51 protein-coding genes, 1 tRNA gene, 1 pseudogene and 1 riboswitch (2 of these 54 cut by a window edge) are annotated in these 57671 nt (G+C 67.3%); of the genes and pseudogenes, 36 read left to right on the forward strand and 17 right to left on the reverse strand.

Translation table 11 applies throughout. The annotated features are described in order from the left end of the window. Positions 1-68, reverse strand: a riboswitch (SAM riboswitch); it reaches 45 nt to the left of the window's first position. A gap of 118 nt (positions 69-186) precedes the next feature. The 4 genes and pseudogenes from hisN to L0M17_RS06870 all read right to left on the reverse strand — a co-directional run. Continuing rightward, a complete protein-coding gene (gene hisN / locus L0M17_RS06855) occupies positions 187-1005 on the reverse strand; it encodes a histidinol-phosphatase (RefSeq protein WP_241053131.1) in 819 nt (272 codons plus the stop codon). A gap of 49 nt (positions 1006-1054) precedes the next feature. Beyond that, positions 1055-2203 (reverse strand): ribosome small subunit-dependent GTPase A, encoded by a 1149-nt coding sequence (rsgA, locus tag L0M17_RS06860; protein WP_241053132.1) that lies wholly within the window; start codon positions 2201-2203, stop codon positions 1055-1057. A gap of 4 nt (positions 2204-2207) precedes the next feature. Then, complete coding sequence (gene aroA / locus L0M17_RS06865; protein ID WP_241053133.1) at positions 2208-3596, reverse strand: 3-phosphoshikimate 1-carboxyvinyltransferase; 1389 nt, start codon at positions 3594-3596, stop codon at positions 2208-2210. Between the two features lie 230 nt (positions 3597-3826). Then, positions 3827-4303, reverse strand: a pseudogene (locus tag L0M17_RS06870) (DoxX family protein); the annotation flags it as partial. A 183-nt stretch (positions 4304-4486) separates the two neighbouring features. On the opposite strand from L0M17_RS06870, the gene L0M17_RS06875 reads away from it, so the two are divergent. Then, on the forward strand, positions 4487-5176 hold the full coding sequence (locus tag L0M17_RS06875) for a sigma-70 family RNA polymerase sigma factor (protein WP_241053134.1): 690 nt from the start codon (positions 4487-4489) through the stop codon (positions 5174-5176). Then, positions 5173-5439, forward strand: a complete 267-nt coding sequence (gene rsrA, locus L0M17_RS06880) for a mycothiol system anti-sigma-R factor (RefSeq protein ID WP_241053135.1) — start codon at positions 5173-5175, stop codon at positions 5437-5439. Before L0M17_RS06875 ends, rsrA begins: the two co-directional genes overlap by 4 nt. Positions 5440-5552: 113 nt before the next feature. Here the strand turns inward: rsrA and L0M17_RS22890 are convergent, their stop codons facing one another. From L0M17_RS22890 to L0M17_RS06900, 5 genes are all read right to left on the reverse strand, one after another. Next, a complete protein-coding gene (locus L0M17_RS22890) occupies positions 5553-5627 on the reverse strand; it encodes a 50S ribosomal protein bL37 (protein WP_096498094.1) in 75 nt (24 codons plus the stop codon). Between the two features lie 102 nt (positions 5628-5729). Beyond that, entirely contained in the window at positions 5730-6449 is a 720-nt protein-coding gene (locus L0M17_RS06885; protein ID WP_241053136.1) for a PadR family transcriptional regulator, read from the reverse strand. After that, the gene (locus tag L0M17_RS06890; protein ID WP_241053139.1) at positions 6446-7303 is read right to left on the reverse strand and encodes a DUF4097 family beta strand repeat-containing protein; all 858 of its coding nucleotides are present in this window, start codon (positions 7301-7303) and stop codon (positions 6446-6448) included. The genes L0M17_RS06885 and L0M17_RS06890 overlap by 4 nt, the downstream gene beginning before the upstream one ends. Before the next feature lie 117 nt (positions 7304-7420). Further along, positions 7421-8023, reverse strand: a complete 603-nt coding sequence (locus L0M17_RS06895) for a GDSL-type esterase/lipase family protein (RefSeq protein WP_241053140.1) — start codon at positions 8021-8023, stop codon at positions 7421-7423. 306 nt (positions 8024-8329) lie between these two features. Further along, a complete protein-coding gene (locus L0M17_RS06900; protein ID WP_241053141.1) occupies positions 8330-12232 on the reverse strand; it encodes a multifunctional oxoglutarate decarboxylase/oxoglutarate dehydrogenase thiamine pyrophosphate-binding subunit/dihydrolipoyllysine-residue succinyltransferase subunit in 3903 nt (1300 codons plus the stop codon). 522 nt (positions 12233-12754) lie between these two features. On the opposite strand from L0M17_RS06900, the gene L0M17_RS06905 reads away from it, so the two are divergent. The 5 genes from L0M17_RS06905 (at position 12755) to L0M17_RS06925 (ending at position 18090) form a co-directional block, all read left to right on the forward strand. After that, a complete protein-coding gene (locus tag L0M17_RS06905; RefSeq protein WP_241053142.1) occupies positions 12755-14077 on the forward strand; it encodes a hemolysin family protein in 1323 nt (440 codons plus the stop codon). Next, positions 14077-15147, forward strand: a complete 1071-nt coding sequence (locus tag L0M17_RS06910; protein WP_241053143.1) for a hemolysin family protein — start codon at positions 14077-14079, stop codon at positions 15145-15147. The genes L0M17_RS06905 and L0M17_RS06910 overlap by 1 nt, the downstream gene beginning before the upstream one ends. A gap of 117 nt (positions 15148-15264) precedes the next feature. Beyond that, positions 15265-16257 carry a metal ABC transporter solute-binding protein, Zn/Mn family gene (locus tag L0M17_RS06915; protein WP_241053144.1) on the forward strand — a complete coding sequence of 331 codons (993 nt, stop codon included), beginning with the start codon at positions 15265-15267 and terminating at the stop codon, positions 16255-16257. 97 nt (positions 16258-16354) lie between these two features. After that, on the forward strand, positions 16355-17182 hold the full coding sequence (locus tag L0M17_RS06920; RefSeq protein WP_241056341.1) for a metal ABC transporter ATP-binding protein: 828 nt from the start codon (positions 16355-16357) through the stop codon (positions 17180-17182). Continuing rightward, positions 17179-18090, forward strand: a complete 912-nt coding sequence (locus L0M17_RS06925; RefSeq protein ID WP_241053145.1) for a metal ABC transporter permease — start codon at positions 17179-17181, stop codon at positions 18088-18090. The genes L0M17_RS06920 and L0M17_RS06925 overlap by 4 nt, the downstream gene beginning before the upstream one ends. 44 nt (positions 18091-18134) lie before the next feature. On the opposite strand, the gene L0M17_RS06930 is transcribed toward L0M17_RS06925, so the two are convergent. Further along, on the reverse strand, positions 18135-18611 hold the full coding sequence (locus tag L0M17_RS06930; RefSeq protein ID WP_241053147.1) for a Fur family transcriptional regulator: 477 nt from the start codon (positions 18609-18611) through the stop codon (positions 18135-18137). Between the two features lie 111 nt (positions 18612-18722). Here L0M17_RS06930 and L0M17_RS06935 point away from each other — a divergent pair, with 111 nt between their 5' ends. From L0M17_RS06935 to L0M17_RS06950, 4 genes are read left to right on the forward strand one after another with little or no spacing between them, the layout of a single operon-like run. Then, positions 18723-19379, forward strand: coding sequence for an MBL fold metallo-hydrolase (locus tag L0M17_RS06935; RefSeq protein WP_241053150.1), 657 nt, complete (start codon positions 18723-18725; stop codon positions 19377-19379). Between the two features lie 44 nt (positions 19380-19423). Continuing rightward, entirely contained in the window at positions 19424-20299 is an 876-nt protein-coding gene (locus L0M17_RS06940; protein WP_241053152.1) for a sulfurtransferase, read from the forward strand. A gap of 2 nt (positions 20300-20301) precedes the next feature. Next, on the forward strand, positions 20302-21513 hold the full coding sequence (locus L0M17_RS06945) for an NAD(P)-dependent alcohol dehydrogenase (protein WP_241053154.1): 1212 nt from the start codon (positions 20302-20304) through the stop codon (positions 21511-21513). After that, entirely contained in the window at positions 21510-21938 is a 429-nt protein-coding gene (locus L0M17_RS06950) for an HIT family protein (RefSeq protein WP_241053155.1), read from the forward strand. Before L0M17_RS06945 ends, L0M17_RS06950 begins: the two co-directional genes overlap by 4 nt. A gap of 21 nt (positions 21939-21959) precedes the next feature. Here the strand turns inward: L0M17_RS06950 and hrpA are convergent, their stop codons facing one another. Both hrpA and L0M17_RS22675 read right to left on the reverse strand, forming a co-directional pair. Then, a complete protein-coding gene (gene hrpA, locus L0M17_RS06955; RefSeq protein WP_241053156.1) occupies positions 21960-26063 on the reverse strand; it encodes an ATP-dependent RNA helicase HrpA in 4104 nt (1367 codons plus the stop codon). Between the two features lie 77 nt (positions 26064-26140). After that, positions 26141-26638: an SDR family oxidoreductase gene (locus tag L0M17_RS22675; RefSeq protein ID WP_308196829.1), complete on the reverse strand. Its 498-nt coding sequence runs from the start codon at positions 26636-26638 to the stop codon at positions 26141-26143. Positions 26639-27096: 458 nt separating this feature from the next. Between L0M17_RS22675 and L0M17_RS06965 the strand changes: the two genes are divergently transcribed. Next, complete coding sequence (locus tag L0M17_RS06965; protein WP_241053158.1) at positions 27097-27504, forward strand: hypothetical protein; 408 nt, start codon at positions 27097-27099, stop codon at positions 27502-27504. Positions 27505-27601: 97 nt separating this feature from the next. Here the strand turns inward: L0M17_RS06965 and L0M17_RS06970 are convergent. The 5 genes from L0M17_RS06970 to L0M17_RS06990 form a co-directional block, all read right to left on the reverse strand. Continuing rightward, positions 27602-27677, reverse strand: a tRNA-Arg gene (locus L0M17_RS06970). A gap of 110 nt (positions 27678-27787) precedes the next feature. Further along, positions 27788-28030 (reverse strand): DUF2630 family protein, encoded by a 243-nt coding sequence (locus tag L0M17_RS06975; RefSeq protein WP_241053159.1) that lies wholly within the window; start codon positions 28028-28030, stop codon positions 27788-27790. A gap of 56 nt (positions 28031-28086) precedes the next feature. Further along, the gene (locus L0M17_RS06980) at positions 28087-29619 is read right to left on the reverse strand and encodes an FAD-dependent oxidoreductase (protein ID WP_308196830.1); all 1533 of its coding nucleotides are present in this window, start codon (positions 29617-29619) and stop codon (positions 28087-28089) included. After that, positions 29616-30482, reverse strand: a complete 867-nt coding sequence (locus L0M17_RS06985; RefSeq protein ID WP_241053161.1) for an FAD:protein FMN transferase — start codon at positions 30480-30482, stop codon at positions 29616-29618. The genes L0M17_RS06980 and L0M17_RS06985 overlap by 4 nt, the downstream gene beginning before the upstream one ends. Before the next feature lie 9 nt (positions 30483-30491). Continuing rightward, positions 30492-31001 carry an FMN-binding protein gene (locus tag L0M17_RS06990; RefSeq protein WP_241053164.1) on the reverse strand — a complete coding sequence of 170 codons (510 nt, stop codon included), beginning with the start codon at positions 30999-31001 and terminating at the stop codon, positions 30492-30494. Positions 31002-31170: 169 nt separating this feature from the next. On the opposite strand from L0M17_RS06990, the gene L0M17_RS06995 reads away from it, so the two are divergent. The 24 genes from L0M17_RS06995 to L0M17_RS07110 form a co-directional block, all read left to right on the forward strand. Next, positions 31171-32463 carry a CynX/NimT family MFS transporter gene (locus L0M17_RS06995; protein ID WP_241053166.1) on the forward strand — a complete coding sequence of 431 codons (1293 nt, stop codon included), beginning with the start codon at positions 31171-31173 and terminating at the stop codon, positions 32461-32463. A gap of 4 nt (positions 32464-32467) precedes the next feature. Next, on the forward strand, positions 32468-34126 hold the full coding sequence (gene argS, locus L0M17_RS07000; RefSeq protein WP_241053169.1) for an arginine--tRNA ligase: 1659 nt from the start codon (positions 32468-32470) through the stop codon (positions 34124-34126). A gap of 2 nt (positions 34127-34128) precedes the next feature. Beyond that, a complete protein-coding gene (locus L0M17_RS07005) occupies positions 34129-35646 on the forward strand; it encodes a diaminopimelate decarboxylase family protein (protein WP_241053171.1) in 1518 nt (505 codons plus the stop codon). A gap of 55 nt (positions 35647-35701) precedes the next feature. Further along, positions 35702-37048: a homoserine dehydrogenase gene (locus tag L0M17_RS07010; RefSeq protein WP_372498057.1), complete on the forward strand. Its 1347-nt coding sequence runs from the start codon at positions 35702-35704 to the stop codon at positions 37046-37048. After that, positions 37048-38160 (forward strand): threonine synthase, encoded by a 1113-nt coding sequence (thrC, locus tag L0M17_RS07015; protein ID WP_241053174.1) that lies wholly within the window; start codon positions 37048-37050, stop codon positions 38158-38160. The genes L0M17_RS07010 and thrC overlap by 1 nt, the downstream gene beginning before the upstream one ends. 10 nt (positions 38161-38170) lie before the next feature. After that, positions 38171-39166: a homoserine kinase gene (gene thrB, locus L0M17_RS07020; protein ID WP_241053175.1), complete on the forward strand. Its 996-nt coding sequence runs from the start codon at positions 38171-38173 to the stop codon at positions 39164-39166. Between the two features lie 277 nt (positions 39167-39443). Further along, positions 39444-41525 carry a transcription termination factor Rho gene (rho, locus tag L0M17_RS07025; RefSeq protein WP_241053176.1) on the forward strand — a complete coding sequence of 694 codons (2082 nt, stop codon included), beginning with the start codon at positions 39444-39446 and terminating at the stop codon, positions 41523-41525. Between the two features lie 156 nt (positions 41526-41681). After that, on the forward strand, positions 41682-42755 hold the full coding sequence (gene prfA, locus L0M17_RS07030; protein ID WP_241053177.1) for a peptide chain release factor 1: 1074 nt from the start codon (positions 41682-41684) through the stop codon (positions 42753-42755). 4 nt (positions 42756-42759) lie between these two features. Further along, complete coding sequence (gene prmC, locus L0M17_RS07035; protein WP_308196831.1) at positions 42760-43680, forward strand: peptide chain release factor N(5)-glutamine methyltransferase; 921 nt, start codon at positions 42760-42762, stop codon at positions 43678-43680. Further along, positions 43677-44516: an L-threonylcarbamoyladenylate synthase gene (locus tag L0M17_RS07040; RefSeq protein ID WP_372497999.1), complete on the forward strand. Its 840-nt coding sequence runs from the start codon at positions 43677-43679 to the stop codon at positions 44514-44516. The genes prmC and L0M17_RS07040 overlap by 4 nt, the downstream gene beginning before the upstream one ends. Then, positions 44509-46428, forward strand: a complete 1920-nt coding sequence (locus L0M17_RS07045) for a glycosyltransferase (protein WP_241053178.1) — start codon at positions 44509-44511, stop codon at positions 46426-46428. Before L0M17_RS07040 ends, L0M17_RS07045 begins: the two co-directional genes overlap by 8 nt. Positions 46429-46431: 3 nt before the next feature. Continuing rightward, positions 46432-47967: an MraY family glycosyltransferase gene (locus tag L0M17_RS07050; protein WP_241053179.1), complete on the forward strand. Its 1536-nt coding sequence runs from the start codon at positions 46432-46434 to the stop codon at positions 47965-47967. A gap of 233 nt (positions 47968-48200) precedes the next feature. After that, the gene (locus tag L0M17_RS07055; protein ID WP_241053181.1) at positions 48201-48575 is read left to right on the forward strand and encodes a hypothetical protein; all 375 of its coding nucleotides are present in this window, start codon (positions 48201-48203) and stop codon (positions 48573-48575) included. Continuing rightward, positions 48568-48864: an AtpZ/AtpI family protein gene (locus L0M17_RS07060; protein WP_241053183.1), complete on the forward strand. Its 297-nt coding sequence runs from the start codon at positions 48568-48570 to the stop codon at positions 48862-48864. The genes L0M17_RS07055 and L0M17_RS07060 overlap by 8 nt, the downstream gene beginning before the upstream one ends. Positions 48865-48952: 88 nt before the next feature. Then, positions 48953-49756 (forward strand): F0F1 ATP synthase subunit A, encoded by an 804-nt coding sequence (gene atpB / locus L0M17_RS07065; protein ID WP_241053185.1) that lies wholly within the window; start codon positions 48953-48955, stop codon positions 49754-49756. Between the two features lie 65 nt (positions 49757-49821). Beyond that, positions 49822-50040: an ATP synthase F0 subunit C gene (gene atpE / locus L0M17_RS07070; protein ID WP_043119941.1), complete on the forward strand. Its 219-nt coding sequence runs from the start codon at positions 49822-49824 to the stop codon at positions 50038-50040. Positions 50041-50097: 57 nt separating this feature from the next. Continuing rightward, entirely contained in the window at positions 50098-50649 is a 552-nt protein-coding gene (locus L0M17_RS07075) for a F0F1 ATP synthase subunit B (RefSeq protein WP_241056345.1), read from the forward strand. Beyond that, positions 50649-51479 carry a F0F1 ATP synthase subunit delta gene (locus tag L0M17_RS07080; RefSeq protein WP_241053186.1) on the forward strand — a complete coding sequence of 277 codons (831 nt, stop codon included), beginning with the start codon at positions 50649-50651 and terminating at the stop codon, positions 51477-51479. The genes L0M17_RS07075 and L0M17_RS07080 overlap by 1 nt, the downstream gene beginning before the upstream one ends. A 93-nt stretch (positions 51480-51572) precedes the next feature. After that, positions 51573-53210, forward strand: a complete 1638-nt coding sequence (atpA, locus tag L0M17_RS07085) for a F0F1 ATP synthase subunit alpha (RefSeq protein ID WP_241053188.1) — start codon at positions 51573-51575, stop codon at positions 53208-53210. A 90-nt stretch (positions 53211-53300) separates the two neighbouring features. Then, entirely contained in the window at positions 53301-54191 is an 891-nt protein-coding gene (locus tag L0M17_RS07090) for a F0F1 ATP synthase subunit gamma (RefSeq protein ID WP_241053189.1), read from the forward strand. 63 nt (positions 54192-54254) lie between these two features. Then, a complete protein-coding gene (gene atpD / locus L0M17_RS07095) occupies positions 54255-55706 on the forward strand; it encodes a F0F1 ATP synthase subunit beta (RefSeq protein ID WP_241053190.1) in 1452 nt (483 codons plus the stop codon). Between the two features lies 1 nt (position 55707). Further along, the gene (locus L0M17_RS07100; RefSeq protein ID WP_241053191.1) at positions 55708-55989 is read left to right on the forward strand and encodes a F0F1 ATP synthase subunit epsilon; all 282 of its coding nucleotides are present in this window, start codon (positions 55708-55710) and stop codon (positions 55987-55989) included. A gap of 9 nt (positions 55990-55998) precedes the next feature. Then, on the forward strand, positions 55999-56430 hold the full coding sequence (locus L0M17_RS07105) for a DUF2550 domain-containing protein (protein ID WP_043119928.1): 432 nt from the start codon (positions 55999-56001) through the stop codon (positions 56428-56430). A 47-nt stretch (positions 56431-56477) separates the two neighbouring features. After that, a protein-coding gene (locus tag L0M17_RS07110; RefSeq protein WP_241053192.1) for a DUF2156 domain-containing protein crosses the window boundary here: on the forward strand, positions 56478-57671 show its 5' end (the start). It continues 1308 nt past the right edge of the window; the window shows 1194 of its 2502 coding nt (coding positions 1-1194); its start codon is at positions 56478-56480; its stop codon lies off the right edge, out of view.

Consider the following 57671-nt stretch of genomic DNA (forward strand, 5'->3'; position numbering starts at 1 on the left):
CGGGGCACCCCGCCGCGTCGGAGGGTTGCCGGCCAGCAAGCCGGGGCTTCGCGCTGGCACTCGTGACCTGACCACGAGACTAGAGGACGACGGCGCGCTGCTCCAGCCCGTCGTCGCGTGTTACAGCGAGTTAAGACTCCGCTGCTCGGCGAGCCCGCGATGGCTCAGCACTGAGGAGTCGGGCCCTCAGGAGCTGAGGAGGTCATCGTGCTCCGGGTTGAGGCGGCGCAGCGCGTCCGAATGCAGGATCCCATTTGTCGCGAGGGCACTGCTGCCCCAAGGCCCCTCGACGCCCTCGAGCGACGTGAAGTGTCCGCCCGCCTCCGTGACGATCGGCACAAGGGCGGCCATGTCGTAGAGCGCGAGTTCGGGTTCGGTAGCAATGTCCACCGCCCCTTCAGCAACGAGGCAGTACGACCAGAAGTCGCCGTAGGCGCGCGTCCGCCACACATCCTCCGTGAGGGTGAGGAAATTGCCCAGGCTTCCACGTTCGCGCCAGCCGGACAGGCTTGAGTAGGAGAGCGAAGCGTCTTCGATGCGGGCCACGTCCGAAACCTTGAGCCGGGTCGCCGCGGCGAGGGAACGGCCCGTGTACGCGCCGGCGCCCTTCGCCGCCCACCACCTGCGGCCGAGCGCAGGGGCGCTGACGACGCCGACCACAATCTCATCGCCGTCAGCAAGAGCGATCAGCGTGGCCCAGACGGGCACCCCTCGCACGAAGTTCTTCGTCCCGTCGATGGGGTCGATGATCCAGCGGCGGGCTCCATGGCCGGTTGTGCCGAACTCCTCGCCGATCACTGCGTCGCGCGGGCGTGACCGTGCGAGCTGCCCACGGATCGCTTCCTCCGCCGCTCGGTCTGCATCCGTGACGGGCGTGAGGTCCGGCTTGGTCTCGACTTTCAGGTCGAGGGCTTTGAACCGGTCCATCGTCTGGGCATCGACTGAATCGGCGAGTACGTGGGCCAGACGGAGATCGTCGGTGTAGCCTTCGGCGGCAAGGGTCATGGGATCCACGCTATCGCCTCACGCACCCGCCAAGTGGGAGGCACCGGGCTCAGAGTGTGCCGAGCTCCTTGGCGTCAGCGGCCTCGTCCCGAGGACTCGCTCCCAGCAGGCGCCGGAACGACGCGAGGCGTGCCGGTCCCTGTGCACCTGCGTTTCCTCCCGCAACCCATCCATCCAAGCCGCACTCGACAGCATTGGCATCGTGGCGGCAGCCGCGTGCGCAGTCTTCGGTTCCGGGTTCGAGGTCGGGGAAGGCATGCAGGATCCGATCGGGATCGACATGCGCCAGCCCGAAGGAGCGGATGCCCGGCGTGTCGATGATCCAGCTCCCCGGCGGCGCTCCTTCGAGCCGGAGCGCCAATGCCGACGACGACGTGTGCCGCCCTCTGCCCGTCACAGCGTTGACACCGCCCGTGGCGCGGCTCGCCCCTGTGAGCGCGTTGACCATGGTCGACTTGCCGACGCCCGAGTGCCCGAGCAGCACCGTAACCTTGCCGTCGAGCTCTTCCCGCAGTCGCGCGACAGCGTCATCGTCAAGCCGCACACCACGCACCTTCGGCTCACCGGCGTCCTGAACTTCGCCGTCGTCGCCTGCAGCGTCGTCCTCGGCAGGTTCAGGCTCTTCCGGCTCTTCGGCCGTGCGGCTAACGACGACGGAGAGCGGCAGGAGATCGTAGGTCGCCAGCAGCGGGGCCGGGTCCCGGAGGTCCGCTTTCGTGACGAGGAGGAGGGGTTCGATTCCGGCGTCGTACGCGGCGACGAGGGCTCGGTCGATGAATCCGGTGCGCGGCTCCGGATTGGCCGCTGCTACGACGATGACGAGTTGGTCCGCGTTGGCGACGACGACACGCTCGACTGGATCGTCGTCGTCCGCGCTTCGCCGGAGGACGGTGCGGCGATCCTGGACGCGCACGAGACGCGCGAGAGTGTCCGGACGCCCGCTCACGTCGCCGACGAGTCCCACGAAGTCGCCGGGGACGACGGCGGTGCGGCGCAGTTCGCGAGCCCGGGCCGCGATCACGATCCGTTCGTCGGGCATGTCCTCGTCGACCACCGCTGTGTAGCGGCCCCGGTCGACGGTGATGATGCGGCCGGTCACTGCATCGTCGTGGCTCGGCCGGTCCTTCGTCCGAGGGCGGCTACCGCGCTTGTTGGGACGGATGCGGACATCGCTCTCGTCCCACTCCCGGGCAGGCATCGGGTTAGGGCGCCTTGACCGTCTCGCCAGGGGCCGGAGCGTCACCCGAAGGCTCCTGCTCCCCGGTGCCCTGACCGAGCATGCGCGCCCACATCTGCGGGAACTCTGGCATCGTCTTGGACGTCGTCCCGATGTCCTCGACCTCGACGCCTTCGACAGCGAGACCCCACACGGCGCCCGCAGTCGCCATGCGGTGGTCGGCGTAGCTCCGCACCACGCCCCCATGGAGCCGGGCTGGGCGGATGACGAGGCCGTCGGCCGTCTCTTCGGCGTCGCCCCCGAGTCGGACGATTTCGGCAACGAGAGCAGCAAGCCGATCCGTCTCATGCCCGCGGAGGTGCGCGATGCCGGTGAGCCTGGACGGTGTCTCGGCGAGGGCACACAACGCGGCGACGGTCGGCGCGAGTTCGCTCGTCTCGGCGAGTTCCGCGCCCGTGATGTGTTCCCCGCCGCGCACCGTGAGCGTGCCGTCGTCGAGCTGCACCTGAGCGCCTAGCTTGGGGAGGATCTCGCGCCAGGAATCCCCAACCTGCGTCGTGTGCTCGGGCCAATTCGGGATTCGGACAGTGCCCCGGGTCGCGAGCGCGGCAGCCAGGAAGGGGCCGGCGTTCGAAAGGTCCTGCTCGATTCGGACGTCGAACGCCCGGATCGGACCTGGCTTCACGATCCAGTGATTCGGGACGGAATCGTCGACCTCGACGCCGAGCTCCCGGAGGACGCTCACCGTCATGGCAATGTGGTCGAGGCTCGGCACCGGTTTGCCGACATGCTCGAGGTGGAGGCCCTCTTCGAAGCGAGCGCCTGCGAGCAGGAGCGCGGAGACGAACTGGCTGGAGCCACTCGCGTCGACCACGATGTGGCCCCCCGGCACCGAGCCCGTGCCGTGGACCGTGAAGGGGAGCGAGGTGGGTCGCCGTCCGTCAGGCGAGGAGAGCTCGACGCCGAGTGCCTCCAGAGCGCCGATGACGGGTCCCATGGGTCGGACTCGCGCGTGCGGGTCGCCGTCGAACGCGATCTCCCCGCGGCACAGCGCGGCGAGGGGCGGTACGAAGCGCATGACGGTGCCCGCGAGTCCGCAGTCTACGGCTACCGTGCCGAGGCCACCGGCCCCCGCGAAGCCTCGGGAGGCGGGCGGGATCGGGGTGATCTCAAGGTCAGGGCCGAAGTCGCCGTCGCCCGCCACCTCCGTCACGCCCGCCCCGAGCGTGCGCAGCGCGGCGACCATGAGGGCCGAGTCGCGCGAGTGCAGGGGCGCGCGGAGCCTGCTCGGACCGTCCGCGAGGGCCGCGAGGATGAGGTACCGATTCGTGAGCGACTTCGAGCCCGGAACGGTCACTGTTGCGTCCACCGGCCGGCGCGCGTAAGGCGCCGGCCAGGGGGCGGGAGCGTTCACGCGAAGCTGCCGGCGGAAAGCTGGTGAGCCGCTGACTTGGCTGCCTTGGAGGCGTCCTCCTTGGCCGCGAGGGCAGCCTTGACCGCGTCCTCGCGTGCGCTCTTCGCCGCCTTGAGCGCGTCATCCTTCATGTGCTGCGCCTTCTTCGCGGCCTCCTTGGCCGCCTTTGCCGCGTCGGCGCGTACCGACTTGGTCGTGCGCGCGGCGTCGGAGCTCACCGAGCGCGCAGCCTTCGCCGCGTCGGCGCGCATGCCCTTCGTGGTCTTGGCCGCGTCGGCCGCGAGATGCTGGGCACGCCATGCGAGGCTGGGATTCCCTGCCGTGTCCACCGAGGCGAGGAGGACGCCGCCGACGAGTGAGACGTTGCGGAGGAGTCGGCCGCGGCGGGCCGAACGGAGCGCCTGTGAGCCGATGTCCGCCGTCCGCCATTCGACAAAGGTGTTGAGGGCGCTCGTGAGGGCGAGCACCGACGCCGAGAGCCGCGGCGCCTTGCCGAAGGCGAAGAGCAGGCCCGCCCCCAACTGGGTCGCGCCCACGGCACGGGCAAGGGTCTTCTCTTCGACGCGCACCGGGAGCGCGTCGGCTGCGCGACGCAGGACGGGCGAGAGCTGCTCGGCCGTCTCGTCCGCGTTCTTGAGCTTGTCCACGCCCGCGACGATGAACGAGGAAGCGAGCAGGGGTCGAGCGAGGAAACGAACTACCGACATGGGGCCTCCTACGTGGATTTCCTTGGCTAGATAGGCTTTCCAGCTGCTCCAGTCTTGCACTTTCAGGGAATATTTTCCCTTTACCCAGAGTTGCCCCCTTAGTCGAGCACGCCAACTGGAGAAGGAGAACCCGTGCTGGTCTTGGACCAACCGCGTCCCGCCCCGCCAGTAGACTGGACCGCAATGAGCACCGTCGATTCCATCGAGCCCGACGAGCCCGCTGCTGGTTCTGCCGCTGGCAAGGGTCCTGCCGAGGAAACCCCCGAAGAGCGGCGTGAACGCTTCGAGCGCGACGCCATGCAGTACGTGGACCGGCTGTACTCCGCTGCCATGCGGATGGCACGGAACCAAGCCGATGCCGAGGACCTGGTGCAGGAGGCGTATGCCAAGGCGTTTGCCGCCTTCCACCAGTACAAGCCCGGCACCAACCTCAAGGCGTGGCTCTACAGGATCCTGACGAACACGTACATCAACCTGTATCGGAAGCGCCAGCGCGAGCCGCAGCAGGCGCAGACGGACACGGTCGAGGACTGGCAGCTGGCGCGCGCGGAATCCCATTCGTCGACGGGGCTGCGGTCGGCCGAAGCGGAGGCGCTTGACCATCTTCCGGACTCGGACGTCAAGGACGCGCTCCAGTCGATCCCTGAGGAGTTCCGTCTCGCCGTGTACTTCGCGGATGTCGAAGGCTTCGCGTACAAGGAGATCTCGGACATCATGGGCACGCCGATCGGCACGGTCATGTCGCGCCTCCATCGCGGGCGGAAGCTCCTCCGCGACAGGCTTGCGGACTACGCCGCGGATCGCGGCTTTGCTGGCGCCCGGTCGGCAGGGGGAGTGGACTCGGACTCGAGGAAGCAGGAGAAGGAACAATGAGCAACTGTCAGGGACTCGGAGACTGCGACGAATCGCGTCTCGAACGGCTCTACGAATACCTTGACGGCGCCCTTCCGGCTGCCGACGTCGCCGAGATCCGCGCGCACCTTGAGGGCTGCACGGAGTGCCGCGAGGAGCACAATCTCGAGTGCATGATTCGTAGCGCGATGAAGCGCAGCTGCGCCGAGCAGGCGCCGGCAGCGCTCAAGGCGAGCATTCTCGAGAAGATCCATTCGATCCGAGCCGAGGCCGCCGAGGTCTAGGGACTAAGCGAAGAAGCGAAGAAAGGGCCCGGAGCGTGAGCTCCGGGCCCTTTCCGCACCACCACGGGTGCCCGTCGAGGCATTCTGTCCCGACGGGGCAGCCTGCGGGTTGCTCAGGCGTTGGGACGCTTCCCGTGGTTCGCGCCGCCCTTCTTGCGGTCACGGCGCTTGCGTGCACGCTTGCTCATAGGTGGCCTCCTTCCGACTCAGTGACATGTGGCCCAGAAGGCCCTCAATATCCTCCCATACGAGCGGCGAAGCCACCTAAACGGGGCGGTGATTTGCCGTTCTCACCCCCGGAGGGAATTCCTCACGGCGATGCGCGCCTGATCCAGGACGGTCCGGAGCGTTTCGACAGTCACGGTGGTCACGGGCTCGCGCGCGGCGTGGCTCCGGAGCTCGACGCGCACATCGTCGCGGAACGCCTGGACGAGCATTTCTGCCTCCTTGAGCAGCCCTTGGCTCTCGGAGCTGAACCGCTCGCCTGAGGGCTGAGACGTGGGCGTCTTGCTCGGTTCACTCCGGCGAGCGGACGACGACGGCGCGCTGGTCGCCGTGCCTCCGTCCGTCGTCGTGCGGGACCCGCCCCGGGCCCCCCGCGTCGATTCCTTTGCACGGAGCCGAGCCGACTCGGCGCTCGCTGCGAGATCGGCCCGCAGCCCGCGCATGCTCGCACGCAGCTCATCGCGCAGCGTGTCCGCAAGGCGCCGGACCGAAGCGCTGATGTCTTGCTCGACGTCGGCGAGCTCGTCGCGGCGCGTGTCGAGTTCGGCCCTGCCGGCGTCCGTGATGCGGTAGACGCTCCGGCGCCCTTCCGCCTCAGCGGCAACGAGGCCTTCCTCCTGCAGCTTCGCGAGGCGGGGGTAGACCGTTCCGGGGCTTGGGGCGTAGGTGCCCCCGAAGCGATCGCTGAGTGCCTTGATGAGCTCGTAGCCGTGCTTGGGCCCGTCTTCGAGTAGGGCTAGGAGGTAGAGCCGGAGCGCGCCGTGCGCGAAGACCGGTGGGGTCACTCTGCAGCCCGCCCGTCGTCGTGTTCGCTCCCTGTGCGGGGCGCTGAGACGCGGTCCTCAGCGTGCACCACGGAGACGTCCCCGGAGACCGTGTTCGTCCTCAGGAGCATGAGCTGAAGGTCGTTGCCGAGGATCGTCTCGAGCTTGCCCTTGAACGACGTGAAGCGGGACTCGCCGACCACGACGCGTCCCGACACGGTGGTCGCCGCAAGGTCGACGCCGACGTCGCGCGGGAGACGGATCGTGACGTCACCGCTCACTGTGCTCACACCGAGCGAACGGCAGTAGCCCTCGGTGTCGAAGACGAGGTCCCCTGAGACGGACTTGGCACGGACGTCCTTGAGGCGGCCCGAGGCCGTGATCTCGCCCGAGACGGTGTTTGCCGTCAAGATGCCGTCATGGTTCCGGGCGATGACGTCACCGCTCACCGTGTTGAGGTGGAGCTCGCCCTCAGTCCGATCACCGAGGACCGAGCCCGACACCGTGTTGAGCTTCGTGACAGGGCCGGTGCCCGAGACGAGGCCGTCGCCTCCGACAGTTCCGATCTCGACGGCGGTCCCCACCGGGACCGCGACCGAGATGACCGCCCAGTTCTCGCTCGTCCCGGACACGGTTCCCATGAGGTTCTTGAACCAGCCCTCGAAGCCGTGCAGCTGGTGCCGTACATCGAGCCGACCGTCACGGAGGCTAATGGCGACGGGATCCCCACGGACCTCGCTGACCTCGATCACCGCCTGGTCCGATTCGTGGACGATCACGTCGAGGCGTCCGCCAACGATTCCAGCGCGCAGCGAGCGCACACCTTCGAGCGTCACGGTCTGCGGCTCTGCGATGCTCCAGTCTTCCTCCGACATGTCCCCTCCTCGCCGGGCTCTTCATAGACCCGGGAAACGCGTTATAACTCGACCTCATGATCACGATATATCGCGTTTTGGATGAAGGCAAGCCCTTGGGCCAGGAGCTCACTGTGGCTACTGAGGCTGGGGGAGGCGCAGCCAGGGGAACCAGCCCCGGTGGAGCACAAGCCAGGCGATGAGGCCATAGCCTGCCTGACCCGGGGCGCCCGCGTTCGCGGCGAGGTCGCCGCGCCACTGCTCGTGATTGAGGAGGGGAGAGAATGTGTCGACGTAGAAGTGCTTGCGCCGCGTCGTCACATCGGCGAAAGCCGTGTTCAGCTCACCGAGCCGCCGGTTCTGGGCCGGATCGAGCGTCGGGGGAGGGCCGACCACAAACACCTCGGCGCTGTTCTGTGCAGCGCTGTCGAGGATATTGGCCACGTTCAGCCGGCTGCGGGCAGGCGAGATGCCGAACTCGATGTCGCGGCCGGAGAGTCCGATGACAAGGCGGTTCTCAAAGCCATCGCCGAAGCGGCGCTGTGCTTCGTCGAGCCAACGGGTCGAGAGCGTCTCCGTGCCCTCCTGCGGTGCCGCGAGCACGTAGCTCTCGAGGGTGAGTTCCTCCCGCGGGGTGCGCGCGAGAACCCGGCCCAACCAGCCGAGCGCGCGCGGATCCCCGTTGCCCGCGAGCAGTTCGTCGCCGATCGCCGCGAGGCGAACCTTCCTCTCGTGCGCCATGCGCCCCTCCCAGTGACCAGCCTCGGCCGTGCGCGAGCACGACTCCTTCGGCTCCCGAGTCTAGCGAACCGAGGGGGCAGTGCCGGGGAGGCCGTGCCTACGGGTGGTGCCCCGCGGGTGGGTGACTAGTGCCCGCGGGCAGCGCCGTGGACGACGACGGCGGCCGCGCCTTCGCTGGGAAGGCGCGGCCGCCGTCATTCTGGGCTTCCAACCTCGCTGGGCTTCCAACCTCGCTGGGCTCCCAACCTCGCTGGGTTTTCCAACCTCGAAAGGGCGCCCTTCGAGCCGAGTGCCGGGTGCTAGAGGCTACGCGTTAGCTGGAACCCCTGAGCGGAAGCAGAGCTCGAGGAGGGTCGACTCCTCTGCCGCGTGCCGCTTCATCGAGCCAGCGGACGTGGCTGCCGAGGCAGGGCGGGACACGACGCGCAGCGGCCGGTCGAGCGTGGGAGCCAGATTGAGCGCGAGGTAGGTCCACGCACCCTGGTTGTTCGGCTCGTCCTGCGCCCAGATGACCTCGGCATTCGGGTACTTCGCGAGCTCGGCAGCGATCTCCGCCTGCGGCAGCGGGTAGAGCTGCTCGATCCGCACGATCGCCGACGTCGTGTCCTTCGCCTTCGTCCGTGCTGCGAGCAGATCGTAGTACAGGCGGCCCGACACGAGCAGGACGCGCTCGACCCGCTGGGGATCGAGGTTCTCGTGCTCGGGGATCACCGGCCGGAAGCTGCCCGACGTGAACTCCTCGACCGGCGACGAGGCCGCCTTGAGGCGAAGGAGCTGCTTCGGTGTGAACACGATGAGCGGCTTCCGCGGCCGGCTGTACGCCTGACGGCGCAGCAGGTGGAAGTGGGATGCCGGGGTGCTCGGATGCGCGACGATCATGTTCTCTTCGGCGCACAGCTGGAGGAAGCGCTCGATGCGGGCGGACGAGTGGTCCGGTCCCTGGCCCTCGTAGCCGTGGGGAAGCAGCATGACAAGCGAGGAGCGTTGGCCCCACTTCTGCTCTGCCGAGGAGATGAACTCGTCGATCACGGTCTGAGCGCCGTTGACGAAGTCGCCGAACTGGGCCTCCCACAGGACGAGCGCGTCCGGGCGCTCGACCGAGTAGCCGTACTCGAAGCCGAGGGCGGCATACTCCGACAGCGACGAGTCGTAGATCGAGAGCTTGCCCTTGCCCTGGGCGAGGCTCGCAAGCGGCGTCCACTCAGCGCCCGTGGTCCGATCGTGGAAGACCGCATGGCGCTGTACGAACGTGCCGCGACGCGAATCCTGCCCGGAGAGGCGGACGGGAACACCTTCGGAAACGAGCGACCCGAAGGCTGCGAGTTCGCCCAAGCCCCAGTCGATCCCGCCCTCGCGTGACATCTGCTCGCGCCGCTCCAAGAGCTGCTTGAGCTTGGGATGGACCGTGAAGCCCTCGGGAATCTCGAGGTGCGCGTGACCGATGCGGGCGAGCAGCTCGGTGCTGATCGCCGTCGATTCCGGACGCTGCTCCCCGGAGTCCTCCTGCTGCTGCGAGATCGGGCGCTCGAGGTCGGAGACGGCTTTGAGATCGCTCGTGACGATCGGGATCGGGGATGTCTGCGCGGCATGCGTCTCCGCGAACACCCGCTCGAGGCGCTCCTGATAGTCGCGGAGCAGCTGCTCGGCTTCTTCCTGGGTGATGTCGCCACGACCGATGAGGCTCTCCGTGTAGAGCTTGCGCACGGAACGCTTCGCCTCGATCAGGTTGTACATGAGCGGCTGGGTCATCGAGGGATCGTCGCCCTCGTTGTGGCCACGGCGGCGGTAGCAGACGAGGTCGAGGACGACGTCCTTGTGGAAGCGCTCGCGGAAGCGGTAGGCAAGCTGCGCCACGCGCACAACGGCCTCGGGATCATCGCCGTTGACATGGAAGATCGGCGCCTGGACCATCTTCGCGACGTCCGTCGAGTAGACCGAGGAGCGCGAGGCGGAGGGCGACGTCGTGAAGCCGACCTGGTTGTTCACGATGATGTGGATCGTGCCGCCCGTGCGGTAACCCCGCAGCTGCGAGAGGTTGAGCGTCTCGGCAACCACGCCCTGCCCGGCGAACGCCGCGTCCCCATGGACGAGGATCGGGAGGACGGGGAACGCCTCGCCGGCATCGAGCCGGTCCTGCTTGGCCCGGACGATGCCTTCGAGAACCGAGTCGACCGCCTCGAGGTGCGACGGGTTGGCGGCGAGGTAGACCTTGGTCTTCTTGCCGTTCTCCGCCGTGAACGTCCCCTCGGTTCCGAGGTGGTACTTCACGTCGCCGGAGCCCTGGACGCTGCGCGGGTCCTGCGTGCCCTCGAACTCGCGGAACACCTGGGCGTAGGTCTTGCCGGCGATGTTCGTCAGTACGTTCAGGCGGCCGCGGTGGGCCATGCCGATTCCAACCTCGTCGAGGCCGTCTTCGGCGGCCTCCGAGAGGATCGCGTCGAGCATCGGGATGAGCGATTCGCCGCCCTCGAGCGAGAATCGCTTCTGGCCGACGAATTTCGTCTGGAGGAACGTCTCGAATGCCTCTGCGGAGTTGAGCCGCGAGATGATCCGGAGCTGCTCCTCGCGGCTCGGCTTCTTGTAGGGGTGCTCGATCTCGTCTTGGAACCACTTGCGCTCGGCAGGCTCCTGGAGGTGCATGTACTCCGTGCCGGTGGTGCGGCAGTAGGCGTCGCGGAGCACGCCGAGGATGTCTCGGAACTTCATCTTCGGCTTGCCGCCGAATCCGCCCGTCGGCCACTCGCGGTCGAGGTCCCAGAGCGTGAGCCCATAGGTCAGGACGTCGAGGTCAGGGTGCCGGCGCTGGACGTATTCGAGCGGGTTCGTGTCCGCCATGAGGTGGCCGCGGACGCGGTACGCGTGGATAAGCTGCTGGATCCGGGCCACCTTGTTGATGGTGTCCTCGGGGTTGATCTGCAGGTCGGGGCTCCAACGAACCGGCTCGTAAGGGATGCGCAGCGATTCGAAGATCTCGTCGTAGAAGCCCTGCTCTCCGAGCAGGAGCTGGTGGACGATGCGGAGGAACTCGCCAGATCCGGCGCCCTGGATGACCCTGTGGTCGTAGGTCGAGGTCAGGGTGATGATCTTGCCGACGGCTTGAAGCGCGAGGGTCTTCTCCGAGGCTCCCTGGAACTCGGCCGGGTACTCGAGCGCGCCGACGCCGACGATGGCAGCCTGTCCCTTTGAAAGGCGCGGGACCGAGTGGACGGTGCCGATGCCGCCGGGGTTCGTGAGCGAGACCGTTGTGCCCGCGTAGTCGTCCGCCGTCAGCTTGCCGAGACGGGCGCGCTTGATGAGGTCCTCGTACGTGTGCCAGAACTCCGAGAAGTTCATCGTCTCGGCTTTCTTGACGTTCGGCACGACGAGAAGGCGCGTGCCGTCGTCCTTCGGCAGGTCGATGGCGATGCCGAAGTTGACGTGCGAGTGCTGGACCGCGACGGGCTTGCCGTCCACCACGTCGTAGCTCACGTTCATCGACGGCATGAGCTTCAGGGCACGGATCACGGCGAAGCCGATGAGGTGCGTGAAGGACACCTTGCCGCCGCGGACGCGCGTGAGGTGGTTGTTGATGACGATGCGGTTGTCCATGAGGAGCTTCGCAGGGACGGCGCGCACGGTCGTGGCCGTGGGAACCTCGAGGCTCGTGATCATGTTCGACGCGATCGCCTTGGCAGGGCCACGGAGGGTCGTGATGACGTCTTCCTCGACGGTCTCGTCCTTGGCCTTCTTCGGCAGCTGCGCGGGGATGGGCCCGCTTGCCGAGGGCTTGGCACCATCGCGGACGACGGCGGCAGCGCCCTTCTTCGGGGCCGCGGCCGCGGGAGCCTGCTGGGCTGAGGGAGTCGGCTGGGCCGAGGGAGCCGGCTGGGCCGGAGCCGCGGTGGGCGCGGCCTGCGGGGCTGCGGCGGACTGCGGGGGAGCAGGAGGCTGTGCCGGAGCCGTCTGCGCGGGGGCGGCAGGAGACGGCTTGGCCGGTGCGGGCGTGGTCGGCAGCTGCTTGGTGAGCGTGTCGACGGTCTGCGCCTTCGCGGATCCGTTCACGACCGGAGACCCGTTTGCCGAGGCATCGTTTGCGAACGATTCGAACAGGGGCCACCACTTGGAGTCGACCGAGTTCTTGTTTTGCTGGTACTGCTCGTAGAGCTCGTCGACAAGCCACTCATTGCCGCCGAATTCTTCAGGCAGGCGGTGGGTTGGCAGTTCTGGCACTGGAGATACGCCTCTTCCATCGATCTGTTGGGCCAGGAGGCAGGTCTTCACAGGCCAACCACCGGACCATGGCCCGGCAGGCGGTTCGATGTCGGGACAGGAGCCGCCTGCCACCGTGAATCGGGGAGGACAGGGGCCTTCCGGTTCACACTCCCGTCTAGTCTAGTGAGCCAGCGGGCGAAACGGGCAATCCGTGGGCAGTGTCACATCCTCCCCGGTACGCTCCTCAACGTCGCGCTCAACACTGATCGCGCTCCACTGAGGCGGGGACGCGGCTGATAAGCTGGAATGGCCATGGACGACGACCCTCCCCCAAGTATCTCGAAGAGTAGTTTTTCACAGAGCAGTTCACAGAGTAGTTCCCAAAGTAGTTCCGAGAGCAGTTCCCAGGGCAGTTCTTCCCAGAGTTCTGCACCGAGTTCCAGACAGAGATCTACACAGCGGGGAATTCGAACAATTTCTACGGATTGTCGAAATTTCGAATTTCACTTCTCGGCATTCTCCCAGGTGGTCGGTGCCTGAATGGAGTGGCTTCTCCTCGCCGCGGGTATCGTCCTCGTCCTCGGCACCGGGTTCTTCGTCTGCGTCGAGTTCTCACTCGTTGCGCTTGACCACTCGACGGTCCAACGCAGCATCGACCGAGGAGAGCCGGGGGCCAAGGCTCTCATGCAGTGCATCACGAGCCTTTCGACCCAGCTCTCGAGCTGCCAGCTCGGCATCACGCTCACGACCCTCCTCACCGGTTTCGTCATGGAGCCCTCGGTGGGCAAACTGCTCGAAGCGCCGCTCGCGGGTCTCGGGGTCCCCGCTGCGAATGCGGTCTCGCTCGTCATTGCGATGATCATCGCGACGCTCGGCTCGATGCTCCTCGGAGAGCTCGTTCCGAAGAACCTCGCTATCGCTCGCGCACTGGGCGTCGGACGCGCCGTCGCCCGGCCGCAGCTCATCTTCACCGCGGTGTTCAAGCCCGCCATCATCGTGCTCAATGGCTTTGCCAACAAGGTGCTCCACGCAATGGGCATCGAGGCCCAGGAGGAGATCTCGGGGGCCCGCTCGCCAGCAGAGCTCGCCTCCCTCGTGCGGCGTTCTGCTGAGCTCGGCACCCTCGACGAAGGGACGGCCCGCTTCGTTTCGCGCACCTTGAGCTTCTCCGAGCGCACCGCTGCCGACGTCATGACTCCTCGAATGCGCGTCACAACCGTCGACGCCACGGATTCGGTGGAGGACGTCATCGACGCCGCCCGCGCCACCGGACACTCTCGTTTCCCGGTCATCGGCGACTCGCCGGACGACGTGCGCGGGCTCGTACATGTTAAGAAGGCCGTCGCCGTGCCAGCCGAGCGCCGGGCGTCGCTCGAGGCGGGCGCGATCATGACCGACGTCCTCCGCGTGCCAGAGACGATCCACCTCGACGCTCTCATCTCCCAGCTTCGCGCTGGCAACCTGCAGCTCGCCGTCGTCCTGGACGAGTACGGGGGCACTGCCGGCGTCGTCACTCTCGAGGATTTGGTCGAAGAGATCGTGGGCGAGGTCTCCGACGAGCACGACCGCCTTGCGCCGGGCGTGCTCCAAAGTGCTGCCGGCGATTGGTTCTTCCCAGGGCTCATGCGTCCGGACGAAGTGTCCGAGCAGGTTCCGGGGCTGGTCGTCGACGACGACCCGGCCTACGAGACCGTGGGCGGCTTCGTCATGCGCTCGCTCGGCCGCGTGCCCGTCCAGGGCGACCGCCTCGACGTCGACGGCGGGGCACTCGAGGTGACTCGCATGGACGGACGCCGCGTCGACAGGCTCCGGTTCGTTCCGGCGCCGAAGGTTTCTGCGGGGGCCGAAGGGGCTGAGGCGTGATGGGCGACTGGGGAGGGATCGTCTGGCTTGTCGTGCTCCTGCTGGGCAACGCGTTCTTCGTGTCGGCAGAGTTCGCGATCATGTCGACGCGCCGCAGCCAGATCGAACCGATCGCCGAGGCTGGTTCCAAGCGCGCGGCGACGACGCTCCGGGCAATGGAACACGTCTCGCTCATGCTCGCGTGCGCCCAGCTCGGCATCACCGTGTGCTCGCTGCTCCTCCTTCAAGTCGCAGAGCCTGCGATCCACGACTTGGTGGGGGTGCCTCTTTCAGCGCTCAGCATTCCGACGGAAGCCGCGGAGACCGCGGCCTTCATTGTCGCGCTCGCGCTCGTGACGATCCTTCACGTGACTTTCGGCGAGATGGTGCCAAAGAACATCTCGGTCTCCATCGCAGACCGCGCGGCCATCGTGCTCGCGCCGATCCTCGTCGGAATCTCGCGGCTCGTCAGGCCCGTCATCGTCGCGCTCAACTGGTCCGCGAACGGGGTGCTGCGACTCATGGGCGTGCAGCCCAAGGACGAGGTGGCGTCGTCGTTCACCCTTGAGGAGGTCCAGTCGATCGTCGAGGTCTCGACCAAGTCCGGCCTCGTGGACGACGAGTCCGGTCTGCTCTCGGGCGCACTCGAGTTCTCGGACCAGACGGTCGCCTCGATCATGGTGCCGCTCGAGCAGATCGTGACGCTTCCGACGTCGGTCAGCCCCTCGGGCTTCGAGAAGGCGGTCGCGAAGACGGGCTTCTCGCGCTTCCCCATGGTCGACGACGAGGGGGAGCTGGCGGGCTACCTTCACGTCAAGGACGTCCTCGCCATCCCAGACGCCGCGCGCGAGCGCCCGATCGGTGAGGCCCGCGTTCGCTCCTTGGCCAATCTGGGCTTGGACACGAACATCGAGGATGCGCTCACCGCGATGCAGAAGACGGGACTCCACGTGGCCCGCGTAATCGGCCCGGAGGGAGGCACGCGAGGCGTGCTCTTCCTCGAGGACGTCATCGAGCAGTTGGTGGGCGAGATTCGGGACGCGACCCAGGCTGGACGGTCCCGTCGGTTCGAGGGGGAGCGGCGGCACTGAAGCCGGAGTGCTAAATGGGAATTGTTCCCAAGAGCCGCTACAGTGGTTCTTGTTGCGATGAGTTCGCATTAGCGCTCTCGCTACCCAGTAGCCGCTCGACTTGAACCGAGGAATCCCGTGCGTCTTTCGTTTCGCCGCGTTGCCCAGCGGCCTCCTTCGCCGACCGTCGCTGCGCGCCGGGTGCTCACGGCATCGCTCGCGGTCGCAGGCACCCTTGCGCTCGCGGCCTGCAGTTCACAGGCAGGCAGTGGCTCCGGGAGCTCACAGTCGGGCACGGGCCAGATCAACGTCGTCGCGTCGACCAACGTCTACGGCGACATCGCCAAGTCGATCGGCGGCGACAAAGTGAACGTCACGTCGATCATCTCGAAGGCCAGTCAGGATCCGCACTCGTACGAGGCGACGACTCAAGATCGTCTCGCGGTCTCCAAAGCAAAGCTCGCCATTGTCAACGGCGGCGGCTACGACGACTTCATGACAAGGCTCACTGGTGACGCAAAGCTCACGGGTGACTCCGTCCTCAACGCCGTCGACGCGTCCGGGCTCCGGACGGGCGCAGACGCGTCGGCAGGTGCTGAGTTCAACGAGCACATCTGGTACAGCCAAGACGCCATGCAGAAGGTGGCTCAGGCGATCGCAGACCGGTTGGGGAAGCTCGATCCTGCTGACGCCCCGACCTTCACCCAACGCGCCGCGCAGTGGGACAGCAAGCTGGGAGGAATCACATCGAAGCTGGCGGCCATCAAGGCGGCGCACTCCGGGGAGGGCGTGGCGGTGACTGAGCCCGTTCCGCTGTACATGCTCGAGGCAGCGGGCCTCGAGAACAAGACTCCAGAGTCGTTCAGCTCGGCGGTCGAGGCTGGCAACGACGTTCCGCCCGCCGCGCTCAAAGAGATGCAGGACCTGCTGTCGAGCCACGGGGTCGCGCTGCTCGCCTTCAACCCTCAGACAGAGAGCCCGCAGACGGAGGCCCTCAAGAAGTTCTCCCAGGACGCGAAGGTCCCGGTCGCGGACTTCCTCGAGACGATGCCGGAGGGAAGCGACTACATCACCTGGATGGCCCAGAACGCGGACGAAATCGCAACAGCGCTCGGGGCCGCCCGCTCGTGAAAGGGCTGGCCTAGACTTGACAATCGTGACGAACGACGGCGGTCAGGCTGGCCCACGCGCGACCGTACCCGGGGAGCGTGAAGAGGCGGCCGCCGTCGTGCTCCGTGGAGCCTCTCTCGCGTTCGGGACGCGCACACTGTGGAGCGGACTTGACCTCGACATCAAGCCCGGCGAGTTTTTCGCCGTCCTCGGCCCGAACGGCAGCGGCAAGACGAGCTTCCTCAAGGTGCTCCTCGGGCTGCTCCCGCTCACGTCCGGCAGCGCGAATGTGGCCGGGCATGCTGCTGGCACGAGGGGCCGAGACGTCGGCTACGTCCCTCAGCAGAAGGGGTTCCCCACTGATGTGCCCCTGCGCGCACGGGACCTCGTGGCTCTCGGAGTCGATGGCCATCAGTGGGGCATCCGAGTGCGGCGCCGGAAGGTCGAGTCGGCTGTGGACGAATTGCTAGGACGGGTGGGCGCGAGCTCCTACGCCAAAGTCCCTGTCGGACAGCTTTCAGGCGGTGAACTGCAGAGGCTTCGCGTTGCCCAGGCGATTGCAGGGAGCCCCAGAGTGCTCCTGTGCGACGAGCCACTCCTCGCACTTGACCTCAACCACCAGCAGGGCGTGAGTGCCCTCATCGATCGGCAGCGGGCCGAGACCGGCGCTGCGGTCGTCTTCGTGACGCATGAGATCAATCCGATCCTCGACTACGTCGACCGCGTCCTCTATCTCGCCGAGGGCCAGTTTCGCGTCGGTTCGCCGGAGGAGGTCATGCGGACCGAGATCCTCTCGGAGCTCTATGGAAGCCGAGTCGAGGTTTCACGCATTCACGGGCGGATCGTCGTCGTCGGCCTCCCGGACGCGACGACCCATCTCCACCACGGACACGCGCTTCCGTCCGAGGATGAGTCGGCCGAGGAGAAGGAGGGGGCCGAGAGATGAGCCTCTCAGACATCTGGAACTCGATCTTCTCGTTCGACAACTATGGTCAGCTCCTTCAACTCGTCCAGGACTCGGTGTGGGCTGGGGCCATCCTCGGCCTGCTCGGCGGACTCGTTGGGACCTTCGTCGTGCGGCGCGACCTCGCGTTCGCCGTCCACGGCGTCTCGGAGCTCTCATTCGCCGGGGCCTCGTTCGCCCTGCTCGCGGGCACCGACGTCGTAGCAGGCTCGCTCGTGGGCTCGGTGCTCGCGGCACTCACCATCGGATTCATGGGGGGCCGTGCGCGGGCGAAGAACTCGATCATCGGCGTTCTGATGCCATTCGGCCTCGGCCTCGGAATCCTCTTCCTCTCCCTCTATCAGGGGCGCTCTGCCAATAAGTTCGGGCTCCTGACAGGTCAGATCGTCGCCGTGGACACCGTCCAGCTCCAAGTGCTGGCGATCGCTGCGATGGTCGTGATCGTCGTGCTCCTGCTCGTGTGGCGGCCCCTCTCGTTCTCGAGCGTCGATCCCGAGATGGCGCGCGCGCGGGGGGTCCCGGTGCGGTTCCTCGGGATCCTGTTCATGTTCCTGCTGGGGGTCAGCGTTGCGCTCTCAATCCAGGTGGTCGGCGCACTTCTGGTTCTCGCCCTGCTCATCACACCTGCGGCCGCCGCGCAGAAGGCGACCTCGTCCCCAGCCCTCGCGGTGTTCCTGAGCGTCGCGTTCGCCGAGATCGCCACTGTCGGCGGCATTCTCCTCTCGCTGGGCGGCCGCATCCCCATCAGCCCCTACATCACAACGCTCTCGTTCCTCATCTATCTTGTGTGCGCGGGACTCGGCCTCTTGAGAGTCAGACGGGGAAACTCCGGAAGGATGGTCGAGGCGGAACGGCGCGAGCATGCGCCCGTGGCAAAATCCGGGGTGTGAAGGCAGGCAGGGCCCGAGGAGCGCCTAGAAGCGCACTTCCGTCCTCAGGCGTCGGCTGCGTCTGCCGTTTCGGCCAGTTCGGCAGCCACGGCGGCAGAGCACTCCGGGCAGAGTCCGAAGATCTCGACTGTGTGTTCGACAGCCGTGTAGCCGTTCTCTGCTGCGATGCGGCTCGCCCAGGCCTCGACTGCCGGCGCCTCGATCTCGACTGCCTTTCCGCAGCGGCGGCACACCAGGTGATGGTGATGGCCGTGGGCCTCGCAACGACGGTAGCGGGCTTCGCCGTCGTCTGCTCGGAGGACATCGAGCAGCCCGTCCTCAGCCATCGACTGGACGATTCGGTAGGTCGTGGCGAGCGAGATCGAAGCGCCTCGATCCTGCAGGATGCGGTGCAGCTCCTGGGTGGAGACGAAGTCTGCGAGCTCGTCGAGGGCACTGCTCACAGCGACCTTCTGCTTCGTGACGCGCTGCTCGCGCCCGCCTGCCGCGCGGGCCCGGCCCGACGCCGTCGTCTCGGCCACAGCACCCTCTCTTCCGCGGGAGGGGAATTCCCGCCCGATTAGTCCTGGGGTGGCAAACGTGCCTCGCCCCCACAGGTATTCCAGCCTAGCAAGCCTGCCTAGACTGGCCGGATGAAGCTCACCAAGTACACCCACGCTTGCGTCCGGTTCGACAAGGATGGGCGCGCTCTCGTGATCGACCCCGGCAGCTTCTCTGAGGTCGAGCAGGCGCTTGAGGGTGCGGAGGCGCTCCTCGTGACCCATGAGCACGCCGACCACCTGGACGTTGACCGCGTCAAGGCAGCGTTCGAGGGGAATGCCTCGCTCTCGGCCTGGGCGCCGGCGAAGGTGGCCGATCAGCTGCGCGAAGCCGCTCCGTCCGCGGCCGATCGCGTGCACACGGCGGAGCCGGGCCAGGAGTTCGAGGCGGCGGGTTTCCGGGTGCAGACATTCGGCAGCCAGCATGCCCTCATCCACCCGCTGGTTCCTGTGGTGGCCAACATCGGGTACGTCATCGACGGGGAGGTGTTCCATCCCGGAGACTCCTTCACCGTTCCGAACGGCCTCGAGGTCGGAACGGTGCTGGTGCCGGTGCACGCTCCGTGGAACAAGATCCAAGAGGTCATCGACTTCATCATCGCCGTGCGTGCGCAGCGTGCCTTCCCCATCCACAACGCGCTCATCAACGAGCTGGGCACGGGCATTGTCGAGGGGCACGCGCAGCGGATCGGCGGACTCTACGGCACGGAGTACCGCCACCTCGAGCCGGGGGAGTCGGTTGAGATCTGAGGGACTGGCTCCCAGATCACTCGTTCGCGGTTAGGGTGAAGACGATGGATATTCAACAGCAGGTCCTCATCAGCGTCGATGAGCTCAAGCGGCGCCTCGACGAGGGAGACCGGACCGTCATGCTCGATGTCCGCTGGTCCCTCGCAGGCCCACCAGGGCGCGACGCGTATGCTGGCGGCCATCTTCCCGGCGCGGTCTTCGTGGACCTCGAACGGGAGCTTGCCGTTCCTGTTGATCCGGGCAGCCCCGAGGAGGCGGCCGGGGGCCGCCATCCTCTGCCGACGCCGGAAGGATTCGAGGCCGCGGCGAGGCGGTGGGGCATCGACGACGGCGATACCGTCGTCGCGTACGACGACTCGGCTGGGCACGCTGCAGCCCGGGCGTGGTGGCTCCTGCGCGACGCGGGATTCGAGAACGTCTTTCTCTTGGACGGTGGTCTCGGCGCGTGGAGCGCCGCTGGCCTCCCGTTGGACGAGGGCATCGAGACGCCGGCGATGCCGGGCACCGTCCACTTGGACAGCCATCGGATGCCCACGATCGACGTCGACGAAGCAGCCTCTTTCAAGGGTGTCCTCCTTGATGCCCGGGCGCCCGAAAGGTACCGCGGCGAAGTCGAGCCGGTCGATCCGCGTGCCGGCCACATCCCTGGCGCCGTCAGCGCGCCGACCTCGCGCAATCTCGCTGAGGACGGAAGGTTCCTGACGCCCGACGAGCTCAGGCGCCGCTATGCCGAGCTCGGAGCCGAGCCAGGCCGGGCCGTCGCGGTCTACTGCGGTTCCGGCGTCACCGCAGCGCACGACGTCGCGGCGCTCGCCATAGCTGGAATCGACGCGGCCCTCTACCCGGGATCGTTCTCGCAGTGGTCACGCGATCCTTCCCGCCCCATCGCGACGGGTCCGCAGCCTGAGATAGCGTCTTGATCATGACTCCAGGACGCCCTGTCATGCCCGGTGCGGACAAGGTGCGGCGCACGCTGACCGACCAAGGGAGCGAGTCGCCGTCGTCCGCTCCCGCTGGGGAAGCGCCTGCGCCCCGCACAGGAAGTGAAGTTGCCGCCTATGGTGCCACCTCCGCTCAGAGTGGCCTTGTGCCGCTCACGATCGAGCGCCGGGCGCTGAAACCGGACGATGTCGAGATCGACATCGAGTTCTGCGGCCTATGCCATTCGGATGTGCACGCGACACGCGGCGAGTGGGGTGAACGTCCTTGGCCGCTCGTTCCGGGACACGAGATCGTCGGGCGTGTGCGTCGGGTCGGTGACGAAGTCCGGTCCTTCTCCGTGGATGACAGGGTCGGGGTTGGCTGCATGGTCGACTCGTGCGGGGAGTGCGAGAACTGCCTCGACGGGGTCGAGCAGTTCTGCGATCGCGGAAACGTCCTCACCTACGGTTCCGCGGACCCACGCAACGGCGGCGAGGCCACCCAAGGCGGCTACGCGCAGCGAATCGTGGTCACTGAGAAGTTCGTGCTCCGCGTTCCCGAGACCCTCGACCCGGCCGCCGCCGCGCCACTGCTCTGCGCCGGCATCACGACTTATTCGCCCCTGCGCTACTTCGGGGTCGAGCCCGGCGAACGGGTCGGCGTCGTCGGGCTCGGAGGCCTGGGGCATCTGGCCGTCAAACTCGCCAAGGCCATGGGGGCGGAGGTCACCGTCTTCACACGCTCTGCTGAGAAGGGCGACGCCGCCCGCGAACTCGGCGCGGATGACGTCGTCGTGACCTCCGATCCGACGGCGCTCGAGGCCGCCCGGCGCACGCTCGACCTGGTCATCGACACGGTCGCCGCTCCCCACGACGTCAACGCCTACCTGCGCACCCTTCGCCTCGACGGCGCCCTCTTCCAGCTCAGTCTCCCGTCGGGGACGATGGCGCCCGTCGATCCGGGGCTGCTCATCCGGCGCCGCCTCTCGTACGCCGGCTCCCTGATCGGCGGGATCGCGGAGACGCAGGAGATGCTGGAATTCTGCGCCGAGCACGGGGTGGCAGCAGACATCGAGCTCGTCGCTGCGGACGAGCTCAACGAGGCTTACGACCGCATGGTCGCAGGCGACGTCAAATACCGGTTCGTCCTCGATGCCACGACGCTGGCGAGCACCGGGGCAGGTTCGGCTCAGGCCGAGGAGGGTGAGGAATGACTACGATTTTCACGAAGATCATCGACGGCGAGATCCCAGGGCGCTTCGTCTGGAAGGACGACGACGTCGTCGCGTTCCTGACGATCGCCCCCCTCGCGGACGGGCACACGCTCGTCGTGCCGCGGGAGGAGGTGGACCGCTGGACAGACGCCTCGCCTGAGCTCCTCAGCAAGGTCATGTCCGTCGCCCAGCAGATCGGGCAGGCGCAGGTCGAGTCCTTTGACGTCGAGCGGGCGGGCATGATCATCGCCGGCTTCGAGGTCCATCACCTCCACGTTCACGTCTGGCCGGCAACCTCCGAGGCCGAGTTCAATTTCCAGCGGGCTCAGCACGATCCGGACCCCGCGGCTATGGACGCAGCGGCGGAGAAGCTGCGGCAGGCCCTCCGCGATCGGGGCCACGGCGAGTTCGTGCCGGAGTCCTAGCGTCCGGCTCGCGCGGGGTCTCTACGCCGGCGCGAGTGCCTCGTTGAGTGCCTGCCGCACGCGCTTCTCGGAGACTTTCCCCGCGGTCCCCAATTCGACGGCGAAGAGGCTCACCCTGAGCTCCTCGATCATCCAGCGCACCCTTTCGAGCTTGGCACGGTTCCGGCCAGTGGGAGCGAGTGCGGCCACTGCGTCGTCGTAGTCATCTTCGAGGGACTGCACGGTCGCCATCGCCACGGCGTCTCGCTGTACGTTGGCCGGCATCTTCTCGAGCCGCCGTTCGATGGCCCGAAGGTAGCGGGGGAGATGCATGAGCTGGGCGTAGCCCGTCCGCGCGACGAAGCCGGGATAGACGAGCTGCTCGAGTTGAGCCTTGACGTCGTTGAGCCCGCTCACGAGGGCCAGGCTCGTGGTCCCCTTGAGCTGCTTTGCGATGCGGTTGGCCGAGGCGAGGATCTCCTCGACGATCGCGGTCACGGCGAAGACCGTATCGATGAGCTCGGCTCGTACGTGGTCGTAGAGCGCGTCGAACGCCGCACGGTCCCAAGGGAGCGCAGCTGGCACGAGCCGATCGATCGCCGCGAGGACGCAGTCTGCGATGAGGTCCGCGACGCTGCCGTGCGGATTCTGGCTGAACGTGAGCTTCTCGCGGTTGTTGAGGTGCTCGAGGACGTACCTGTCGGGCGGCGGCACGCGCAGGGCGAGGAGACGGATGACGCCACCGCGATGGGCCAGGAGCTGGTCATCCTCGCTCTGGAAGACCCGCAGCGCCACGCTCCCACGCGCCTTCGGCTGTCCCTTGGTGCCGCGGCCTTCGTCCATCAGGGCGGGGTAGCCGGTCACGGTATGCCCGGCGACGACGGTACTTGCCGTGCGCGGGATGGTCCCGACACTCCATTCGGTCAGCCCCGTGCGCTCAGCCAGCTGCGAGCGTCCGGAGACGGCCGCGCCGTCCCCGGCCGCCGTCGTCGTCCCTTGCGGTGAGCTGACAGCTTGGCCGGACGACGACGAGGTGCGCCTTCCGTCTTTCGTCTCCGGTCCCTCCTCGCCCCTCTTCGTGCGGCGGGCTGAGCTGGGCGTCGCCCCGAGCGATTCTGCGATGGCCCGCCTGATGGCAGGCGCGAGCTGTTCCTGGAGGGCGACGAGGTCCTTGCCGGATCCGAGCACCTTTCCCCGCGGGTCTACAACGCTGAACGACATCTTGAGGTGGGGAGGGACAACGTCCCAGTTCCACGAACCCGGGGGAATGATCTGGCCCTTGACGCGGCGGAGGGCGAGTTCGAGCGACGGCTCGAGGTCGTCCCGTTGGGGATCGAAGTCCGCGTCGAGGATGGCTACCGCCTGCCGGGCGACGTCTGGCGCCGGGACGAAGTTCTTGCGCACCTGCTTGGGAAGCGACTTGATGAGCGCCGCAACGAGCTCTGCACGCTGCCCTGGGATCTGCCACCGGAACGGTTCGGGGTCGAGCTGATTGAGGAACAGGACCGGCACCTCGGCCGTCACCCCGTCGTTCGGATCGGGTGTCCCACCGGGGGCGAGAGGCTGGAATTCGTAGCTCAGCGGCAGCTCGAACGAACCCTGCCGCCAGACCTTGGGGTAGGCGGCATCGTCGACGTCCTCGGCGCGTTCGCTCAGGAGCAAGGCCCGGTCGAAGTCGAGGAGGTGGGGGTCGTCTTGTTTGGCCTTCTTCCACCACGCGTCGAAATGACGCTCGGAGACCACGGTCGCGGGAAGCCGCTCGTCATAGAAGTCGAAGAGGGTCTCGTCATCCACGCGCAGGCCCCGCCGGCGGACGCGCGTCTCAAGCTCGTCGACCTCTTCGAGCAGCTCACGGTTGCGGCGGAAGAACGCGTGGTGCGTGCGCCAGTCACCCTCGACGAGCGCGTGGCGGATGAACAGCTCGCGGGCGAGCGCAGCGTCGATGCGCCCGTAGTTGACGCGGCGCTGCGGCACGACGGGGACGCCGTAGAGAGTGACCTTCTCGTACGCCATGACCGAGCCCATGCGCTTCGACCAGTGCGGTTCCGAGTACGAGCGCTTGACGAGGTGCGGGGCCACGAGCTCTGCCCATTCGGGATCGATCTTCGCGGCCGTCCGTGCCCAGAGACGGCTCGTCTCGACGAGCTCCGCAGCCATGACATACGCGGGGCTCTTCTTGAACAGCGCCGATCCCGGGAAGATGGCGAAGCGCGTCCCGCGGGCGCCCGCATACTCGCGCTTGCGCTCGTCGAGGAGACCGATGTGGCTCAGGAGACCCGCGAGGAGCGAGATGTGGACCCCATCGTGGTTGCCCACGGGATCCGTCTCCCGGCCCTGCCCCAGACTGATGCCAAGCGGGCGCCCGATCTGGCGGAGCTGCTGGAACAGCTCCTGCCACTCTCGGACCCGCAGATAGTTGATGAACTCTGCCTTGCAGAGGCGCCGGAAGGCCGACGAGGAGAGTTCCCGCTGCTTCTCCTGAAGGTAGTTCCAGAGGTTGAGGTAGGCCGAGAAGTCCGAGTTCTCGTCCCTGAAGCGTGCGTGCTTCTCGTCGGCCTGCTGTCGCTTCTCCGCGGGGCGCTCGCGGGGATCCTGAATCGTGAGCGCAGCCGCAAGCACCATGACCTCCCGGGCGCAGCCGCGCTTCGACGCCTCCACGATCATGCGTCCGAGCCGGGGATCGACCGGGAGCTGAGCGAGTTGGTGTCCGACGGCGGTCAGTCCGCCTGGGCGGCCGTCCTCCTTGCCGCGGGCACGACCGTTGTTGCGCCCCTTGCCGCGCTGCTCCGGTTGCGCTCCCGGCTCCGCCAGGGCGCCGAGCTCGCGGAGGAGCAGGACGCCGTCGTTGATTGCCCGGCTCTCGGGCGGTTCGACGAACGGGAAGGCCTCGACATCCTTCGGGCCGCGAGCGATGCCCATCGCCGTCATCTGGAGGATGACGGCCGCGAGGTTGGTCCTCAAGATCTCCGGATCTGTGAATTCCGGCCTGGAAAGGTAGTCCTCTTCCGAGTAGAGGCGGATGCAGATGCCCTCTGAGACGCGGCCGCAGCGGCCCGCGCGCTGGTTCGCGGAAGCCTGCGAGACCCGTTCGATCGGCAGCCTCTGCACCTTCGTGCGGTGTGAGTAACGAGAGATGCGGGCTGTGCCCGTGTCGATGACGTACTTGATGCCCGGGACGGTGAGCGAGGTCTCGGCTACGTTTGTCGCGAGGACGATGCGCCGCCGTCCGCCGGGCGCGAAGACGCGGTGCTGTTCCGCGAGCGACAGCCGCGCGTAGAGCGGGAGGATTTCGGCGCCGGCGAGACGACGGTTCGACTGGAGGCGAGAGCCGAGGGCATCGGCGGCGTCGCGGATCTCGCGCTCACCCGAAAAGAAGATGAGGATGTCGCCCGGATCTTCGCGCGAGAGTTCTTCGACCGCGTCGCATACCGCGTCGAGGGGGTCCCGATCGTCCTCGAGCGCGTCGTCGGACCGCGCGACGGATGTCTCGTCGTCGTCCGCCGTGCCTTCGGCCGATGCCTCGGCGACGAGCGGGCGGTAGCGGATCTCGACCGGGTAGGTGCGGCCTGAGACCTCGAGCACCGGAGCCGGTTCAGTCGTTCCGCCGGGCAGTTCGCGCGCGAAGTGCCGGGCGAACCTCTCGGGATCGATCGTCGCCGACGTGATGATGACCTTGAGGTCTGGCCGCTGGGGGAGGACGCGCTTGAGGTAGCCGAGGATGAAGTCGATGTTGAGGCTGCGTTCATGCGCCTCGTCGATGATGATCGTCGAGTAGCGCCGGAGGAGGCGGTCCCGCTGGATCTCGGCGAGCAGGATGCCGTCGGTCATGAGCTTGACCTTCGTCTCCGGCCCGACTTCGCCCGTGAATCGGACCTGGAACCCGACCTCCTGGCCGAGCTCCACTCCCAGTTCTTCCGCGATCCGCTCGGCAACCGTGCGGGCCGCGAGGCGCCTCGGCTGGGTGTGGCCGATCAATCCCTTCTCGGCGAGGCCGAGCTCGAGGCACATCTTCGGAATCTGGGTCGTCTTGCCGGAACCAGTCTCGCCCGCGATGATCGTGACCTGATTGGCGGCGATCGCCTCCATGAGCTCGTCGCGCCGTTCTGAGACCGGCAGAGCGCTGGGGTACGTAATCGTCAAGGCCATGGCTGATCCAGTCTAGTTGGCCCCTCCAAATCCCTAGGCCTCTGTTCTGCCGCCCGTTCGAGCGGCGCGAGGCTGATTCACCAGACCGCATCGCCTCGCAGCACGACGTCGCTTCCGCCGTCGACGTAGATGATCTGCCCGCACACGTGCGTGTTCTCCTCGCTGCCGAGCCATGCCAGCAGTCGGGCGACGACGATGGGATCGGCGATGCCGTTGAGGGGCATCGGGACATTCTGTAGTAGGACCTCGCGTCCCTGCTCCGTCGAGATGAGATCCGCTGTCATGGGGGTGGCGATGATGCCGGGAGCGACGGCATTGAGGGGGATCCCAGAACCGGCCCACCGTTGATTCGCAGCCTCACGGCGCACCCATCGCGAGAGGCCGAGTTTGGTGGAGGCGTAGATGAGTGTGCCCGTTGCCCGCGTTGTTCCAGTAGCTCCTTGGTTGCCTTTCCGATGCCGGAGGCGGCGCCGGTGACGACTGATGTGCGTGGCATGGGTCCTCTCATCCTTGTTTTTTACGAGGTGGGTCCTTGTGGGCTCGATCCCCTCATTGGGGTCGCAACGGCCTTGCACTTCTTAGCGTGCCGCCTTGCGCGCCTTCTGTTTAGAGCCGTTGGTCCCGATCAAATACTTGTATTTCCGACAAGCTGAATTTGACATACTCGCGCTATGGGCGAAACGATTACTTGGGGCAGCCCAGACGAATGGGGAATGCGACAGCGTGCATCAACAGGAGCTTTTGAGTGGACTGGATCGCTGAATGAAGCTCGATGTGCAAACATTTCCAAGTCCTATGGCCGAATTCGGTTCCGGCTATATTGGGCCCATGGCTCTGGGAAATCCACCAATCTTGCGGCGAGGTTGCCGCTATGGGATTCGAACACTGTCGCGGCGGCGAGCGAGCGGTTGGTCCAAAATTTCGGGTCGCCGTACTGCCGAGGAAATTGGCGAGGCAATGTGGTTGCGCCGAGTCAGAGTGAGCCACCTCGGGCCCAGCGAGTGAGCCTTGAGGGTCATGACGAGAGGACGTTATGGAGAGAACTCAAGCGAAAGAACTGGCGTCGGCGCTGCGGAAGCGAGGCGTTGAGGAGTCCGCGCTTCCGGCCTTGCTCGCGAAGGCAGACGAGATGTCGGCGGAGCAAGGCGAAAGCTTCCTGCCCCGTCTCTTCGCCGAGCAGGTCCCGCGCTCGAAGCATCAGTCACCCGGGAAGATCCTCGGAAACCTCGCGGCGTATTTCGGCATCCTCGCCCTGGGCGGCCCCCTCGCCATCAGGCTCTTGACGGGTGCTTCCTTCGGCCTCCCTGGCCAACTTGTCTACCTGGGCTGCATCATCGTGATTCTGCTCGCCCTGATCTTCGCTGCCGCCGCTCTCGACCGAAGACTGCCACCGGGATGGGGATCAGAACGCGAATCCCGGAAATCAGAAGGCGGGTCCTGAAAGCCAGACCGCCAACCACGGCAAGAGGAGTGAGCTGCGCCTCGCCGACCGACAAGCCAAAAAGGGCCCCGCCGACCAAGTCGGCGGGGCCCTTTCGTGGTGCCCTCGATAGGATTCGAACCTACGGCCTTCTGCTCCGGAGGCAGACGCTCTATCCCCTGAGCTACGAGGGCCCGTCCGTGGGGACTCATCGAGCTTATCAGGTGCTGACCCCGGCCACGCAAACCGGCGGGAACGCAACCCGCCACGCCGCCAGGGAGCCGCGGAAAGCCCGGCGGTGAGTCTATTCGAGGTAGTTCTCGACGACGTCCGCGGACCGAGGAGCCGCCTCTTTCGGATTCTCGCCGTACTGACGCTTGGCGCGGCGCTGCCGCAGCAGGTCCCAGCACTGGTCGAGCTGTGCTTCGACCGAGGTCAGCCGCTGGTGCTCCTCGTCCTCGGAGATCTTGCCGTCTCCGAGAGCCGAGCGCAGGCTGTGCTCTTCGTCGATGAGCTCCTTGATGCGGTTCTGGATGTCCTGGTCCATGCTCACTCCTTCCAGAAGGGGTATCCGCTCGCCAGCCTACGCCGTTGGCCTGCCGGTCAGTAGCCCGAGAAGGCGTCCCGGCGGACGTGCCGAGCCCCTGCCTCCCGCACCTCCCGCGCCACGGCTCCGACGAACGACGGCGGGCCGGAGACATACGCCGTGCGCGAATCGATGTCGGGGACCAGCTCCCGGAGCCTCGCGGCTGTGAACGGCGCGGAGCCGGCGTCCTCCGCAAAGTCCGCGGGAGCTCCGCCGTCGGACATCCGGACGACGACCCGCGCGCCGGACGCGCGCAGGACGTCCGCGAAGGCGAGCTCCGTGGGGTTGGGCACCGAGGCGAGGAGCGCGACATCGCGTGCCTCGCCCGAGTTCCGCGCCGCCCTCAGCATCGAGGCGAACGGTGTGATTCCGATGCCACCGGCGATGAGCAGAAGCTTCTCATCCACGTCGCGGGGGAGCACGAAGTCGCCGCCCACCGCGGCCAGGTACACCCGTTGGCCGGGGACCAAGTCCATGAGCGAACGCTTGGAGTGCGACACCGGCGGCGCGGTGCTCACGCCGAAAGCGACGACGTCCGAGGAAGGCGCACTCGTGAAGCTGAAGGTCCTCCGGCTTCCGGCTCCGGTCACGCCCCCGCCGTGAAGGGATAGCTCGGCGTACTGGCCGGGCACGAAGCGCACCCGCCGGGACGGCAGGAACACGAACTCGTAGGAGCTGGGTGTGAGCGTGCGCCTTTCCACGAAGCGGAGGCTCGCGCCTCGGGTCAGCCCGAGCGCGAAGGCCAGGAGATTGCCGATGAGGAGTGCCAGTTCGGGCGAAGCAGAGACGGGGCCAAGAGCAAACGGCAGCGCGTAGGCAAGGCCGATGATCGCGGAGTAGCCGAACTGGTAGGGGCGTCGGCCGGGCATTGTGAGCGGCTCCGAGAGCATGAAGCCTGCGAAGAACACGAGGGGCCCCTGAGCGAGGGCCTGCCAGAGGGACGAGAGCGGGCTCACGCCGACTTGGGCGACGACGGCGGTGGCGACCGCAAGAGCGACGACGGCGAAGAGACCTGCCATGGCGAGGCGCTGCACGCGATAGAGCACGAGGAGGGCTCCCGGCAGAACGAGCCACAGCATGGCCGGCGTCCCGACCCACCAAGTGGCCGCACCCCATCCCGTGAGTCCGACGACGAAGGCACCCAAAGCAGCGGGATTGAACGCGTGACGGCCGCGCAGGGCCAGGAGGTACTTGGACAGGGTCGCTGCGGTGCAGGCGAGCGCGGTGACGGCGAGATCGAGAGGCGCGAGGCTCGGCCAGAACAGGAAGTAGAGCAGCAGGCCGGTGATGAGCGCCGAGTCCGCCTGTGGTGCCACGTGAGCCGCCGCCGCGGCCACCCGGTTGACTCCATAGGACGCGGCGAGACAGACGACGAGGGAAGCGAGCATGGCTGGGCCACTGAAGGGCAGCCAGCCGAGGGCGCCGAGTATCACGCTGTAGGCCGCGATCACGGCCAGCACCAGAACCACGAGACGGTACATAGGTAGCCGGCCGAGCGCGGTGACGAGGCGCAGCCTGACGGCGTTGGGGGCCGAAACTGTGGGTGTCACGAGAAAAGGCCCTCGAGGAAGAGCTCGCTGCCCTCGGCATGACCGTCGGAATAGACCTGGAGCCACTCAGGATCCGCCTCCGCGAACTCTGAGGCGAGCACTGGACCCGGCGCGACGAAGAGCGCCGTGGCAAGGGCGTCTGCGGTCATGGCGTCGTCAGCCATCGCCCATGTAGCGACGACGGAGCGCACCGGGGCACCGGTGCGCGCGTCGAGCAGGTGGTGGAAGCCGTCTCCCCACGCCCGACGGTTCCCCGCCGACGCGCACAGGGCCCCTTGGGCGAGCTCCACGATTCCGATCGCCTCCTCGGGGTCGTAAGGGTGCTCGAGCGCGGCCCGGATCGGATCTGCCCCGGAATGCAGGATGTCGCCGCTTCCGTCAACCACATAGGCGTCGTGGCCCGCGCCGTCGAGGATCCCGCCCAGACGGTCGACGAGGAGCCCCTTTCCTGCGGCCCCGATGTCAAGGACGGAGGGGTGGGCGAGGACGACGGCGGCGCCTTCCCAAACGTGGTCATCGTCCCACAGAGGGGCTGGCTCAGGCGGCCCCGTCGGCACGAGTTCGTAGTGGGGACCGTAGCCGAGGCGCTCGAGGCTCGAGCCGATCCAGGGGTTGATCGCACCGTGGGTGACCCTGTAGAGACGGGCGTACAGGTTGGCCAGGCCTTCGCTCTCGGCCGGCATGTCCCACCGGCCGCCGTTTGCCCGCATTTGGGCTATGAGCGAGTCCGGGCGGAAGCGTGACCAGACCCAGTCGAAGCGCTGAGTCTCCCTCAACAGCTCTTGGCGGATTCCGTCGTCGAGCTGGCTCTTGGTGCGCACCTCGAATCGAGTCCCGAGCGCGTCGAATGCAAACGTCTCCACGCCGATTTCCTAGGAAGCCTCGCGCTTGATGGCCGTGACCGCGTCGTTGAACCCCTGACCTGTGAGCGAAGAGCCCGAGACAACGCCGACGTTGAGGCTGTCGAGCTTCTTCCCGACGACCACGTCCTTGATGCCCGACGCGAAGTGCCTCTGGTACAGGCGGGTGTTGGCGCTCGTCGGATGTTCAGTGATCTGCACGTTCGTCACGACGCCCGACTTGAGGGTGAGGGCGACCCCGATTGTCTCGGGCCCGTTGGGGGAGACGTAGTGGCCATCGGCGCAGAACGTCCCGTCATGGTAAGGCTGCGCACCCGCCGTGCTGGTCGGGTTCGTGGATGCAGCAGTCGGCTGGCTCGCGCACGCCGCAGGGCTCGTCGTCGAGTCAGGAGCCGCAGCTGCGCCCGAGGGAGCGCACCCGGCTACTGCCCCGACGAGGGACGCGCCTGCCAGAGTGGTCAGGACGGCCTTCCGCGCCGGGAAGAGCGAGGGATGGGCTGCGTGCGTGGGGGAGGCTGGCATGGACGTGCTTCCTGGAGACGGAGGGGGGAGGGGAAATCTCCCCATTAAACGTAGCCCCGGTACAGGCGGTTCACGCCCGTCCCGTCTGTGTGCAGGCTATGAGGGTGCCGTTGGAACGCTGAGTAATGCGGTGGATCACGCTTCCCCGCCACTGCTGTAACGTCGTGGGGTGAGCGAACCGGGGACACGCGCGAATCAGGCGGATGACGCGAGAAGCCGAGGGTCCCGCGGTCGTGGCCGCATCATCACCGCCGGCGGGATCCTCATCGTCGCGTTCACGCTGCGCACCGCCGTCACGAGTGTTCCCCCGCTGACAGGGGCCGTCTCCCATGACCTCTTCCTCCCCACGTGGCTCGTCGGCGTCCTCGGGATGCTTCCCACAGCGCTCTTTGGGATCGCGGGGCTCGTCACGCCTCTCCTGATGCGCAGGTGGAGCGTGGAGGCGCTGGCGGTGATGGCGATGGGAGCGGCAGCCCTCGGTGAGATGGTGCGGGCTCTGGCCCCGGAGACCGGACTCTTCCTCGCGGGCTCTGCAGTCGCTCTCGCGGGTATGGGAGCGGGCAATGTCGTCCTGCCTCCCATGGTCAAGAAGTACTTTCCGCGTCGCATTGGTCTCATGACCGCCCTCTACGTGACGCTCATCAGCCTCGGGACCACCATTCCGCCGCTGCTCGCCGTGCCCGTGGCGGACGCCGAAGGATGGCGTGTGTCTGTCGGCTGGTGGGCACTCGTGAACATCGTCGCGGTGATCCCGTGGCTGACCGTGTGGCCTCGGCGAGGAGAGGAGGGCGCGGCTGTCCGCAGGGCCTCGACAGTCCATCCCCGCACGGTCGTCCGCCCCTGGCGTTCGCCGGCCGCCTGGGCTCTTTCGCTCCTGTTCGGGATCACGTCGCTCAACACGTACACGCTGTTCGCCTGGCTCCCCGAAATCGCCTCCGGTGCGGGGCTGAGCACGGGCGATGCTGGTCTTCAGCTCGCCATCTTCTCGGGCATAGGACTCCCGTTGAGCCTCATCGTCCCGCTCCTCGCGGGTCGGATGCGCAATCCGTATCCGATCGTGGTCTTCGGGCTCGTGTGCTTCGTATGCGGCTACCTCGGCCTCTGGCTCACTCCCGCCAAGACGACCTGGCTGTGGTCGCTTCTCGCAGGACTCGGCCCTGCTACGTTCCCCCTCTCCCTCGTCCTGATCAACCTTCGGACCCAGTCGCACAGGGCCTCCGGCGCGGTCTCGGGCTTCGCGCAAGGCGTGGGGTACCTGCTCGCTTGCGTCGGACCGCTCCTCGCGGGCCTCCTGCACGATGCAACGGGCGGCTGGACGGCTACCTTTGCCTTCCTCGGCGTGACCCTTGCGGTGTTGGCTGTCGCAGGTTGGGTTGTGTGCCGCCCGCGCTACATTGACGATGACCCGGGGGTCGTGGAGGCCGTGCAGTTTCAGGGCGGCGGGGCGCCGCCGGTAATCTAGGTCCGTGACTCCCGAAGAACTCTCCTCCGCCATCTCCGCCTGCCTTGCGGACGCCGTCCGTGCCGGCGAACTCGCCGTCGACGCGCCGGAGGAAGTTCGTGTGGAGCGACCCAAGAACCGGGAGCACGGCGACTGGGCCACGAACATCGCCCTCCAGCTCGCCAAGAAGGCCGGCATGAACCCGCGGGCGCTCGCCGAAGTCCTGGCGGGGCGCCTCTCGTCGTTCAACGGCGTGAAGAGCGTCGAGGTTGCAGGGCCCGGGTTCCTCAACATCACGCTCGACGCCGCCGCCGCAGGTGCGCTTGCGAAGATCATCGTCGAGGCCGGTCCCGTCTACGGCCGCAATAATGCGCTGGGCGGCCACGTGGTCAACATGGAGTTCGTCTCCGCGAACCCGACCGGCCCCCTCCATATCGGCCACACGCGTTGGGCCGCGCTCGGGGACTCGATCGCACGCGTACTCCGCGCCTCGGGCGCCGAGGTCTCGGCGGAGTACTACATCAACGACGCCGGCAACCAGATGAATGTCTTCGCGAATTCCGTCCTCGCGCGCCTGCATGGTCGCGATGTTCCCGAGGGCGGGTACCCGGGCCAGTACATCGTGGACCTCGGCCACGATGTCCTTGCCACCCATCCGGATGTGCGCGAGCTGACGGACGACGCCGCCCTGCCGATCGTCCGCCACGCTGCCTACGAGGCGCAGATGCGCGACATCAAGGACACGCTGGCCGCATTCGGCGTCTCCTTCGACGTGTACTTCTCCGAGAAGGAAGGGCTGCACGACTCGGGGGCCATCGAATCGGCCGTGGCTCGCCTTCGCGAGCAGGGCCATGTGTACGACGACGAGGGCGCCGTCTGGCTGCGCACAACCGATTTCGGGGACGACAAGGACCGCGTGCTCATCCGGGCGAACGGAGAACCGACCTACTTTGCGGCCGATGCCGCCTACTACCTCTCCAAGAAGGACCGCGGCTTCCCGGAGAAGATCTACCTTCTCGGCGCTGACCACCACGGCTACGTCAACCGCCTCAAGGCCATTGCGGCGTGTGCGGGTGACGACCCCGAACAGAGCATCGAGATCCTCATCGGCCAGCTGGTGTCCGTCAACGGCGCCAAGCTCTCGAAGCGGGCCGGCAACATCATCGAGCTCAAGGACCTCATCGACTGGCTCGGCAAGGACGCCGTGCGCTACTCGCTCGCGCGGTACCCTGCCGATTCGCCCCTCACGCTAGACCCGGAGCTGCTCCGGAAGCACTCGAACGAGAACCCGGTCTACTACGTCCAGTACGCCCACGCCCGTTCGCGGGGGGCCGCCCGCAACGCTGTCGATGCCGGAGTCGCACGCGCCGTTGAGGGCCAGGACGTGTTCGACGCCTCGCTCCTGAGCCATCCGACGGAGGGCGAGCTCCTGGCGCACCTCGCCGCCTACCCCTCGATCGTCGGCAAGGCGGCCGAGTTCCGGGAACCGCACCGGGTTGCACGCCACCTCGAGACCGTCGCGAGCGCATACCACTCGTGGTACGACAACTGCCGTATCGCTCCTCAGGGCGACGAGGAGGTCACCGACCTGAACCGCACGCGCCTGTGGCTCAACGACGCGACGAGCCAGGTGCTCGCGAACGGCCTCGACCTTCTGGGCGTGTCGGCCCCGGAGAGGATGTGACCATGGGAGCTTCACCGCTGGCCCCGGCCTGGCTCGCGCTTCCGACCGACCTCAATCGGCTTGAGGCCAAGGTGTGGGCGCACGACGTCGAACGGTCGGCGGGCGGCGAGCTCACCGTCGGAGGGCTGGGAGTCGCACAGCTCGCGGAGGAATTCGGCACCCCGCTCTTCGTGCTCAGCGAGGACGACTTCCGGGCGAGAGCGCGCGCCTTCAAGGACGCGTTCGACGGCGCCTTCGCGGACGTCTGCGGGGGAGTGGATGTCTACTACGCGGGCAAGGCGTTCCTGTGCTCCGCGATCGCCTCGTGGGTGGCCGACGAGGGCCTGAGGCTTGACACGTGCTCAGGGGGCGAGCTCGCGGTCGCGGCCAAGGCAGGCATCCCGGGCGAGCTTCTAGGGCTTCATGGCAACAACAAGTCCGACGCAGAGATCGAGCGTGCGCTCGACATGGGCGTGGGACGCATCGTCGTGGACAGCCTCGACGAGCTCGAACGGGTCGCGGCCCTTGCCGCGGCGCGCGCCGCGCGGGACCCGGAGCGGCGGGAGACGCGGGCGAAGGTGATGTTGCGCCTGACGCCGGGCGTGCACGCGCACACTCACGAGTTCATCGCGACCGCGCACGAGGACCAGAAGTTCGGCCTCTCGATGGCGCCAGGAACGGCGAGCTCGGAATTCCGCGCCGAGGTCGCGGAGGAGTCCGGCCAGGAGGCTGCCCTCGCGGCGTCGTCCGCCGAGGAAGCCGTGGCCGCGGCCGCGGGGCACGACAGCGTCGAGCTCCTCGGGCTCCATTGCCACATCGGTTCCCAGATCTTCGAGCCGGAGGGCTTCGAGCTCGCCGCGGTGAAGCTCCTGACGTTCACTGCGGCCATGCGCTCGGCGTATGACGTCGCGCTTCCCGAGGTCGACCTCGGCGGGGGCTACGGCATCGCATACACGCCCGTGGACACCCCGCGGCCGCCAGCCGAGATCGCGGAGGCGATGGCCGCCGTCGTCCGTTCGACGTGCGCCGATCTCAAGATCACGCCGCCGCGGATCTCCATCGAGCCGGGCCGTGCGATCGTAGGGCCTTCTGCCTTCACGCTCTACCGGGCGGGAACGGCGAAGGAGGTCGTCGTGGACCTGCCGGGACCGGGAGAGGAGAGCGCCGGCACGACGGCGGTGCGCCGCTACCTCTCGGTCGACGGCGGCATGAGCGACAACGCACGTCCCGTCCTCTACGACGCCGACTATTCGGTCGCGCTGGCCTCACGGGCCTCCGATGCTGCGCCCCAGCTGACCCGGGTCGTGGGAAAGCACTGCGAGAGCGGCGACATCGTTGTCCGCGACGCCTACCTTCCGAGCGATGCCGCACGGGGGGATCTTCTCGCGGTTCCCGGAACAGGTGCCTACTGCTGGGCGCTCTCTAGCAACTACAACTACCTAGGCCGCCCCGGCGTCGTCGCAGTGCGTCACGGTTCTGCGCGATGGATCGTCCGCGGCGAAACTGAACAGGACCTGCTCTCCCGCGACATGGGAGTGTGACGACCCGATGGGAGATCGGATGACCGAGACTCAGACGCGGCCCGAGCCAAAAGCCGTGCCCGACGACGCCGCGGCACCCGAGGCGCGCAAGGTGCTGAAGGTTGCGCTGCTCGGCTGCGGAACGGTCGGCAGCCAGGTGGCGCGGATCCTGCTCGAGGACGGGGACGCGCTTGCCGCCCGCTCGGGCGCACGGCTCGAACTCGCCGGCATCGCCGTGCGCAGCCTCGACGCAAAGCGCGATGTCGACCTCCCGCGCGAGCTCTTCACCGACGAGGCGGAGGCCCTTGTGGACTCAGCCGACCTCGTCGTCGAGCTCATGGGCGGTATAGAGCCCGCGCGCTCGCTCATCCTGCGTGCCATCCGCAAGGGCGCCTCCGTAGTGACCGGTAACAAGGCCCTGCTCGCCCAAGACGGTCCTGCGCTGTTCGAGGAGGCGGACCGGAACAACGCGGAGCTGAGCTTCGAGGCTGCGGTCGCGGGTGCCATCCCGATCATCCGCCCCATCCGCGAAAGCCTCTCGGGGGACCGGATCACCCGAGTTCTCGGCATCGTCAACGGGACCACGAACTACATCCTCGACCAGATGGACACGACCGGCGCGGCGTTCGCCGACGCGCTCGCCGAGGCCCAGCGGCTCGGGTACGCCGAAGCCGACCCGACGGCCGACGTCGAGGGCCACGATGCAGCCGCGAAGGCCGCTCTCCTCGCGACCCTCGCCTTCCACACGCCCGTCAGCCTCGACGACGTTCGCTGCCAGGGCATCACCAACGTCACGGCCGAGGACATCGCCGCTGCGAAGGATTCGGGCTTCGTCATCAAGCTCCTTGCGATCGCCGAACTGGTCCGATGGGGCGACGACGACGGCGCCGAGGGGACGAGCGTGCGGGTCCACCCGACGCTCCTGCCGCGCGAGCACCCCCTCGCCGCAGTGCGCGGGGCCTACAACGCGGTGTTCGTCGAGGCAGAGAACGCCGGCCAGCTCATGTTCTACGGTGCGGGAGCCGGGGGCCGCCCCACCGCCTCTGCCGTCATGGGTGATCTGGTCTCGACAGCGCGACGCGTCGTCGCGGGCGCCCCGGGGCGTACCGATACCGCGACGCGCAGGCTGCCGATGGCCGGCGTCGAAGGGATCTTCACGAGCTACAGCATCGGGCTCGAGGTCGTGGACCAGCCCGGCGTCCTCTCAAGGGTCGCGGCCGTCTTCGCGGAGCACGGGGTCTCGATCGAGGCCATGCGCCAGACGCTGGACGACGGCGTGGCCGGCCCTGGCACTAGCCGCGCCGAGCTGCGCTTCGTGACCCACCGCGCGACGGAGAAGGCTCTCGCCGAAACCGTGGCCGACATCAAGAACCTCGACGCCGTCGAATCCGTGACGAGCGTCCTCCGAGTCGAAGGAGTCTAGTGGCCCACCAGTGGCGCGGAGTCATCCGCGAATATGCCGATCGTCTGCCCGTCACCGAGGCCACGCGAGTCATCACGCTCGGCGAGGGCGGAACGCCTCTCGTCCACGCCCAGCAGCTCTCGGCCCTTACGGGCTCGGAGGTATACCTCAAGGTCGAGGGGATGAACCCGACCGGTTCGTTCAAGGACCGGGGTATGACCATGGCCATGACCGCTGCGGTGCAGGCGGGCGCAAAGGCCGTCGTGTGTGCCTCGACGGGCAACACCTCGGCCTCGGCCGCGGCCTACGCGACGACCGCCGGCCTCACGTGCGCAGTGCTCGTGCCGGAAGGCAAGATTGCAATGGGCAAGCTGAGCCAAGCCATTGCCCACGGCGCGACCCTCCTCCAAGTGGACGGGAACTTCGACGACTGCCTTGAGATTGCCCGCAAGCTCGCCGAGGCCTATCCGGTCTTCCTCGTGAACTCCGTGAACCCGGCGCGCATCGAGGGGCAGAAGACGGCCGCCTTCGAGATCGTCGATGCCCTCGGCGACGCGCCGGACATCCATGTCCTCCCGGTTGGCAACGCCGGGAACATCTCGGCGTATTGGAAGGGCTACAAGGAGTACGCCGCCGAGTCCGCGTACGGTGAGGGCGCTCAGACCCGGACCCTCCCGCCGGTCTCGACGAAGCTCCCCGTCATGTGGGGATTCCAAGCCGAGGGCGCGGCTCCGTTCGTCGCGGGGCATCCCATCACCCACCCCGAAACGATTGCGACGGCCATCCGCATCGGAAACCCGGCGTCGTGGGAGACGGCGATCGCGGCTCGCGACGAATCGGGCGGGCTCATCGACGCAGTCTCGGACGAGCAGATCCTTGCCGCGCACCGTTGGCTCTCGGCGAAGGAAGCGGTGTTCGTCGAGCCCGGTTCGGCCGCGAGCGTCGCGGGCTTGCTCAAGATGCACGCAGCCGGGAAGGTGCCTTCGGCCCAGCGGATCGTGTGCACGGTGACCGGCCACGGGCTCAAGGACCCGCAGTGGGCGCTCCGCACCGAGAGCGGCGAGCAAGTGGAGCCGGTGAAGGTCGCCAACGACGTCGTGAGCGTCGCGGGTGTCCTCGGCCTTGAGCCGTAACTCGGTGACCATGCACTCAACTGCCCGGGAATCCTCGCTCCGCACCGTCCCGCTCCGTACCGTCCAAGCCGGGCAGCGTGTCACGGTGCGCGTTCCTGCCACGAGCGCGAACCTCGGGCCCGGATACGACAGCCTGGGCCTCGCCCTTTCGCTCTACGACACGGTGAGCGTTGAGACGGCCGACGACGGCGAGCTGGCCTTCGAGCTCAGCGGCGAGGGGGCTGACACCCTCCCGCGCGACGCGAGCCACCTCGTAGTGCGCACGGTCGACGCAGCCCTCTCTCGGCTCGGCTACCGCCGGGACGGGCTGCGCATCACGGCCGAGAACGTGAGCCCGCACGGGCGCGGCCTCGGTTCCTCGGCGTCCGCGACCGTGGCTGCCGTGCTTGCCGCTGCTGAGTTGGTGCCGCTGGCCGAGCGGCCCAGCCGCGAGTGGGTCCTCCAGCTCTGCAGCGAGATCGAAGGCCACCCCGACAACGTGGCGCCCGCGATCTTCGGCTCACTCGCGCTCTCGTGGCAGGACGGCGAAGCGTTCCGGACGGCGATCGCCCGCGTCCATCCCGACGTCGTGCCGATCGTCGCGGTGCCCGACTTCGAGCTCTCCACGGAGCTTGCGCGTTCGCTCCTGCCTTCGTCCGTGCCGCATCAGGCTGCAGCAGCGAACGCGGGTCGGGCCGCGCTCCTCGTGCACGCCCTGACGAAGGATCCGTCGCTGCTCGTCCCCGGCACCGAGGACTACTTGCATCAGGGCTACCGGGCCTCCGCCATGCGGCCGAGCGCAGAGCTCATCCGCCGCTTGCGGGCGGAAGGTCATGCCGCCGTCGTCTCGGGTGCGGGGCCGACCGTGCTTGCCCTCGCGGGAGGTGCAGCCGAAGCGGACGAGGTGCAGGCCGCCGTCGAACGTTTTGCCGAGGGAAGCGACGCCGGGGGAGTCAACACTCGCTGGCGTGTCATGCGGCTCGCTGTGGATTCTGAAGGTGCTAGAGTAGAAGTGCATTCGCGGTAGCTTTCGCCCCGCAGGCCCACGTTCTTTTCTTTGGAGCGTCCAGCAGGCCCAGCACATCGCTTCGAATGCCGTCCCTACCAGCTCCGCAGCCGGTCAGCCCGCTTGCAGCTGCCGCAAGCTCTGTCCCCCTTCGTACGCCTGGGGCGAATCCGCAGTGTGTTCCGTTCCGCCGTTCTGGCGCGACGGAGCAGCCATCCGACCGCTATATCTGAACGCGGTCACCAACACGATGCGGCCGCTTCTGATAGCTGCCGCAGTCGACGGGGAAGGATCCTTCGTGACACAGACCACTGAGCTGAACCCGGCAGTGGACGCCTCCACTTCGCCTGAATCAAAGGGCATCGCGGGCCTCAAGCTCGCGCAGCTCCAGGCGCTGGCCTCCCAGCTGGGTATCACCGGCGGTTCCCGCATGCGGAAGGGCGACCTCGTGGCCGCTATCTCCGCACATCAGAAGGGCGAGCCCGTGGCGCGTCGCAGCGCGCCCGCCGCCCAGCCGTCCGAGCAGCCGGCCGCTGCTCCCGAGGCAAAGGAAGCTGCAGCGCCCGCTGCCGAGGAGGCCGCTCCCGCGCGCGGTCGTGGCCGTGCTCGCCGTCGCGCCGGAAGCGACGGCGTCGTGACGGCGCCCGCTGAGGCTCCGGTCGAGGCGGCGCAACCCGCCCAGGCTCAGCCAGCCCAGACGCAGCCCGCCCAGGCTGAGCCAGCCCAGGAGCAGCTTCCGAGCGCCGCACCCGCCCAGGCTCAGCCCACCGCCGAGGCCGCGCCTGAGGCGGCGCCCTCCGAGGCACCGCGCCAGCCGCGGACCCGAAACCGCAATCGTCGGGCCGGTAGCGACGGCGCGGTTGTCGCTGAGTCGGCTCCCGCCGTTGAGGCTGCGCCCGAGGCGGCCCCGGCAGAGGCACCTGCACAGGCCCCTGCTGAGGCCGGTCAGACTGAGGCGCAGCCCGCCGAAGCTGGCGAGCGTCGCAGGGAACGGGGTGACCGTGGTGACCGCGGTGACCGCGGCCAGCAGGAGCGTCGCCGTGACGACTCCGAGGGTGAGGACGGCGGGAACCGCCGCAGCAGGCGTAACCGTCGCGGTCGCGACCGTGACCGCGAAGAGGTGCGCAATGAGCGCTTCCGCGATCGCAACGACCGTCGCCGCGGGCGCAATCAGGGCCCCGACGTCGACGAGACCGAGGTCAGCGAGGACGACGTGCTCGTCCCCGTGGCGGGCATCCTCGACGTCCTCGAGAACTACGCCTTCATCCGCACGTCCGGGTACCTTCCGGGCCCGAACGACGTGTACGTTCCTCTCGCACAGGTCAAGAAGAACAACCTGCGCAAGGGCGACGCCGTCGTCGGCGCCATCCGTGCCCCCCGCGATGGCGAGGACAACCGCCAGAACCAGGGCGGCCGTCAGAAGTTCAACGCCCTCGTCCGCGTGACGAGTGTGAACGGCAAGAACACCGAGGACCTCAAGAACCGCGTCGAGTTCAACAAGCTCGTCCCGCTCTACCCGTCGGAGCGCCTGCGGCTCGAGACCGACCCGAAGAAGGTCGGCCCCCGCGTGATCGACCTCGTCGCGCCGATCGGCAAGGGCCAGCGTGGCCTCATCGTCTCGCCTCCAAAGGCGGGCAAGACGCTCATCCTGCAGTCCATCGCGAACGCGATCACCGTCAACAATCCTGAGGTCCACCTCATGATGGTGCTCGTCGACGAGCGGCCTGAAGAGGTCACCGACATGCAGCGTTCGGTCCGCGGCGAGGTCATCGCTTCGACGTTCGACCGTCCCGCGGATGATCACACGACGGTCGCCGAGCTCGCGATCGAGCGCGCGAAGCGACTTGTCGAGCTCGGTATGGACGTCGTTGTGCTCCTCGACTCGATGACCCGTCTCGGCCGCGCATACAACCTGTCCGCGCCCGCCTCGGGCCGCATCCTCTCGGGTGGTGTGGACTCGGCCGCGCTGTACCCGCCGAAGCGCTTCTTCGGCGCCGCGCGCAACATCGAGAACGGTGGCTCGCTCACCATCATCGCCACCGCGCTCGTCGAGACCGGATCCAAGATGGACGAGGTCATCTTCGAGGAGTTCAAGGGCACCGGCAACATGGAGCTCCGCCTGTCCCGCCAGCTCGCGGACAAGCGCATCTTCCCGGCAGTCGACGTCAACGCCTCCGGCACGCGCCGCGAGGAGAACCTCCTCTCCTCCGACGAGGTCAAGATCATGTGGCGCCTGCGCCGCGTGCTCTCCGGTCTCGACACCCAGCAGGCACTCGAGCTGCTCACGTCGAAGATCCGCGAGACGCAGTCGAACGTCGAGTTCCTCCTGCAGGTGCAGAAGACGACGCTCGCGTCGAAGTCGGAGAACGACAAGCACTAGCTGCCCCGCACGGCGGCCGGCCCGGACACTCCGGCGCCGGCCGCCGTCGTCGTCTTAATGGCCTCAACCGCCTAATGGCCTCAACCGCCTTAATAGCCTCAACCGCCGGTTGGCTCCCCTCAGACCCAGCCGGTCCACCCTCAAGAAAGGCCCCACATGTTCGAGTCCGTGAAAGGACTGCTGGACGAGCACGCAGACCTGCAGAAGCAGCTGAGCGACCCCGCGGTCTACCAGGACCAGGCGCTCGCGCGGAAGCTCGGCCGTCGCTCCGCCCAGCTCAACGGCATTGTCGAGGCCCACAGCCGCTGGAAGCAGCTCTCCGACGACCTCGAGGCGGCGCGGGAGATGGCGTCCGAGGACCCGGACTTCGCCGCGGAGGTGCCGGAGCTCGAGGCATCGCTCTCTACGGCGCAGGAGAAGCTTCGCCGGCTGCTCATTCCGCGCGATCCCAACGACGCGCGCAACGTCATCCTCGAGGTCAAGGGCGGCGAGGGCGGCGACGAGGCCGCACTCTTCGCGGCCGACCTTCTGCGGATGTACACGCGCTACGCCGAATCGAAGGGCTGGAAGACCGAGATCCTGTCCTCGACAGAGTCGGATCTCGGCGGCTACAAGGACGTCCAGGTGGCGATCAAGGGAACGTCCAACGATCCCGCCGAGGGCGTGTACGCGCACCTCAAGTACGAGGGCGGTGTTCACCGTGTGCAGCGCGTGCCCGTCACCGAGTCGCAGGGACGCATCCACACCTCGGCGGCGGGCGTGCTCGTCTTCCCCGAGGTCGACGAGCCCGAGGAAATCGAGATCAACGCCAACGACCTCAAGATCGACGTCTACCGCTCGTCCGGCCCGGGCGGCCAGTCCGTCAACACGACCGATTCGGCGGTGCGCATCACACACCTCCCCACCGGGATCGTCGTGGCGATGCAGAACGAGAAGTCCCAACTCCAGAACCGCGAGGCCGCGATGCGCGTCCTCCGCTCGCGCCTCCTCGCTCACCAGCAGGAGCAGATCGACGCGGAGAACGCCGAGGTACGCAAGTCGCAGGTCCGCACTATGGACCGCTCGGAGCGGATCCGCACGTACAACTACCCTGAGAACCGCATTGCGGATCACCGCACGGGCTACAAGGCGTACAACCTCGATGCGGTCATGAACGGCGACCTCGGCCCAGTCGTGCAATCCTGCATCGACATGGACGAGCAGCACCGTCTCGACGCGCTGGGCGAGTAGGCACGTGGGGGAGGGCGCCCCTGAGGCGCGCGGCGAGGACCTTGCGAGCGCGCTGCGACGGGCGACGGCGATGCTCGCCGAGGCGGGCGTGCCCAGTCCCAGAGCGGACGCGGAGCTGCTGGCGGACCACCTTCTCGGGTGCGGCCTCGGACGGCTCCGCGCTCTCGCCGTCATCGGGTCTCCCGTGCCGGATGGCTTCTGGGAGCTCATCGAGGAGAGGTCCAAGCGGGTCCCCCTCCAGCACCTGACGGGGACTGCACACTTCCGCCACCTCACGCTGAGCGTGGGCCCGGGGGTGTTCGTGCCCAGACCGGAGACCGAGACTCTCGTTTCCCTCGCGCTCGACTGGATCGCGGCCCACCGCCCGGCGCTCGTGGCGCCCACCGTCGTCGACCTCGGCACCGGTTCGGGAGCGATCGCCGCGTCGATCGCCGCCGAATGCCCGGGGAGCCGTGTTCACGCGGTGGAACTGTCCGAATTCGCCTACGCGTGGGCCGCTCGGAACGTCGCACTGCCGGAGGTGGGCGGCCGCGTGGAGCTGGTCCTGGGCGACTTGCGGACGGCGTTTCCCGAACTGGACAGCCTAGTGGACGTTGTCGTGAGCAACCCTCCGTACATTCCGTCCGGCATGATTCCCCGAGAACCTGAGGCAGCCGAACACGATCCCGAACTTGCGCTCTACGGCGGGGGAGAGGACGGGCTCGAACTCCCGCTTGCCACGATTGCGTCGGCAGCACGACTCCTGCGTCCCGGCGGATTCTTCGTCATGGAGCACGCGGAGGTGCAGGCTGAAGCCCTCGCCGGGCGCCTCGCCCGGGACCCCGGTTGGACCCAGGTCGCCTCGCATCGCGACCTCAATGGGCTCCCACGCGCCACGTCGGCTGTCCGGGTCGAGGCCGCACGCGTGGAAGAATTGAGGCCGTGACGACCACAAGCTACGACTGCAACGACCGGGAACGGCGAGCCGAGGGTCTCGCTCATGCGCAGCGGGCCATCGCGGCCAAGCAGTGCGTCGTGATGCCGACGGACACCGTCTACGGCATCGCGGCCGACGCGTTCTCGGCTCAAGCCGTGGCGACCCTGCTGGCCGCCAAAGGACGTGGTCGGTCGATGCCGCCGCCCGTGCTGATCCCGCGGCTCCAGACCATGGACGGGCTCGCGACCGAGGTCCCGGATGCTGGGCGTCGGCTTGCCGAGAAGTTCTGGCCCGGCCCGCTCACGCTGATCTTCCACGCGCAGCCGTCGCTGACCTGGGACCTCGGCGACACGCAGGGAACTGTCGCGCTCCGCATTCCGGATGACGAGATCGCCCAGGCGCTCCTGACCATCACTGGGCCGCTCGCGGTCTCATCGGCCAACCGCACGGGTCACAAGGCCGCACAGACCGCGGGCGAGGCCCAGGACCAGTTGGCCGAGTCGGTGGAGGTCTACCTCGACGGCGGGTCCCGGCCCCTCGACGGCAGCGCCGACGGCGTCCCATCGACGATCGTCGACTGCACCGGTGAACGGCTGCGGGTCGTGCGGCAGGGCGGCGTGAGCCTCGAGGCCGTGCGTGAAATCGTGCCTGACATCCTAGGACTGGGTGAGGAACCGGAGCTGGCTGAGCCGGAGAGCACTGAGCCCGAGAGCACTGAGCCGGAGAGCGCCGAGCCCGAGGGGACGGCAACCGAAGGAACGGCGACCGAGGGAACGGCAACCGAGGGGACGGCAACTGAGCAGGAAACGAAGGCGGGGGCCACCTGGGAGCAGCCGCGTGACTGAGGCCCGCGCGCCGCGGGTCGTCGCCGTCGTCGTCAGCTACAACCGACGTGAGCTGCTCGAGCGCTCCCTCCTCGCGCTCGCCGCGGGAGATCGCGCTCCCGACGCGCTCGTGGTGGTGGACAACGCTTCGACCGACGGCTCGGGCGAGTTCCTCGAGGCGTTGGATGTTCCGTTCGACTACGAGCTGATCCGCCTCACCGAGAACACCGGCGGCGCAGGGGGCTTCGCCGTCGGGATGGCTGCCGCTGTCACGCGGCACCGCCCCGACCTCGTCTGGATCATGGACGACGATACGGTTCCGCTGTCTGGGACTCTCGCCGAGGCGCTGCGGCTGTGGAAGGCCTATCCCGCGACCGACAAGCCGGCTTTCATCGCAAGCCGCGTCGCCTGGAGCGACGGCCGGGACCATCCGATGAACACGATGCGCGACCGCTGGGACGCGGCTCCTGCCGACCGGTCCTTCGCAGCCGCTAACCGCGCAAGGGTTGTGCGCTCGGCGTCGTTCGTCTCGCTCTTCGTCGACGCCGACGCCATCAGGGATCTCGGCCTGCCCGTCGCCGACTATTTCCTCTGGAACGACGACTTCGAGTTCACGGCGCGGCTCGCCCGCCGTCGTCTGGCCCTGGCGAGCCTCGACTCCGTCGTCGAGCACCACACGAAGACGTACGACTCGCACACCGTGGACGTCGGTGAGCGGTTCCGCTTCGAGGTTCGCAACAAGGTCTGGATGTTCTTCCGCTCGCCGGCGCTCGCACCCATGGACAAGCTGCTCTACGGCGGCTCGTCGCTCCGGCGCTGGGCCGTCATGGTGCGCAACAGCGCCCATCCCGGCATTGTGCTCAAGGCTGGCATCGCGGGCCTGTGCGAGGCCGTGTCCCATGCTCCTCGGCCCAACGAAGAGGTCCTCGCGGCAGTCCTGGCGGGCGCCGGAGGACTCCCCGGCGTTGCGCCGTCACCTCCGCAGGGTCTTCACCCTGCGGAGGCGGCGGCGCGACCTGGGACGGCGGCGCAGCGGGAGCGGGCCCTGCAACCCGAGCGCGCCGCCTTCCCTGAGTTCTCCGTTCTTCTGCCCGTGTACGCGGGGGATGCCGCACACCGGGTTCGTCGCGCGATCGCCTCTGTGACCATCGACCAGACGATCGCTCCGTCCCAGGTCGTCATCGTCCGCGACGGTCCCGTAGGCGAGGAGATCGAGGCCGTCCTTCGTGAGGCCGAGAGCAACCCCGATCATCCGGCGGACGTGCTGCGGCTTCCCGCAGGCGTCGGCCTTGCCGGCGCACTTGACGCAGGGCTCGAGCGCTGCCGCCACGACGTCGTCGCGCGCATGGATGCGGACGACGTCGCCCTGCGCGAGCGCTTCGAGCGGCAGCTGACGCTTCTCGCAGACGGCTACGACATCGTGGGGTCCGCGATCGCGGAGATTGGCGACGACGAGTCCCACCGTTTTGCAAGCCGTCCCGTTCCGGTGACCCACCGCGAGATCATGGCGCAGCTGGACTTCCGCACCCCGTTCAACCACCCGAGCGTCATGTACCGGGCCTCGGCCGTCCGGGCGGCGGGCGGCTACCGCGGAGTGCCCGATATGGAGGACTACTGGCTGTGGGCCCGGATGCTCCACCGCGGAAGCCGCGGCGCCAACGTCCCGGACGTCCTTGTGCTCTATCGAGTGAGCGACGGCGCTTATGCGCGCCGGGGCGGTGGCCGGATGCTCCTGGCCGAGCTCCGGCTCCAGCGTCACATGCTTGCCTCGGGCTATCTTGGGCCGCTTGCCTTCGGCCGCAACGTGCTCGTGCGCGGGGCGTACCGCCTCGTGCCTACCCGGGTACGCCGACGGAGCTATCGGAGCGCGTTCACTGAGCTTCCCGCCGCAGCACCGCAGGCGACGGTGGGCTCGGGGGAGGCCGCCGGCTGACCCATGTTCATCTATGTCCTCGTGGCCATGCTGGCCGCCATCGTCACGTATGCCGCGACCGGCGTGGTGCGCGTCGTCGCCCTCAGGCTCGGGATCGTCTCGCCCGTCCGTGAGCGAGACGTGCATACGCGATCCGTGCCGCGCCTCGGCGGGATTGCAATGCTCGCGGGTTTCGCCGCAGCGTTCTGGGCCGCCTCGCAGACCGTATGGATCCGGTCGATCTTCTTCGACACACCCCAGACCTGGGCCGTGCTGGGAGGTGCGGCCTTCATCGTCCTGCTCGGTGCCATCGACGACATCGTGGACCTCAACAGCTGGGTCAAGCTCGCCGGCCAGATCGTAGCGGCGGGGATAGTGGCCCTGTGGGGCCCGCGGGTCACGTTCCTCCCGCTCGGCCTCCTGCCCGTGCACCAGGAATGGCTTCAAATCGGGCTCACAATGTTCCTCATCGTCCTCACGGTCAACGCGATCAATTTCGTGGACGGCCTCGACGGGCTCGCCGCCGGAGTGGCGGGCATCGGGGGCTTCGCGTTCTTCCTGACGGCCTATTGGGTGCACCGGAACGCCCTCCTGCCGGACTACACCGATCTCTCGACGCTCCTCATGGCGCTCCTTGTGGGGATCTGTGTGGGCTTCCTGCCGCACAACGCCCACCCGGCGAAGATCTTCATGGGCGATTCCGGTTCCATGCTGCTCGGTCTCGTCATGGCCACAGGTGCGGTCGTCGCGACCGGCCAGATCGCCTCGGGGCTCTACGACCGAGCGGAAGGCATCCCGACCTTCGTCCCCGTCGTGCTGCCCATAGTGGTCATGGTCCTCCCGTTCCTCGACCTCATCCTTGCTGTGCTGCGCCGTACGGCAAGCGGACGGTCACCTTTCTCGCCCGACCGCGAGCACGTGCACCACAAGCTGCTGGACCTCGGCTACACGCACCGCCAGGCCGTCGCGGTCATGTATGTCTGGACTGCGTTCGTCGCGTTCGGCGGCGTCGCGTACGCGTTCGTCCCGTGGATCCCACTCACGGTCTTCAACCTCATCGTCCTGCCTGCGGTCGCATTCCTGACGATGCACCCCTGGGTCAGGGAGAACGTTGCCAGCAGCCCTGTCCGGCGTGTGTGGCTACGCTCGACGCCGTGGGTTCCGCGGTTCACGGTGCCGTTCGCGGCAACGGTCGCCGCGGCCACGTTCCTCGGGTTCACCGGTCTTGGGAATGGGGGAGTGCCGCTGCTCTATTCGACTTTCCTCTCGCTCGCGGTCGTGACGGTGTGCGGAGGCGCGCCGGTCGTGATCCTCCACGCCGCGGCTCCCACGCTCCCGTTTCGGCGCCGCACCCTCGTCGCGGATGTGCTGATGAAGGTGGTCGCCTTCGCGATTGCGCTCCTGGTAGTCGGCTCTCCGACATGGTCGGACAGGGGATGGTATTGGCTCTCGCTCTGGATCTGCGGCGCGGCCTGGATCGTGGCGCAGGGAGGCGTTGCGCTTGCCCAGTGGCGGGCGGCAACGGGCGGTGCGCGCGCGCTTCCGCGCGTCAGTCATTGAGTTCTATCTCATGTAGAATAGAGACCGCACCCACACCCACGCCGGCACCGCTTGATGACGCACATCGACGGGGGGCCGCCGACGAACGGCTCGAGATGAAAAGCACGCCCGCACGCCCCGGTCGCAGCACCGGATCCGCTGGCGTCACCTTCTCTTCTATCTGGCTGAGACTCGCAGGGCTGTGCTCGGGAGTGGCGGCTGCATTGGACGCCGTGCTTGCTCTCGTTGCGTGGGTGACCACTGGCCCTGCCGCCGCGGGGAGCGTCGCCTTTGCCGCCGCCGTCGTCATTGCCTTCTTCGCCATCAGCCTCCTCGTCGGCCATTTCGTCGGACGCCGGAATCCGGCGGGGGCGATCGGCATGTTCGCCGTCGTCTACCTCATCAAGATCGTTGGTTTCGCGGCACTGCTGATCTGGATCGGCACTCCTGCCTGGATCAACCCGCCTTGGTTCGGTGCGACTGGAATCGCGACCGTTGTCGTTTGGCAGACCGTCGAGCTATGGGGCTTCAGCCGCGTGCGCCTCCAGATCTTCAACGACCCAGAAGACCCCGGACAAGGTGCTTCGCCGACGTCCGGCGTGACTCCCGGAGGAGGTCCACGTGCCTGACCGTGGAGCCGCTCAACGACCCGGCGATCCGCAGTCGGCGGGCGACGGCGGGTACAACAGCGGCATGGCCGTCTTCAGCTACATCATTGGCGGGACCCTTGTCTGGAGTTTGATAGGGTGGGGGCTGGATACTCTCCTAAAAACCAGCTGGTTCGTGCTCGTTGGAGCCCTGCTGGGGATTGCTGGCGGCCTGTACCTCGCTGGCAAGCACGGACTCTTCTCGCCGCAACGCGGACCAGCGAAGACCGAATCCGGCGACGACGACGTCGAAGGGAACGGCGGGCCGTGATGGAGCGACCGAAAATTTCACATGTGGGGGTCGAAGCCACTCGCCCCGGCACTTGCCCGATGAAGGACACTGCAAGAGAGGAAATGCGTTGACCCCGCTCACGCTTCCGGCTGCTGACAACAGCAGCACTTTCACCCCTCCCGGCCTCGAAAGCCTCCACCTCCCGGCCATCCTGCCATGGGGGGCGGATGAAGGCTTCACCAAGCAGATGCTGCTCGTCCTGCTGTCGGTCTTCTTCATCGCGTGGTTCTTCATCGCGGCCTCCCGCAAGCAGCAACTCGTTCCCGGCAAGCTGCAGTTCCTGGGAGAACAGCTTTACGGGTTCGTCCGCAACAGCATCGGCAAGGACGTCATCGGCGGCCGCGACTTCATGGCCTTCGTGCCCCTCCTGTTCGCACTGTTCTTCTTCCTTCTTCTCAACAACATCTACGGTGCTATTCCGCTGTTCCAGCTCCCGACGATGTCCCACGTTGGCGGCGCGTACTTCCTGGCAGGCCTCGTGTACGTCATCTGGATCGGCGTCGGCCTCAAGCGCTTCGGCATCCGCTACCTGAAGCTCGCTGTGGTGCCCTCTGGGGTGCCGTGGTTCATCATGCCGATCGTTGTGCCGATCGAGATTATCTCGAACTTCATCGTCCGCCCGATGACTCACAGCCTCCGTCTCTTCGCGACCATGCTCGCTGGCCACCTCGTCGTCGCCCTTGCCGGCTCGGGCATCGCGTTCCTGATCGCCCAGGAGAACGTGCTGATCAAGGGCATCAGCGTCCTTGTCCTCGTCTTCGCGATCGCCATGTACATGCTCGAGGCGCTGATCATGGTGCTTCAGGCATATGTCTTCACGCTTCTCACCGCAATCTACATCCAGGGCGCGGTCGCGGCGGACGCCCACTGAGAATTCCCCTCGGTGAGGGGACAAACAACCCATCAACCTGCCTGCGGGCGATTGAAAGGAAGAAAATGAACGGCACGATCAACGGCAGCATCAACCTCATCGGCTACGGTCTTTCCGCCATCGGCGGTGCCATCGGTGTTGGTCTCGTCTTCGCGGCCTACATCAACGGTGTTGCCCGTCAGCCTGAGGCGCAGCGCGTTCTCCAGCCGCTCGCGTTCCTCGGCCTGGCCCTGACCGAGGCGCTCGCCATCCTCGGCCTCGTGTTCGCGTTCGTCCTGAAGTAAATCGGACCGAACCGAGCCGAGAACCAGCTACTTCAGTAGATAGGAGGGGTGGACCACATGCATCAGCTCATGGTGCAAGCAGCAGCCACCGAGGGTGCCAACCCGCTCGTACCGAACTGGTGGGAGGTGCTTGTCACCGCGATCGGCTTCGCCATCCTGCTCTTCATCGCTGTCAAGTTCGTCGTGCCGGCGTTCGAGAAGACGTTCGCAGCACGTGCTGAGGCGATCGAGGGTGGCATCGCGAAGGCCGAGAAGGCTCAGGCCGAGGCCTCCGCCGCCCTCGAGGAGTACAAGCAGCAGCTTGTCGACGCCCGGACCGAGGCGAACCGCATCCGGGAGGAGGCTCGCGCAGAGGGCGCTCAGATCCTCGCCGAGCTCAAGGAGCGCGCTGCCGTTGAGGCCGCGCGCATCACGGAGCAGGCCCACGTGCAGATCGAGGCCGAGCGTCAGCACGCTCTCGTCTCGCTCCGTACCGAGGTCGGCACGATGGCGACGACGCTTGCCGGACGCATTGTCGGCGAGTCCCTGGACGACGACGCGCGTGCAAGCCGCGTGGTCGACCGCTTCCTCGCGGACCTGGAAGCCCAGAACGCAGGTGCGGCGAAGTAATGGCAGGAGTATCGAGCGAATCGCTGGCCACCGTGCTGGCGGACCTGGAGACAAAGCTGCCCACGGCGTCGCTGTCGCTGGCGGATGAGCTCTTCGGCATCCTGCGGGTCCTCGACGGCTCGGCAGGTCTCCGCCGAGCCCTCACGGACCCGTCCCGCGAGGGTGCGGAGAAGTCTTCTCTCGTCCAGCGGCTTCTCGCCGGAAAGGCCTCGACGGACGCGGTGGAGATCGTGTCCCAGTTGGCCTCACAGCGGTGGGCGGGCTCCCGGGACATCAGCGATGCACTCGAGACCCTGGCAGCGACTGTGGCGATCGCCGTCGCCGAACAGAGGGGCGGGGCGTTGGGGCTGAGCGGCCTCGAGCGACTTGAGAACGACCTGTTCTCATTCGTGCGCACCGTTGACGACAGCCACGATCTGCAGGCGGCCCTCAGCGAGCCGCAGGCTACGGCCGAGGCAAAGCGAGCCCTTGCACTCCGTCTTGTGCCGGCGGCCTCCGAGGAGGCACGGGTGCTCATCGGTCAGGCGGCGGCAGACCCGCGCGGCCTCAAGCCGACGGAGCTCGTGAAGCGTTTCGCCGCACTGGCCGCCAAGCGCCAGGAGCGTTGGATCGCGGAGGTCGTCGTAGCGCGGCCCCTGACCCATCAGCAGGAGGAGCGGCTGCAGACCGGACTCAACCGGCTGTACGGCCGGGAGCTCAAGATCAGCACGACGCTCGATCCACAGCTGCTGGGCGGCCTCCGCATCACGGTCGGCGACGAGGTGCTCGATGCCTCGACGTTGGCACGGCTCACAGAACTGCGCCGCCAGGTCGCGGGGCAGACCGGCTGATACGCCACAGCACACTTCGAACCACACAAGAAGGTCATCACAGCGAGGACTGCACCGATGATGACCACGAGATGTAGAGAGCAGGGACTGCAGATGGCCGAATTGACCATCAATGCCGATGACGTCCGCGATGCGCTGAACGACTTCGCGGCGTCCTACGAACCCGGAACCGCCGAGCGTGTCGAGGTCGGGACCGTCGTCCAGGCCGCCGACGGCATCGCCCGTGTCGAGGGGCTTCCCTCGGTCATGGCCAACGAGCTGCTGCGGTTCGAGAACGGCGTTCTGGGCCTCGCCCAGAACCTCGACGTTCGCGAGATCGGCGTCATCATCCTCGGCGAGTTCGCCGGCATCGAGGAAGGTCAGGAGGTGCACCGCACGGGCCAGATCCTCTCCGTTCCGGTGGGCGATGCCTTCCTCGGCCGCGTGGTCGACCCGCTCGGCCAGCCGATCGACGACCTCGGCCCGATCGCTGCGGAGTCCACCCGCGCCCTCGAGCTCCAGGCCCCGGGCGTCACCCAGCGCAAGTCCGTGCACGAGCCGATGCAGACGGGTCTCAAGGCCATCGACGCCATGATCCCGATCGGCCGCGGCCAGCGCCAGCTCATCATCGGCGACCGCCAGACCGGCAAGACCGCGATCGCGGTCGACACGATCATCAACCAGAGGGCCAACTGGGCCTCGGGCGATGTCACCAAGCAGGTTCGCTGCATCTACGTGGCCATCGGCCAGAAGGCCTCGACGATCGCGGCCGTGCGCCAGACCCTCGAGGATCAGGGCGCCCTCGAGTACACGACGATCGTGGCCTCCCCGGCTTCCGACCCGGCCGGCTTCAAGTACCTCGCACCGTACGCGGGATCGGCTATCGGCCAGCACTGGATGTACGGCGGCAAGCATGTCCTCATCATCTTCGATGACCTGTCGAAGCAGGCTGAGGCCTACCGCGCCGTTTCGCTCCTCCTGCGTCGGCCGCCGGGACGTGAGGCGTACCCCGGCGACGTCTTCTACTTGCACTCGCGCCTCCTCGAGCGTTGCGCAAAGCTCTCGGACGAGCTTGGCGCCGGCTCCATGACCGGTCTGCCGATCATCGAGACCAAGGCGAATGACGTCTCGGCGTACATCCCGACCAACGTCATCTCGATCACCGATGGTCAGATCTTCCTCCAGTCCGACCTGTTCAACGCCAACCAGCGTCCGGCTGTCGACGTCGGCATCTCGGTGTCGCGCGTGGGCGGTGCCGCCCAGGTCAAGTCGATGAAGAAGGTCTCGGGCACGCTCAAGCTCGACCTGGCGCAGTACCGCGACATGCAGGCGTTCGCAATGTTCGCGTCGGACCTCGACGCCGCTTCGCGCCAGCAGCTGACCCGCGGTGCCCGCCTCATGGAACTCCTCAAGCAGGGGCAGTACTCGCCGTTCCCCGTCGAGGAGCAGGTCGTCTCCATCTGGGCCGGCACCAACGGCTACCTGGACAACGTTCCCGTCGAAGACGTGCGCCGCTTCGAGGCCGAGTTCCTGGAGTACCTCAAGCACCGCACCTCGATCCTCACGACGCTCGCACAGACGAACGTCCTGGAGGATGACACGGTGGAGGCGCTCAAGTCTGCGATCACGGACTTCAAGCAGGGCTTCTTCGGGCAGGGCGACAGCCACCTTGTCGCCCCTGGCCGCGAGGAGCACGAGGCTCTTTCTGAGGGCGATGTCAACCAGGAACGGATCGTCAAGCAGACGCACTGATTCCACTCGATGACCCGCGGTGGCCGCCGGCGCGGAGGGCAGCTCCGCTCCGCGGCCCCATGGGACAGCGATGGACAGGAAAGGACAAGAATGGGTGCCCAGATCCGGGTCTACCGCCAGAAGATTGCCTCGACCACGTCGATGCGCAAGATGTTCAAGGCGATGGAGCTGATTGCCACCTCCCGTATCGGAAAGGCGCGGGCTCGTCTCGCGGCCTCCCTGCCGTACGCGCGGGCCATCACCCGTGCGGTCTCGGCGGTTGCCTCCACGAGCGACTTCGAGCACCCCTTGACCACGGAGCACGAGAATGTCCGTCGCGCTGCCGTCCTCGTCTTGACCGCCGACCGCGGCCAAGCGGGCGCCTACTCGGCAAGCATCCTCAAGCGGGCAGAGTCCCTTACGGAGCTCCTGCGCAGCCAGGGCAAGGAAGTTGCGACGTACCTCGTGGGCCGTAAGGGCCAGGCGTACTTCGACTTCCGGAACCGCGCGTACGTGCAGGTGTGGACGGGGCAGACGGACAACCCCGAATTCGAGCGCGCCCGGGAGATCCGCAAGGTACTGCTTGAGGCGTTCTCCGCGCCCTATGAGGAAGGCGGAGTCGACGAGATCCACGTGGTGTACACGTCGTTCAGGTCGATGGTGGTCCAGGAGGCGGTCGTCATCCGCCTGCTCCCGCTCGAGGTTGTCTCCGAGAAGGCATCAGAGGCCAATGAGATCCTCCCGCTCTACGAATTCGAGCCTGAGCCCGAGAAGGTCCTCGACGCGCTCCTTCCGCGCTACATCGAGTCGCGGATCTTCGCTGCAATGCTCCATTCGGCCGCGAGCGAGCTCGCGTCGCGACAGCGGGCGATGAAGAACGCGGGTGACAACGCGAGCGATCTGATCAAGAAATACACGCGACTGCGCAACACCGCCCGCCAGGCGGAGATCACTCAGGAGCTTACCGAGATCATCGCCGGCGCAGATGCGCTGAACGCCTGAGGCCCCCGGAGCCCTGGGCCACTCAATAGACTGACTACACGCCAAACTGGAGAAGTGAGAGACATGACTGCCACTGCCCCCGAAGCGGTTGCCACCGCCGGCGCGACGGGCCGGATCGCCCGCGTGATCGGTCCGGTGGTCGACGTCGAGTTCCCCGCGGACTCGATCCCGGAGATGTACAACGCCCTGACCACCGAGCTCACGCTCGATGGCAAGACGCACACCATCACCTTCGAGACCGCACAGCACCTCGGCGACAACCTCGTTCGCGCCATTTCGCTGCAGGCCACCGACGGCCTCGTTCGCGGCACCAAGGTCCAGGATACCGGTGCTCCGATTTCGGTTCCGGTCGGCGACGGCGTCAAGGGCCACATCTTCAACGTGCTCGGCAAGCCGCTGGACGTCGAAGAGTCCGAGATCCAGGCTTCCGACTACTGGCCCATCCACCGCAAGGCGCCTTCGTTCGCCCAGCTCGAGGGCTCGACGGAGATGCTAGAGACGGGCATCAAGGTCATCGACCTCCTCACCCCGTACATCAAGGGTGGAAAGATCGGCCTCTTCGGCGGCGCTGGTGTCGGCAAGACGGTTCTCATCCAGGAGATGATCACCCGCGTTGCCCGTAACTTCGGCGGCACGTCGGTCTTCGCCGGCGTTGGCGAGCGTACTCGTGAGGGCAATGACCTCTGGGTCGAAATGGACGAGGCGGGCGTGCTCAAGGACACGGCGCTCGTGTTCGGCCAGATGGATGAGCCGCCGGGAACCCGTCTTCGCGTGGCGCTGTCCGCGCTGACGATGGCGGAGTACTTCCGCGACGTGCAGAACCAGGACGTACTCCTGTTCATCGACAACATCTTCCGTTTCACCCAGGCGGGTTCAGAGGTCTCGACGCTGCTCGGCCGCATGCCTTCTGCTGTTGGCTACCAGCCGAACCTCGCCGACGAGATGGGCGTCCTTCAGGAACGCATCACCTCGACGCGCGGCCACTCGATCACCTCGATGCAGGCCATCTACGTCCCTGCCGATGACTACACGGACCCCGCGCCGGCGACGACGTTCGCGCACCTTGATGCGACCACCGAGCTTTCGCGCGAGATCGCCTCTCGCGGCCTCTACCCGGCCGTCGATCCGCTCTCCTCGACCTCGCGCATCCTCGATCCGCAGTACATCGGCAAGGACCACTACGACACCGCGGTGCGGGTCAAGCAGATCCTTCAGAAGAACAAGGAACTGCAGGACATCATCGCGATCCTCGGCGTCGACGAGCTGTCCGAAGAGGACAAGATCGTCGTGGCCCGCGCCCGCCGCATCCAGCAGTTCCTCTCGCAGAACACCTACACTGCGAAGCAGTTCACGGGTGTCGAGGGTTCAACGGTTTCCATCAAGGACACCATCGAGGGCTTCAAGGCAATCTGCGACGGCGAGCTGGACCACATCGCGGAGCAGGCGTTCTTCAACGTCGGTGGCCTCGACGACGTCGAGCGCAACTGGGCCAAGATCCAGGAATCGACGAAGTAGCATGGCCGAACTTGAAGTCGAGATCGTGGCGGCGGACCACTTCGTGTGGTCCGGCGGCGCGAAGATGCTGAAGGCCCGGACGGCCGACGGTGAGATCGGGATCCTGCCCGGCCACACCCCGGTCCTTGCGATCCTGCACGAGGGCACCATCGAGATCCAGCCCGTCTCCGGTGACCGCATTGTGGTTGAGGCTGACGGCGGCTTCTTCTCGGTGGACACCAACCGCGTGGTGATCGTCGCCGACAACGCCCACATCAGCGAGTCAGTCGCGGGGACCCGTTAGCCCTCGTTGATGGACGATTCTGCTCTTCCGTTCATCGTCCTGGCAGCGGTCTTCCTGCTCCTTGCAGCCTTGCTCTGTGCCCTCGGGGTGCGCCGCTTTGTCCTGCGGCGCACCCTCGGCACGGTGGATGCCTCCATCAGCCTGTCCTCCGGGGCATGGCGGATGGGGGTTTGCCGTTATCAGGACACTGAACTCGAGTGGTTCGATCTGCTCTCTCTCAGCCCACTTCCCAAACGCCGGTTCACGCGCAGTGCGCTCGTTCTTCAGGGCCGCCGAATGCCGACCGAGGCCGAGCGCCCCAAGGTGCAGGCCGACGTCGTGATCGTGGAGCTGACCCATCTGGGCAGCCAGGTTCGCTTCGCGATGGATTTCCGGGCCTACGCCGGTCTTGCATCATGGCTCGAGGCGGGGCCAGTAATCGGCGTCGGAACGTGGCGTTGACCTCCGACCGTATGACGACCGAGGTTGAAGCGACAGAAACGCGACCGTTGGTCGACACGGTGCGGGCTGGCGCGGCCCGTTGGCTCTTGTCGATCGGCCGTTATCCGGTCACGCTCTCGCTGATAGGCACTTTCTGGATCGTCGGGGCGGCCACCGGCAGCATTCTCTCGGGCCCGAATGCCCGGCTCTACAGCCTTATCAGCGGCGACTTCGCATCGCTGCGCTCCGGCCAGTGGTGGGGCGTGGCAACCTCGATCTTCTTCGCCTCAAATCCCTTCGCCTATCTCGCGGGGACGGTTGTCATTGGCGCCCTCGTGCCCTTCGCGGAACGCGCCTTCGGCCCGCTCCGGACCGTCCTGCTGTTCTTCGGCGGCCAGATCGTGAGCCTTATCGCGTTCTTTGCAGTGGCCCAAGTAGCGCAGTGGGCCGGTGACAACTGGATCGGGGCCATGGTTGACGTGCCGGTGCTAGGGCCCTATCCGGCGGCCCTCGTCTGCGGTCTCGGCGCCAGTGGGATGCTGCGCGCGTTCGTTCGGCGACGCCTGCGCGCCGTCGTCCTCGCTGTGGCCGGAATGCTCGTTCTCTACATCGGCCACTCCGAGACGGTGCTCGGGCTGATCGGGGCTCTCGTGGGCCTTGCTGTGGGCTGGTGGTTCCGCAGCGGCGTCACAGAGCGGACCTTCAGGCTCCCCAGCATCCGGGAGCGGCGCAATCTGCTCGCGCTCTGCGTGGCGTTCGTCGCAGTCGGGCCGGTCCTCACCGCGTTCAGCCATAGCCCGAGCGGGCCGCTGGCCCTCGTGCGGGACATGGTCCTCAACCCGCTCCCGGCCTTGAACCAGCTGCAGCAGTATTGCGGCGGGACGGTCGATAGCGAGTGCCTGCAGGCAGGCCAGCCCACCGTCCTCTCGGCAGCAGGCTACCTCACCTCGCTCTTCCCCATCCTGATCCTCCTGGTGTGCGCCGAAGGCCTCCGTCGCGGCCGTTCGGTCGCGCTCCGCGTCGCAATCTTCGTTCAACTCGCGGTCGCGGTGCTCACCGTCGGCTACCTTGCCCTCTTCCTGCGGATTCCCTACCGGCCGGAGCGAAGCCGCATCGGCATCCTCGGTTCCGGCTTCGTCCATCTGCTGCCGGTCGCGGCCTGTGCCCTCGCGCTCGTGATCCTGCTCTGGATGCACCGGGACCTCTTTCCCGTCGAGACGTCTCGCGGAACGCGCCGCAGGCTTCAGATCGCCGGAGTCGTG

Source organism: Sinomonas terrae, from assembly GCF_022539255.1.
In the GTDB taxonomy this organism is placed as follows: Bacteria; Actinomycetota; Actinomycetes; order Actinomycetales; family Micrococcaceae; genus Sinomonas; species Sinomonas terrae.

What these genes read in the sequence shown, in the direction of transcription:
- L0M17_RS07105 (WP_043119928.1), top strand. Translation starts at nt 55,999, where the DNA reads ATGGACGATTCTGCTCTTCCGTTCATCGTCCTGGCAGCGGTCTTCCTG.
- L0M17_RS06910 (WP_241053143.1), top strand. Translation starts at nt 14,077, where the DNA reads ATGGGCGACTGGGGAGGGATCGTCTGGCTTGTCGTGCTCCTGCTGGGC.
- L0M17_RS06975 (WP_241053159.1), bottom strand. Translation starts at nt 28,030, where the DNA reads ATGGACCAGGACATCCAGAACCGCATCAAGGAGCTCATCGACGAAGAG.
- L0M17_RS06925 (WP_241053145.1), top strand. Translation starts at nt 17,179, where the DNA reads ATGAGCCTCTCAGACATCTGGAACTCGATCTTCTCGTTCGACAACTAT.
- L0M17_RS06945 (WP_241053154.1), top strand. Translation starts at nt 20,302, where the DNA reads ATGACTCCAGGACGCCCTGTCATGCCCGGTGCGGACAAGGTGCGGCGC.
- L0M17_RS06895 (WP_241053140.1), bottom strand. Translation starts at nt 8,023, where the DNA reads ATGGCGCACGAGAGGAAGGTTCGCCTCGCGGCGATCGGCGACGAACTG.
- L0M17_RS07005 (WP_241053171.1), top strand. Translation starts at nt 34,129, where the DNA reads ATGGGAGCTTCACCGCTGGCCCCGGCCTGGCTCGCGCTTCCGACCGAC.
- L0M17_RS07100 (WP_241053191.1), top strand. Translation starts at nt 55,708, where the DNA reads ATGGCCGAACTTGAAGTCGAGATCGTGGCGGCGGACCACTTCGTGTGG.
- L0M17_RS06965 (WP_241053158.1), top strand. Translation starts at nt 27,097, where the DNA reads ATGGAGAGAACTCAAGCGAAAGAACTGGCGTCGGCGCTGCGGAAGCGA.
- thrB (WP_241053175.1), top strand. Translation starts at nt 38,171, where the DNA reads ATGCACTCAACTGCCCGGGAATCCTCGCTCCGCACCGTCCCGCTCCGT.
- rsgA (WP_241053132.1), bottom strand. Translation starts at nt 2,203, where the DNA reads ATGCCTGCCCGGGAGTGGGACGAGAGCGATGTCCGCATCCGTCCCAAC.
- hrpA (WP_241053156.1), bottom strand. Translation starts at nt 26,063, where the DNA reads ATGGCCTTGACGATTACGTACCCCAGCGCTCTGCCGGTCTCAGAACGG.
- L0M17_RS07080 (WP_241053186.1), top strand. Translation starts at nt 50,649, where the DNA reads ATGGCAGGAGTATCGAGCGAATCGCTGGCCACCGTGCTGGCGGACCTG.
- L0M17_RS06890 (WP_241053139.1), bottom strand. Translation starts at nt 7,303, where the DNA reads ATGTCGGAGGAAGACTGGAGCATCGCAGAGCCGCAGACCGTGACGCTC.
- L0M17_RS07090 (WP_241053189.1), top strand. Translation starts at nt 53,301, where the DNA reads ATGGGTGCCCAGATCCGGGTCTACCGCCAGAAGATTGCCTCGACCACG.
- L0M17_RS07050 (WP_241053179.1), top strand. Translation starts at nt 46,432, where the DNA reads ATGTTCATCTATGTCCTCGTGGCCATGCTGGCCGCCATCGTCACGTAT.
- prfA (WP_241053177.1), top strand. Translation starts at nt 41,682, where the DNA reads ATGTTCGAGTCCGTGAAAGGACTGCTGGACGAGCACGCAGACCTGCAG.
- L0M17_RS07075 (WP_241056345.1), top strand. Translation starts at nt 50,098, where the DNA reads ATGCATCAGCTCATGGTGCAAGCAGCAGCCACCGAGGGTGCCAACCCG.
- L0M17_RS06950 (WP_241053155.1), top strand. Translation starts at nt 21,510, where the DNA reads ATGACTACGATTTTCACGAAGATCATCGACGGCGAGATCCCAGGGCGC.
- L0M17_RS06940 (WP_241053152.1), top strand. Translation starts at nt 19,424, where the DNA reads ATGGATATTCAACAGCAGGTCCTCATCAGCGTCGATGAGCTCAAGCGG.
- L0M17_RS06905 (WP_241053142.1), top strand. Translation starts at nt 12,755, where the DNA reads ATGGAGTGGCTTCTCCTCGCCGCGGGTATCGTCCTCGTCCTCGGCACC.
- rsrA (WP_241053135.1), top strand. Translation starts at nt 5,173, where the DNA reads ATGAGCAACTGTCAGGGACTCGGAGACTGCGACGAATCGCGTCTCGAA.
- atpD (WP_241053190.1), top strand. Translation starts at nt 54,255, where the DNA reads ATGACTGCCACTGCCCCCGAAGCGGTTGCCACCGCCGGCGCGACGGGC.
- hisN (WP_241053131.1), bottom strand. Translation starts at nt 1,005, where the DNA reads ATGACCCTTGCCGCCGAAGGCTACACCGACGATCTCCGTCTGGCCCAC.
- atpA (WP_241053188.1), top strand. Translation starts at nt 51,573, where the DNA reads ATGGCCGAATTGACCATCAATGCCGATGACGTCCGCGATGCGCTGAAC.
- L0M17_RS06935 (WP_241053150.1), top strand. Translation starts at nt 18,723, where the DNA reads ATGAAGCTCACCAAGTACACCCACGCTTGCGTCCGGTTCGACAAGGAT.
- atpE (WP_043119941.1), top strand. Translation starts at nt 49,822, where the DNA reads ATGAACGGCACGATCAACGGCAGCATCAACCTCATCGGCTACGGTCTT.
- L0M17_RS06990 (WP_241053164.1), bottom strand. Translation starts at nt 31,001, where the DNA reads ATGCCAGCCTCCCCCACGCACGCAGCCCATCCCTCGCTCTTCCCGGCG.
- L0M17_RS06875 (WP_241053134.1), top strand. Translation starts at nt 4,487, where the DNA reads ATGAGCACCGTCGATTCCATCGAGCCCGACGAGCCCGCTGCTGGTTCT.